37 protein-coding genes and 1 pseudogene are annotated in these 49,707 nt (G+C 40.7%); 25 read left to right on the top strand and 13 right to left on the bottom strand.

Features of this window, described 5'->3' with window-relative positions:
• Nucleotides 1-306: 306 nt before the first annotated feature.
• From ACFE90_RS06525 to pheT, 3 genes are all read right to left on the bottom strand, one after another.
• Entirely contained in the window at nucleotides 307-1,101 is a 795-nt protein-coding gene (locus tag ACFE90_RS06525; RefSeq protein WP_375498845.1) for a Tab2/Atab2 family RNA-binding protein, read from the bottom strand.
• 193 nt (nucleotides 1,102-1,294) lie between these two features.
• Nucleotides 1,295-1,564: a YciI family protein gene (locus ACFE90_RS06520; RefSeq protein WP_375498843.1), complete on the bottom strand. Its 270-nt coding sequence runs from the start codon at nucleotides 1,562-1,564 to the stop codon at nucleotides 1,295-1,297.
• A gap of 154 nt (nucleotides 1,565-1,718) precedes the next feature.
• Nucleotides 1,719-4,169 (bottom strand): phenylalanine--tRNA ligase subunit beta, encoded by a 2,451-nt coding sequence (gene pheT, locus ACFE90_RS06515; RefSeq protein WP_375498841.1) that lies wholly within the window; start codon nucleotides 4,167-4,169, stop codon nucleotides 1,719-1,721.
• A gap of 1,132 nt (nucleotides 4,170-5,301) precedes the next feature.
• Between pheT and ACFE90_RS06510 the strand changes: the two genes are divergently transcribed.
• On the top strand, nucleotides 5,302-6,453 hold the full coding sequence (locus tag ACFE90_RS06510; protein ID WP_375498839.1) for a hypothetical protein: 1,152 nt from the start codon (nucleotides 5,302-5,304) through the stop codon (nucleotides 6,451-6,453).
• A gap of 244 nt (nucleotides 6,454-6,697) precedes the next feature.
• On the opposite strand, the gene ACFE90_RS06505 is transcribed toward ACFE90_RS06510, so the two are convergent.
• Nucleotides 6,698-6,823: a hypothetical protein gene (locus tag ACFE90_RS06505; protein WP_375498837.1), complete on the bottom strand. Its 126-nt coding sequence runs from the start codon at nucleotides 6,821-6,823 to the stop codon at nucleotides 6,698-6,700.
• A gap of 42 nt (nucleotides 6,824-6,865) precedes the next feature.
• Nucleotides 6,866-8,272 (bottom strand): response regulator, encoded by a 1,407-nt coding sequence (locus ACFE90_RS06500; protein WP_375498835.1) that lies wholly within the window; start codon nucleotides 8,270-8,272, stop codon nucleotides 6,866-6,868.
• Between the two features lie 756 nt (nucleotides 8,273-9,028).
• Between ACFE90_RS06500 and ACFE90_RS06495 the strand changes: the two genes are divergently transcribed.
• From ACFE90_RS06495 to ACFE90_RS06385, 23 genes are all read left to right on the top strand, one after another.
• Complete coding sequence (locus tag ACFE90_RS06495; RefSeq protein ID WP_100898244.1) at nucleotides 9,029-9,703, top strand: VWA domain-containing protein; 675 nt, start codon at nucleotides 9,029-9,031, stop codon at nucleotides 9,701-9,703.
• Between the two features lie 158 nt (nucleotides 9,704-9,861).
• Nucleotides 9,862-10,644, top strand: a complete 783-nt coding sequence (locus ACFE90_RS06490) for a PP2C family serine/threonine-protein phosphatase (RefSeq protein WP_375498833.1) — start codon at nucleotides 9,862-9,864, stop codon at nucleotides 10,642-10,644.
• Between the two features lie 55 nt (nucleotides 10,645-10,699).
• Nucleotides 10,700-12,868, top strand: coding sequence for a tetratricopeptide repeat protein (locus tag ACFE90_RS06485; protein WP_375498831.1), 2,169 nt, complete (start codon nucleotides 10,700-10,702; stop codon nucleotides 12,866-12,868).
• Nucleotides 12,869-13,354: 486 nt separating this feature from the next.
• A complete protein-coding gene (rfbF, locus tag ACFE90_RS06480; RefSeq protein WP_375498829.1) occupies nucleotides 13,355-14,128 on the top strand; it encodes a glucose-1-phosphate cytidylyltransferase in 774 nt (257 codons plus the stop codon).
• A gap of 104 nt (nucleotides 14,129-14,232) precedes the next feature.
• Entirely contained in the window at nucleotides 14,233-15,447 is a 1,215-nt protein-coding gene (gene lhgO / locus ACFE90_RS06475; protein WP_375498827.1) for an L-2-hydroxyglutarate oxidase, read from the top strand.
• Nucleotides 15,448-16,024: 577 nt separating this feature from the next.
• Nucleotides 16,025-17,053, top strand: coding sequence for an NAD-dependent epimerase/dehydratase family protein (locus ACFE90_RS06470; protein ID WP_375498825.1), 1,029 nt, complete (start codon nucleotides 16,025-16,027; stop codon nucleotides 17,051-17,053).
• Nucleotides 17,054-17,163: 110 nt separating this feature from the next.
• Nucleotides 17,164-18,432, top strand: a complete 1,269-nt coding sequence (locus ACFE90_RS06465; protein ID WP_375498823.1) for a methyltransferase domain-containing protein — start codon at nucleotides 17,164-17,166, stop codon at nucleotides 18,430-18,432.
• A gap of 221 nt (nucleotides 18,433-18,653) precedes the next feature.
• The gene (locus ACFE90_RS06460) at nucleotides 18,654-19,661 is read left to right on the top strand and encodes a glycosyltransferase family 2 protein (protein ID WP_375498821.1); all 1,008 of its coding nucleotides are present in this window, start codon (nucleotides 18,654-18,656) and stop codon (nucleotides 19,659-19,661) included.
• Nucleotides 19,662-19,710: 49 nt separating this feature from the next.
• The gene (locus ACFE90_RS06455; protein ID WP_375498819.1) at nucleotides 19,711-20,562 is read left to right on the top strand and encodes a phytanoyl-CoA dioxygenase; all 852 of its coding nucleotides are present in this window, start codon (nucleotides 19,711-19,713) and stop codon (nucleotides 20,560-20,562) included.
• Between the two features lie 223 nt (nucleotides 20,563-20,785).
• Nucleotides 20,786-21,343 carry a dTDP-4-dehydrorhamnose 3,5-epimerase gene (gene rfbC, locus ACFE90_RS06450; protein ID WP_109010572.1) on the top strand — a complete coding sequence of 186 codons (558 nt, stop codon included), beginning with the start codon at nucleotides 20,786-20,788 and terminating at the stop codon, nucleotides 21,341-21,343.
• Between the two features lie 92 nt (nucleotides 21,344-21,435).
• Nucleotides 21,436-22,680, top strand: a complete 1,245-nt coding sequence (locus ACFE90_RS06445) for a glycosyltransferase (protein WP_375498817.1) — start codon at nucleotides 21,436-21,438, stop codon at nucleotides 22,678-22,680.
• Nucleotides 22,681-22,789: 109 nt separating this feature from the next.
• Complete coding sequence (locus tag ACFE90_RS06440) at nucleotides 22,790-24,103, top strand: NAD(P)H-dependent oxidoreductase (protein ID WP_375498815.1); 1,314 nt, start codon at nucleotides 22,790-22,792, stop codon at nucleotides 24,101-24,103.
• A 172-nt stretch (nucleotides 24,104-24,275) separates the two neighbouring features.
• A complete protein-coding gene (locus ACFE90_RS06435) occupies nucleotides 24,276-25,376 on the top strand; it encodes a glycosyltransferase (protein WP_375498813.1) in 1,101 nt (366 codons plus the stop codon).
• 299 nt (nucleotides 25,377-25,675) lie between these two features.
• Nucleotides 25,676-27,904, top strand: coding sequence for a GumC family protein (locus tag ACFE90_RS06430; RefSeq protein WP_375498811.1), 2,229 nt, complete (start codon nucleotides 25,676-25,678; stop codon nucleotides 27,902-27,904).
• 766 nt (nucleotides 27,905-28,670) lie between these two features.
• Entirely contained in the window at nucleotides 28,671-29,390 is a 720-nt protein-coding gene (gene hepC, locus ACFE90_RS06425; RefSeq protein ID WP_375498809.1) for a heterocyst development glycosyltransferase HepC, read from the top strand.
• A gap of 114 nt (nucleotides 29,391-29,504) precedes the next feature.
• Nucleotides 29,505-31,346, top strand: coding sequence for a heterocyst formation ABC transporter subunit HepA (hepA, locus tag ACFE90_RS06420; protein ID WP_375498807.1), 1,842 nt, complete (start codon nucleotides 29,505-29,507; stop codon nucleotides 31,344-31,346).
• 137 nt (nucleotides 31,347-31,483) lie between these two features.
• On the top strand, nucleotides 31,484-32,323 hold the full coding sequence (locus tag ACFE90_RS06415; RefSeq protein ID WP_375498805.1) for a hypothetical protein: 840 nt from the start codon (nucleotides 31,484-31,486) through the stop codon (nucleotides 32,321-32,323).
• Nucleotides 32,324-32,391: 68 nt separating this feature from the next.
• On the top strand, nucleotides 32,392-33,594 hold the full coding sequence (locus tag ACFE90_RS06410) for a glycosyltransferase family 4 protein (RefSeq protein WP_375498803.1): 1,203 nt from the start codon (nucleotides 32,392-32,394) through the stop codon (nucleotides 33,592-33,594).
• Between the two features lie 59 nt (nucleotides 33,595-33,653).
• Complete coding sequence (locus ACFE90_RS06405) at nucleotides 33,654-34,646, top strand: glycosyltransferase family 2 protein (RefSeq protein ID WP_375498801.1); 993 nt, start codon at nucleotides 33,654-33,656, stop codon at nucleotides 34,644-34,646.
• A gap of 303 nt (nucleotides 34,647-34,949) precedes the next feature.
• Nucleotides 34,950-36,152, top strand: a complete 1,203-nt coding sequence (locus ACFE90_RS06400) for a glycosyltransferase family 4 protein (RefSeq protein WP_375498799.1) — start codon at nucleotides 34,950-34,952, stop codon at nucleotides 36,150-36,152.
• Complete coding sequence (locus ACFE90_RS06395; RefSeq protein WP_375498797.1) at nucleotides 36,070-37,002, top strand: glycosyltransferase family 2 protein; 933 nt, start codon at nucleotides 36,070-36,072, stop codon at nucleotides 37,000-37,002. The genes ACFE90_RS06400 and ACFE90_RS06395 overlap by 83 nt, the downstream gene beginning before the upstream one ends.
• Before the next feature lie 114 nt (nucleotides 37,003-37,116).
• Nucleotides 37,117-38,550, top strand: coding sequence for an O-antigen ligase domain-containing protein (locus ACFE90_RS06390; RefSeq protein WP_375498795.1), 1,434 nt, complete (start codon nucleotides 37,117-37,119; stop codon nucleotides 38,548-38,550).
• Between the two features lie 88 nt (nucleotides 38,551-38,638).
• Nucleotides 38,639-39,751, top strand: a complete 1,113-nt coding sequence (locus ACFE90_RS06385) for a glycosyltransferase family 4 protein (RefSeq protein WP_375498793.1) — start codon at nucleotides 38,639-38,641, stop codon at nucleotides 39,749-39,751.
• A 167-nt stretch (nucleotides 39,752-39,918) separates the two neighbouring features.
• Here the strand turns inward: ACFE90_RS06385 and ACFE90_RS06380 are convergent, their stop codons facing one another.
• The 6 genes and pseudogenes from ACFE90_RS06380 to ACFE90_RS06355 form a co-directional block, all read right to left on the bottom strand.
• Nucleotides 39,919-40,929 (bottom strand): SDR family oxidoreductase, encoded by a 1,011-nt coding sequence (locus ACFE90_RS06380; protein ID WP_375498791.1) that lies wholly within the window; start codon nucleotides 40,927-40,929, stop codon nucleotides 39,919-39,921.
• Between the two features lie 12 nt (nucleotides 40,930-40,941).
• The gene (locus ACFE90_RS06375) at nucleotides 40,942-41,337 is read right to left on the bottom strand and encodes a beta-ketoacyl synthase N-terminal-like domain-containing protein (protein WP_375498789.1); all 396 of its coding nucleotides are present in this window, start codon (nucleotides 41,335-41,337) and stop codon (nucleotides 40,942-40,944) included.
• Between the two features lie 306 nt (nucleotides 41,338-41,643).
• Entirely contained in the window at nucleotides 41,644-41,811 is a 168-nt protein-coding gene (locus tag ACFE90_RS06370) for a hypothetical protein (protein WP_375498787.1), read from the bottom strand.
• A gap of 129 nt (nucleotides 41,812-41,940) precedes the next feature.
• Nucleotides 41,941-42,177, bottom strand: coding sequence for a hypothetical protein (locus tag ACFE90_RS06365; RefSeq protein WP_375498785.1), 237 nt, complete (start codon nucleotides 42,175-42,177; stop codon nucleotides 41,941-41,943).
• Between the two features lie 199 nt (nucleotides 42,178-42,376).
• Nucleotides 42,377-43,051: pseudogene (locus tag ACFE90_RS06360) on the bottom strand (phytoene desaturase family protein); the annotation flags it as partial.
• A 215-nt stretch (nucleotides 43,052-43,266) separates the two neighbouring features.
• Nucleotides 43,267-44,973, bottom strand: a complete 1,707-nt coding sequence (locus tag ACFE90_RS06355) for a KAP family NTPase (RefSeq protein WP_375498783.1) — start codon at nucleotides 44,971-44,973, stop codon at nucleotides 43,267-43,269.
• Nucleotides 44,974-46,006: 1,033 nt separating this feature from the next.
• On the opposite strand from ACFE90_RS06355, the gene ACFE90_RS06350 reads away from it, so the two are divergent.
• Entirely contained in the window at nucleotides 46,007-47,473 is a 1,467-nt protein-coding gene (locus tag ACFE90_RS06350; RefSeq protein ID WP_375498781.1) for an MFS transporter, read from the top strand.
• 76 nt (nucleotides 47,474-47,549) lie between these two features.
• Here the strand turns inward: ACFE90_RS06350 and ACFE90_RS06345 are convergent, their stop codons facing one another.
• On the bottom strand, nucleotides 47,550-48,278 hold the full coding sequence (locus ACFE90_RS06345; protein ID WP_375498779.1) for a DUF72 domain-containing protein: 729 nt from the start codon (nucleotides 48,276-48,278) through the stop codon (nucleotides 47,550-47,552).
• Between the two features lie 57 nt (nucleotides 48,279-48,335).
• Nucleotides 48,336-49,604: an ATP-grasp domain-containing protein gene (locus ACFE90_RS06340; protein ID WP_375498777.1), complete on the bottom strand. Its 1,269-nt coding sequence runs from the start codon at nucleotides 49,602-49,604 to the stop codon at nucleotides 48,336-48,338.
• Between the last annotated feature and the right edge of the window lie 103 nt (nucleotides 49,605-49,707).

Genomic DNA, 49,707 nt, shown 5'->3' with positions numbered 1-49,707 from the left:
ATCAACGGTTAATTCTGAAGTTTAGCTAAATTAAAAAGCGCTCTCCCAATGGGAGAGCGCTTTTTAGTGTTAACAACAATATTACTAACAATGAAATAGTGATGATAACGGTTTTAAATCATTACCGCTCATGTCATGGCATAGGATGAAAAAGAAGATCAGGTAAAAAATAATTAAAAATCGCCCAGGTAGAGAAAGCAATGGCGATCTACAAATTGTAGAATGTCTTCTTCTAAGGTAATTGTGACTTTCATGATCTTTTTTAGCTATAGAAATTAAGCGGAAAAATATTTTTAGCAATCAATATCAATCTTCTGCCCGCAACAACCAAAAGCCGCTATAAGTCATCCCGGAATCATCGGGCTGGACTAACAAAAAATGCAATCCTCGGCAATGCTTTTTTCGTTGTTCAAATGCTTGGGCCGCTGTTGTAACTTCTGGATCTTCAAATGTGGCAACAATCCATCTATCCACCAAGCCAGCTTCTAATATTAAGCCGTCTGGTGCGCCAGATATGTAATTCAAGCCTACGGGACGGGCTTGCTGCAACCATCTGGCTAGCCGCATCGATTGCCGTCCACCATAAATTACTACACCGGGGACGGGCACTGTTGATGCCAAACCCAAATTGATGGGTTTGCGATGTTCTGGGATGTGCAAAATGGGAATGGGGCGATCGCTAAATATCGTTTCCACATCACTAGCAGCTAAACTTGCAAAACGCCATTGTTCTCCCCAGAGGTTTTCTGGTAATGGTGCTGGAGGTGGTTTATCCAGGGTTGAGGGATACTGCTTTTCTTGTAACCACTGCTTCAACGCCAAAGTGTGACGGGTAGGTTCGACATTTATACTTAAATTGCGTCCAGCCGCCTCAATTAAGCTTAAAGACTGAGGACGAAACACCTGAATCACATCTGGCAATTTTTCACCTGCGGCTAGCTCAATTTGAGCAGCAACCCAACTCGAATTTGCTGCTGACTGGAGACAGCTAGCTTCATACTCAAAGCTGCGAGTTGCGTCACAAATCGACAACTCCCATAAAACTTGTCCAGATGCATCCTGTAAGGGACGACGATAAAAATCAACCTGCCAAATTTTCATAATTATGTGGGCATTGGGCATTGGGAAATGGGGGGATGGGAGAGATCGGTGAGAGTTAAAACTGAAAGTTTCATGCTCAGAGGTTCAACGTTGATGCTCAGAGGTTCAACGTTGATGCTCAGAGGTTCAACGTTGATGCTCAAAGGTTCAACGTTGATGCTAATTCTCCCATGCCCAATGCCCCAAACTTAATTTAAAAAGCCTGAATCCATTCTTTTACAGAATATTCAGTCCAAATGCCATTTTTCCAGTAGGGATCATTTTCAATTAACTTGCGCACGGTGGCTTCGTCTTCAGCTTCGTAAATCCCAAAAACTTTTGTGACATCTTTGGTGGGGCCAATGGTAATCAGCACACCGGATTCTTTTTGTTTTGCTAATCCGTCTAAGTGAGCTTGACGGTGGGGGGCGCGTTTTTCGAGAACGTCTTCGCAGTAAGTTCCCCAAAGTACATATTTAGGCATAGCTAATTAATTCCAAATAAAAAATGAATAGGGAGTGGGGAGTCGGGAGCCGGGAGTGGGGGGAGAAATCAATTCAAAATTCAAAATTCAAACATTTTAGAACTTCTGCCTTCTGCCTTCTGCCTCCTGCTTCCTCTTTCCCAATGCCCAATAACTAACTTCTTAGGTTTACGCCGAATTTTTCCACTAAAGCTTCGCGGACTTTATTGTGTACTGGTTCGACTTCTGCCTCAGTAAGAGTACGATCGCTAGCCCGATAAACTAGGCGGAATGCTAAACTTCGCTGTCCTTCGGGGACATTTTTGCCCCGATATTCATCAAATAATTCTACCGATTCGAGCAAATCTTTACCCGCTTTGGTAATTACTTTTTGAATTTCGGTAACTGAGATTTTCACGGGTGCGAAAAAGGCGATGTCGCGATCGCTACCTGGATAGGTAGAATAGGGCTGGAATGTTGGCACCAGAACTTCATCTTCTCCCAGAGAATCTAAAAGCACATCTAGATCCAACTGGAAAACATAAACGGAATCTGGTAAACCTTTTTCTCGTCGCAGTTGGGGATGGAGTTGTCCAAAAATACCCAGTCTGTTACCCCGAATCCACAGGGAAGCGGTGCGTCCTGGATGTAAGCGATTATCTCGGCAATCGGGTTGGAATTCTACCTGCAAGCCAAGTTGCCGAAATACACTTTCTAAAATGCCTTTGGCTTCAAACCAGGTGATGGGTTCTTCGCGTCCACTTTTTGACCATTTGCCAACAGAAATATCTCCTCCCACAATCCCAGCAAGGGCTTCTGTTTCTTGCAAACCGTCTTCTTCTCGCCAGAAAATTTGCCCGATTTCAAAACCGTTCAAGGCACCATTACCCTGCTCTAAATTGTATTGAAAGGCATCAATTAATCCAGATATCAAATCGGTTCGCAGAGCTGAATATTCGACAAATAAGGGGTTTGACAATACTATATTTCTGTCTTCTCCCGGTTTGACTAAAGAATAGTGGATTAATTCTGTCAACCCTTCAGCCCGCAAGAAAGCTCGTAATTTGCGAATCAATTCTTCATCTAAAGGCAGATAGCCAGCTTCTGCTTTTTCTGGTAAAGTATCGCAGAATTTGTTGTAACCATAGAGACGGGCAATTTCTTCAATTAAGTCAATTTCTCGCTCTAAGTCGCGGTAACGATAGGGTGGAACAGAAACTGACCATGTAGGTTGATGGTTAGTATCTTTTTCTGAAGGAGTTAACTTACATCCCAATGCGGTCAGGATGCGCTCAACATCCTGTTCTTGGAGTTCACCTGTGTCCTCTCCTAAATCTATCGGCCCCAGTATCTGATTAACGCGGTCTAAACGCAGGGCGATAGAACGACTCCAGGTAGACGGGTCGGGGCGGGTGTCGGCAATTTCCTGCTGCACAAGAATTCCACTAGCTAATTCGCTAATTAAGGATAAGGCGCGGCGATTAGCTATTTCCAACTCAGCGCGGTTAACTCCCCGTTCATATCTGCCAGAAGCCTCACTTCTTAACCCAACACTCCGGGAAGAACGGCGAATTGCTACCGAATCAAATAAAGCTGCTTCTAAAACTAGGCTTTGAGTCCCTTGATGGACTTCTGTTTCTTCCCCACCCATGACTCCCGCCAGTGCAACGGGTCTGTCGTTTGCGGTAATTAATAAATTTTGGGTTGATAGGGTGCGAGTTTGTCCATCTAGGGTTTTGAGGGATTCTCCAGTATTGGCGAAGCGAACGCCGATGGTTAAATTTCCGCTACTTGCAACTGATTTTAGGCGATCGCGGTCAAAGGCGTGCAGTGGTTGTCCCCATTCCAACAAAACATAATTAGTAATGTCCACAACATTACTGATGGGACGTACCCCAGCAGCCCGCAAACGCTGTTGCAACCATTCGGGAGATGGAGCAATTTTTACCTGTTCAATTACCGTACCAATGTATGCATGACAAGCTTGGGTATCGGCAATTTTTAAAGCTAAATTTCCGGCACTTTTGGTAATAGAGACTTCACCGGGTTCAGGAATGCTTAACTTTCCACCAGTTAAAGCTGCTACTTCCCGTGCTACGCCTACCATACTCAGAGCATCAGCGCGATTGGCAGTTGCAGTTAAGTCTAAAATGACATCATCTAGACCCAACAAAGGACGCACATCACTACCTAATGGTAAATTTTCCTGGGTAAAAATATGAATTCCGTCTACATCGGTGGGCAAACCGAGTTCCTTTAAAGAACAAATCATGCCCTGAGATGGGACACCACGCAATTTTGCAGGTTTAATTTTTAAATCGATGTTGGGTAAGTAAGTACCCGTAGTTGCTACAGGCACATAGATATCTGCCTTCACATTGGCAGCGCCACAGACAATATTTAAAGTCTCACCTGCACCAATATCCACTTGGCAAACACTCAATTTATCGGCGTTGGGATGGGGTTGACGCTCAAGCACTTTCCCGATAACTACGCCATTTGCCCAAGTGCGGCGGTCTTCAATCTCTTCAACCTCAAACCCTGCCATTGTCAGGGTTTCGGCTAATTCTTCTGGACTAAGTTTTATCTCTACTAGTTCGCGCAGCCAATTTAGAGAAATACGCATGGAGTGTGCTTGTTTTAGAAATCGTCTTTTGCTCTTATTTTAGGGTGCAAGAAGCGATTGATGGCTATTCGTCCTGCAAGGCGTACCCTTTCACTTGAACAATCCTACTACGTTAGACTGGCAGAACAATCTCTGATGCTAATCTTTTCTTGGCGTCTTGGCTTGTGTCAATGTAGGAGATATGTTTGAGATTCGCTCTGTACCCAGCAATTAATATTAAGGAAACTCCAAAAAATAAATTATCCCAATTTCTAGACTCAACACGAGTGTTCCTCCCCCTGCCCCCTGCCTTAAATGCGTACCCCTTTGGGGATCTTGCTACGCGTAGCGTCCCGCAGGGATGGGATATTTTTTTAATTGGAAGTCCCTAAGGCGACATCATGACCAAAAGGCGATCGCTAAAATGATTGAGGCTGAACGATATACAACCATTACATAAGCAGGGGTTGGCTCAGGGTGGCCACATTATGTCAACCAAGGCTTTTATTCTCAATAAGCTAAATAGCCGCATTAATTAATAGCTGCTTATTGATATAGATTTAGCGTAGGCGTAGCCTGTCCTAGACATCACATTGAGACTTGAAAAATAAATCAAACGAGAAATGTTGATTTTTTCGTTGGTTATTAACATTGGTTGCGAACAAGAGTAATTTAGATGCTTTTGCCCTAGCGATCGCAGAACTTGAATCTTTAAAACTCGATAAAACCTCACAAGTAATATTTTCTCACTCAATAGACTACAAAAATCACACTTCACTCTTTTTTGTAGTGTAATTACATTACATTGTATTGTCGAACTCCAAAGAGGTAAATTTGCCCTGTTTGAGCCGAAAAATCACTATAAAAATTGCTTCTAAAGCATTCACTATAAGGATTATCGGACATTTTTCTGAAATCTACCTCAATAATATCGAAAGAATAGACAATCCAATCTAAAGAATCGGCAATCCAATCGAAATTTTGTTCATTTTAAATGTAAATCTGATTTTCTATACTTTTACTAAGTGTGGTGCTTGCTGTTTTTATTAGTATTTCTTTATTGAAGATGAAAGTAAAAAAATGCTTTTATTCATGTCGTTCATCTTCCTCTTGATAGAGGAATTTAAGTTTGAGTAATAGGAGTTTAATTCTAATGGCAACTTCTGACAATAGCAATCAAACTGTTGGCTCACAAAGTACTAGCAACAATTCAACTGGTAATGGCAATTTTTCTTTCACTGATGGCAAATGGCAGTCTACCGATGGCAGCAGTTTAGATGGTAGCAGTGCTTCCAATAGCAGTGCCTCCGGTAGCGGTGGCTTTGGTAGCGGTGGCTTCGGTGGCGCTGCTACTGGTAGTAATACTTTCGCTTCCTTTATCGGTGGTGGCAACTCATCCACAACCAGTGAAGATGGAAAGTATAAATATAATTACGAGCGACCACTTGACGAGCGGGCTTTAACTGATACCAATAATCCGTTCAATCAACTCATCGGAGCCCTTGGCGGTGATATTAGTGCATTAGGTGGTGGTGGCGCATCTGGTGGTGGCGCATCTGGTGGCGGTAGCAACCTCTTTGCTGGTGGTGACGCATCTGATGATAATGCATCTGGTAGTAGCGGCAACCTCCCTGGTAACTTACCATTTGGCAACACTCCTCCCTCCAAGGAAAGTGGTAGCAACCTACCTGAAACTGGCAACGGTCAACCTGTACCTTATAAAAGTGACAACTGGATATCTGATATTCAAAAATTAGATGGTGCAAATGCTACCGGCAACAGTGGCCAAGGTAACGGTAACTGGCTATATGGTAGCAACAACACAACCGACGGTAATGGTAACTGGAATTTTGGTAGTGATAACACAACCAATGGTAACGGTAACTGGAACTACGGTGACGGCGGCAAAACCGAAGGTAATGGCAACTGGGGCTTTGGTAGCGATAGCACAACCAACGGTAATGGTAACTGGAACTTAGGCAATAACAACGACATCCTTGGTAATGCCAATACACTACCTGGTAGTAAAAACGATATCCTTGGTAGTGGCAACACTGCCAATGTAACTAATAGTAATCTCCTTGGAAACCGGATTGAAGCCAGTGGTAATGACAAAACACTCGTTGGTAATGAAGGCTGGAATTTCTCTGTTAGTGGCAAACTGATATCGCTAGGTAGTACTACACCCAGCCAAGATATAGGAACTGATGTCAAGAGTTTACTCAACAGTTCTGACCTTGTAACATCCGCCATATCAAATCCAGGCTACAACAACCCAAATTATGATTTCTCTACCATAGCCTAAAAGTTTGTAGCAGACAGGAGCCAGTTTTTGCATTGGTAAGCTTGTCTATTGTAGCATTGGCTTTTTTGCCAACTTGAGTTGATTACATTTTGAATAAAATACTTCTTGGTTAAGCTTTGCAGTTGACATTGCTCTCATTGAGCGGCGCAAGAATCAACCTTCTAGCACTTCAAAAATTTCAATCTGTAATTAACCAACAAGTATTACTCTTTTAAATGTAGTGCGTAAGGTACAGAAAAAATAATTAGCCGCAGATGAACACAGATACTCGTAGGGACACGGCAATACGTGTCTTTAATCCTAGCTGAATACCAGCAAGTTCGAGAACTTCTTTAATTAAGTTTTCGTCAATTTTCAGATTAGTATTCATTTTTTCCTCACTAGCTCAAAGTTTTTAGGTTTTGTGGTTAATTTAAGTCAGATGCATAAAGATTATTTTTAGTAATTCGGCGCGAGTAAACGGTTTAGTCAGATATCCCGATGCCCCAACTAATTTTGCTTTTACTTTGTCTACAATCCCTTTATTACTAGTAATAAAGATAATAGGAGTCTTCTGAAACATGGAATTATTTCGTATAATCCGACACAATTCATAACCATCAATTCCTATCATGTTTAAATCCAACAAAATTAAATCCGGTTTGTGCCTTATAATTGACAAAACGGCTTTTACTGGATCGTTAATAGTCACTACAGAAAAATTTTCATTTTCTAAGAAATAACTAATTTCTTTGAGAATTGTGGGGCTATCATCAACAGAAACGATTTTGTGAGCTTTTTGTGCCGTTACAGTAGCAGCCGCTACTATTTGGGAAGGAAGATTTATGTTATTTGATATTGTTGGTTCCTGAAATTTATCTTTTGAAGAAGGATAAATATGAGGTAATCGTTGGACAGTAACTATATTCTCTTCAGAAATATCTAAGTGAAAGTTGACAGTGGTATTTAGTTCTTTTTTGGTATCAACTAACTTTGGAATGAATTTTGAGATAAGCGTAGGCGTAGCCCGTCGTAGATATCGCTCTTCAAATATCTTTGGTAATTTATCATAAGGTGGATCAGCTTCATGCAAGATAATCGCACCCTTAAGTATGTAAGAGTATAAAGTGTGAGCCAGTTGGATTTCATCTTGATTCAAAATTACAGCTAGATGACACAGGCTAAAACCTTTCATCCAATTAGTTAAAGCTGGCTGGAGTTTTGGTAAATCTTTTTCCTCAATTTTGCTGTTAATCAACAGATATGGACGTTGATATGGAGAAGAGATTTGAGGAACAAAAGCTTGCCATTCTTTTAATCTTACTTGGCAATATTCTAGAATTTTTTCTACATCTAACCTGCAAATACTTGGCACTATATCAAATGTTTTTCCTAACTCATAAGTACCTTCTTTGATTAGCAAAAATGATTCGATCACCTCTTGAACTAATTCTTGAATCAGCACTGCTGCTTGTGTAGAATGTAAATGTTGTTGACTAACAAGCCAGGATATAGCCTGATACTCAGGCGGGTGGCTTCTTGAATTGCTGTCATCTTCGATTAATTGAGTGTGTGAATCAGGTTCAAACATTAGACGTATTTGAACACGAATCTCACTGGTAAGCAGTGGAATTTGGTGGCTGAGGCGACGCAAATGACGTTCTAGCCGATCAAAGGGTTCCACTGAATGGGTAGCGTAGGTTATTCTTCCCTGTTCTAGGTAAATCGACCAAGAAACTGAGTTACTCAATGCTTGTAAACAAGTACTGTCGGAGCAATTGGATAACTGTCTTAACAAACTTATTGGACGTAGTTTGGTAAATGCACCAGAATTATTCATATTTTTCAAGTTTTTTGCGGAATCAACAACCGAACATTTGTAAATTGAAAATATCAGCTATGAAATATTTTCTTCTTTGTAATATTTCTCTCCGTACAAAATATTTATTTTAAAATATGTATATATGTTAAAACTAGTAAATTTTAGATGCCCATTGTTACATTTTACACATTATACTTATTTTATCGATCTCAAAAAAAAGATAGGTGGGTATGAATAAACGTAAATACCTATCATAGCTAGACTATCAGTAGATGTTAGTTACTTCTGGATTTTAATTACTAGCAACAACTCTTGACTCAAGACCTTAATAATGATGTTTATTTATGCCCACTTACTGAAAGAGGTAAATTTGATTCCAAGTTCCCGTAGCTACACTGCTATACTTCTAAAGCTAATTAGCTTAATTATGGTTAATTACTTTTATATAAAAGAACGATTTTTCTACATAAAATCTTTAAAAAGTTATCTAGGAAAGTTTACGTATTTATTGTACTGTAGGGTTAATGGATATAATTTTTGGGTAGATACATTACAACAAGGATTGTTGCGTTTTGATAAACTCTTTTTTGCTAAACTAAGCTGTTCTCAAGTTCTTCTTAAATATGTAGAGAACTTCATGAAAAAAATTTGTTTAATAAAAATTAGAGCATCTACCACTAGCTACTATATTCTGTAAGTCGCCTCGGCGACTGTAATTATATACTCTGAGAAAAGGGAAATAAGGCTTTGAACTTTAACATAACACAAAAAGTTATGGATGATACATTAAGGCTTGATGAAGTAGTAGAATTTGCTGAGAACCCAGAACCACGTTGTCCTTGTGTACTGTTACTAGACACATCTGGCTCAATGCAAGGAGACCCGATTGAGGCTTTAAATCAGGGTTTACTAAGTTTAAAAGATGAATTAGTCAAAAATTCCTTAGCCGCAAGACGGGTGGAAGTGGCGATCGTAACATTTGATAGTAATATCAATGTAGTACAAGACTTTGTGACTGCGGATCAATTCAATCCGCCGATTTTGACGGCTCAGGGATTGACTACGATGGGTGCAGGAATTCATAAAGCTTTAGACATAATTCAAGAGCGAAAATCTCAGTATCGTGCCAATGGGATTGCTTACTATCGTCCTTGGGTATTCATGATTACCGATGGAGAACCACAAGGCGAGTTAGAAAATGTGGTAGAGCAAGCATCCCAGCGCCTACAGGGAGATGAAGCAAACAAACGCGTAGCATTTTTTACAGTAGGTGTAGAAAATGCGAATATGACTCGTTTAAATCAAATAGCTGTGCGTACCCCCCTGAAGCTGAAAGGATTAAATTTTATCGAGATGTTTGTCTGGCTGTCAACTAGTATGTCAGCTGTTTCTCATTCGCAGGTGGACGAACAGGTAGCACTACCGCCGATTGGTTGGGGGACTGTTTAGTTAAAAATGATAGCTTGATGTTTACACTACTAGTACAGGTCGGCGGAAATAAACCTACCATTTCATTACAGCCATAAAGCCCAAAATTAAAGCCTTTTGACTTTTGACTTTTGATTTTTGACTTCCGCCTTGCGGTACTAGCTGCTTGAAAAAAATCTATGAACATATCAAAACAGATTGCTCAATGGCGGATTGTGGCTGCGTCTGTATGTGGTACAAGTCACTTAAAAAACAATCAGTTATGTCAGGATGCTCATCACTGGCAGGTATTATCAGATAACGTTTTAGTGGCGGCCGCAGCAGATGGCGCGGGTTCTGCTAGCCTTGGAAAAGTGGGAGCGATGATTGCTGTAGAGACAGCAATAGAAAACATTTCCACCAAAGGACTTACCCGGAAAAGTTTGACTGATGATGCATTGGTGCGATCGCTCTTAAATGATGCCATATTAGCCGCCAAAAAAGCTGTGGATGATGAGGCGGTTATTTGTGACAAACAGCCTCAAGATTTAGCAACTACCTTAATTGTGATGCTCGCCACACCAGAAGTTGTGGCTGTAATGCAAATAGGTGATGGTTTGGCAGTGGCAAAAGATAGCATGGGCAACCTCCTGGCACTGACTATACCTGATAGCGGCGAATACATCAACGAAACAACTTTTTTAACTTCTCCTACTGCCTTAGATACAGCGCAGATGAGAGTCTGGCGCACAGACATAGTAAATGTTGGCATCATCACCGACGGACTACAAATGTTGGCTTTGAATATGGTTGTTGGCGAACCTCACAAACCCTTCTTTTTTCCCCTGTTTGAATTTGTAGCTAATGCCGAGGATAAGACAGAAGCGAAGGAGCAGTTGGTAAAGTTTTTACGCTCAGAACGGATTACGCAACGCACTGATGATGATTTAACACTCATTATAGCTGCATTCAACAACTCATAAGCAAAAATTTACAGGTTTCACATCTTACAATAACTCCGTTAGCGGTAATTTCATTATGCAGGTACTACGTTGTTCCCCTAGAAAAGAAATCCTCAGTCTCAATGTCAGTTTGGGACGTGGCGGTGAAGCTTGTGTTTATGCAGTGCCATCTGATAACAACTTGGTGGCAAAGATTTACCACAAGCCAACGACTGCTCATGCTGATAAACTCCAAGCGATGCTTGCCAACCCGCCAGAAAACCCTACGGCGAGTTTAGGGCATATCTCTATCGCTTGGCCAGAGGATTTATTACGAGCGGCAGATGGCAAAAATATCATCCTTGGCTTTTTGATGCCACGCATTCAAGGGATGCGTCCAATCATCGACTTTTACAACCCCAGAACCCGTCGCCAACACTGCCCTCTATTCAACTATCAGTACCTGCTCCGCACGGCTCGTAACTTGGCGGCAGCTTTTGCAGCTTTACACGCTAGTGGATATTGTATTGGTGATGTAAATGAGTCAAATATCCTCGTCAGTGACACAGCACTGGTAACTTTGATAGACACAGACTCCTTCCAAGTACTCGACCCAACCAGCAATGTTGTTTATCGCTGCCCAGTCGGTAAACCAGAGTTTACCCCACCAGAACTACAGAATAAAACTTTTGCCCAGCACGATCGCGAAATTTCTCACGATTTATTTGGGTTAGCGGTGCTGGTATTTCAACTCTTAATGGAAGGCACGCACCCATTTTCGGGGATTTTTCAAGGCGCTATTGAGCCACCGCCCTACGAAGCCCGCATTGCATCGGGTCATTTCACTTACAGCCAAAAGCGCTACGTACCCTACCTTCCTACACCCATTGCACCCCCTTGGGAAATTCTTCATCCCAGCTTACAAGAACTATTTGTCCGTTGTTTTGAAGAGGGTCACAACAACCCACTGCTGCGCCCCAGTGCCCAGGCTTGGCTATCAGCTATTGCTGAAGCCGAAGATTCCTTAATTACCTGTACGACAAATCCTCAGCATCGCTACAACAACCACATGCGTATCTGTCCCTGGTGTGAACGTACCGTGCGATTAGGCGGACGCGACCCCTTCCCATCACATCGGGCTATAGAAGCTAGAGAACATCTCCAACCGCGAATCAAACGGAAAAAGCACTACACCCAGACACCGCATTTTCCACAGCGAACCATGTCACCGCACTCAGCTAATTATTGGCAGCCAGTAATTACCCCAAGCGGTACATCTTATAAACCTTCTAAGAAGTCAAAGTTGTACCCGATTATTTGTTGCTTGCTGGGTTTTGGTTTATTGGGATATGCGGACGTAATGATTAAATTTACTCAGCCGTTGGTTTACCAAAATGCTTACACTCAACAAACACTGAAGTCTCGCCAGACAGACAACAAACTCAGCTTCGCTGATTACTATCAGCAGGGTTATACTGCTTACAAAGACCGAGATTATGAAAAAGCAATTGCCAGCTTTACCGGAGCAATTGAACAAGAACCGACACATGCCAGAGCTATTGTAAATCGTGGCAATGCTCGTTATAACATGAAAGACTACGAAGGAGCAGTTGTAGATTATAGCCAAGCTCTCAAAATCAATCCTAATCAAACGAAAGCTCTTGTGAATCGGGGTAATGCCCGCTATATGCTCGCCGAATATAGCAACGATCCCGATCTAGAGTATAACCTAGCGATCGCAGACTATAATCGCGCCATTGGTCTGGATAGTAATGAAATTGAAGCTTATATCAGACGCGGGATTGTCCGCACCCAAATGGCTAAATATAGCGGTGAATCTCAACAAGCTTACAAAAGAGCGATCGCAGATTTTACTCACGCCATAAAACTTAATGTATCCAAAGCAGAAGCTTACTTTCAACGTGGTGTTGTCTATTATCAAATCGCTCAATATAGCAGCAATTATGAGCAAGAATATCATCAAGCGATCGCTGACTTTAACCAAGCACTAGCTATCAGCCCCAAACTGGCAAAAGTGTATCTTAAACGAGGCATGGTTCGCTATGAACTAGCACAGTATGGCGGTAGTGAATCTAACAAAAATCAGGCGAAAGCTGTCGAGGATATACAGGCATCTGCCAAATTCTTTCTTGAGCAAGATGATATGGATAATTATCAGCAAGCACTCAGTAACATGTGTGTAGTTATAGAAAACAAATGTGACCCTTTATTCCAAAGCTCAAGTAATCTGGAAAAAACTAACTAAAAACAAATAAGTAAGTTTTTTTACTGGTATATTATTGGTTTGAATTTCATAAATCAAGCCTAACTAGGGTTAGCTAACGCTAACCCTAGTTGTTTATTGGGTAACATTTTTATTTAAAAGAATAATTTTTTTCCTATTTCTAGATATTCATAGAGCTTTTATATAGAAAAGATTTTAATTTATATTTCCTTCATGATTTTACCGAAAATAACAGTTAGATTATTGACGGAGAAAAAGAAAAAAGAAATCAATTTTTCTCTATCTAAGTGCATCCTCTTCATGTCGATAAAGTCAAACAATTTTGGATTTTGGATTTTGGATTTTTGAGAAAAAGAGTTTTTTGGTACATGCCCCGCTATGAAAATGGGCAGAGCAAATCTACTCATAGGCTCGTGACATTCGAGCATTAATTCCAAATTGCAAATCTAGAATCTAAAATTGGCACGGTCAAATAATTATATCCCTACAAATCTCCGAGGTAATTGCATGAAAGCGGTGATTTTGGCTGGAGGACTTGGTACACGCCTCAGCGAAGAAACTAGTATCAGACCCAAGCCGATGGTTGAGATTGGTGGTAAGCCAATTCTCTGGCACATCATGAAAACTTACTCTGCTCACGGCATTAATGACTTCATTATTTGTTGCGGTTACAAAGGTTACATAATTAAGGAGTATTTTGCTAACTACTTCTTACACATGTCAGATGTTACCTTTGATATGCGATTTAACCAAATGAACGTGCATTCTGGTTATGCTGAACCTTGGCGTGTCACCTTAGTAAATACGGGTGATAATACAATGACAGGCGGACGCTTAAAGCGAATTAGCGAACATCTTGGTAATGAGACTTTTTGCTTTACTTATGGTGATGGTGTAAGTAATATTAATATCACCGAGCTAGTTAAATTTCATAAACAACAAAAGACATTAGGAACCCTGACAGCCGTTCAACCAGCCGGACGTTTTGGTGCTATTTCCTTAGGATATGAGCAAACTAAAATTACCAGCTTTCGGGAGAAACCTGAAGGTGATGGAGCTTGGATAAATGGCGGTTATTTTGTGTTAGAACCAGAAGTAATTAATTTGATTGCTGATGACTCTACCGTATGGGAGCAAGAGCCATTAGAAAAACTAGCTGATATGGAACAACTATCGGCTTTCAAACATGATGGTTTTTGGCAACCTATGGATACTTTACGCGATAAAAACTACCTAGAGGGTCTATGGACAAGTACTCAAGCCCCTTGGAAGGTTTGGTAAGAGAAGAGTTAGGAGTTAAGAGTCAGGAGTTAAATGACGAATGACAAATGACAAATGACAAATGACTTTATAGATTTACTGTAATTTCAAGTACAATAATACTAATGTATGATTTTGCAATTATAGGTGGTGGAATAGTTGGACTCTCTACAGCGCTGGCTTTAGGAAAACGCTATCCCAATGCCCGTATTTTAGTAGTAGAAAAAGAGAGCCAATGGGCATTTCACCAAACCGGCAATAATAGCGGTGTAATTCATTCTGGTATTTACTACAAACCAGGAAGTTTCAAAGCTAAATTTTGCCGTGACGGTTCTCGCTCTATGGTAGAATTCTGCCAAGAACATGGAATTGAGCATGAAGTTTGTGGTAAGGTTATTGTTGCAACAGAAGAGCAAGAACTACCACGCTTAGAAAATCTCTACAAACGTGGCTTAGACAATGGCGTAGAAGTTAAGAGAATTAGCCCGGAAGAAGTCAGGGAAATTGAACCTCACGTAAAATGTGTAGGTGGACTTCGGGTATTCTCAACTGGTATTGTTAATTACAAGCAAGTTTGTTTGAAATACGCCCAGCTAATTCAACACCAGGGTGGGGATTTACACCTCAATACAAAAGTTTTGAAAATCTCCCCAAGTGGAAAAAATCAGGTACTACAAACAAACAACGGTAGCTTTGAAACACGCTTTGTAATTAATTGTACTGGATTGCATAGCGATCGCACCGCCAAATTAGGTCAAGTTGAACCCCAAGCAAAAATCGTTCCATTCCGGGGAGAATATTACGAACTCACCCCAGAAAAACGTTATCTGGTCAAAACACTAATTTACCCAGTTCCCAATCCAGATTTTCCCTTTCTGGGTGTTCACTTTACCCGGATGATTGATGGTAGCGTCCATGCAGGGCCAAACGCGGTGCTGTCACTCAAGCGCGAAGGTTACAAAAAAACCGACTTTGACTTACAGGATTTTCTTGAAGTCATCACCTATCCTGGTTTTTGGAAGTTGGCAGCAAAACATGCTGATGAAGGCATCCAAGAAATCATTCGTTCCTTTAGTAAAGCAGCCTTCACCAGAAGTTTGCAAAAACTAATTCCCGAAGTTCAAGCAGAAGATTTAGTTCCCACCCATGCAGGAGTTCGCGCTCAAGCCTTAATGAACGATGGCAAGCTTGTAGACGACTTTTTGATTGTTTCCGGTCAAAACTCCATTCATGTTTGCAATGCTCCTTCTCCTGCGGCCACATCTTCTCTAGAAATCGGCAAAGCGCTTGTGGCAGAAATTCCCCACCTTTCGCATCTAGATATTGCAGTAACTGCATAGATAACAAACATAGTTATTACTTCCGGGCTGCTGAATAAAAGGATGAATCTTGTATAGTGGGCATCTTTTCCAGCTTGGAAATACAAGAGACGGGTAAAATACCCATCTCACAAGAAAAAAGTGTAGTGCATCAATTAAGAACCGCTATAGAGTGCTGCTACCCAATAGGTAATATCATGTCCGCCAAATTACCCTTAATCAAAGAATCCCTCCCCGCAGGCGGGGAACTCGGGGCCCCTCTGGGAATTAGGGACAGGGAGACAAAGCACAGCTTTGGCGGGGTGGGGTTCTCCGGGTTTAATAAGTCATCAAGCGGACATAATATAAGTCGGCAAACTATGTAATGACTGTTAGCCGAGTTATATATAGCGCTTCTGGGTTGAGTCCAATGACCTAACCCCCAACCCCTTCCCTTATAGGGAAGGGGAGCAAGATTCAAAGCCTCTCTCCTTTTAAGAAAGAGGTCGAGTTATTACAAACGAAAAATATAGCGGTTCCCTCTTGGATGACAACACCCTTTAGGGCGAACATCTGTGCGCCCCTAATTTAACTCATCAATACAAAGGCATTAACCACAATGAAAATATTAGTAACTGGAACAGAAGGTTATCTTGGTTCGTTATTACCCCCTCTGTTAATTGAACGGGGACATGAAGTTATCGGTCTAGATACCGGTTTTTATAAAGTTGGTTGGCTGTACAACGCTAATGGGGTGACACCCAAAACCCTCAACAAAGATATTCGCAACATCACCCCTGATGATTTGGAAGGTGTTGAAGCCATAGTTCACATGGCGGAACTCTCCAACGACCCGGCCGGACAATTAGCACCTAATATTACCTACGAAATTAATCATATAGGTTCAATTCGTCTAGCTAGCCTAGCTAAAGCTATGGGTGTGCGTCGTTTTGTATATATGTCTTCGTGCAGCGTCTACGGTGTTGCTACCGCAGGTGATGTCACAGAAGAATCCCCAATTAATCCCCAAACCGCCTACGCAGAATGCAAAACTCTCGTAGAGAGAGATGTCACACCACTCGCTGATGATGACTTCTCTCCCACTTTTATGCGAAATGCCACTGCCTTTGGTGCTTCTCCCAGAATGCGCTTTGATATTGTTTTAAACAACTTAGCAGGGTTGGCATGGACTAGCAAACAAATCAAAATGACCAGTGATGGCACACCCTGGCGGCCTTTAGTCCATGCACTGGATATTTGCAAAGCAATAGTCTGCGCTTTGGAAGCACCACGAGACATTGTACATAACCAAATCTTCAACGTGGGAGATACAGCAAACAACTATCGCGTCAAAGAAATCGCGGAAATTATTGCTGATATTTTTCCAGATTGTAAATTGTTCTTTGGTAACAACGGTTCAGATAATCGCAGCTATCGGGTATCCTTCGAGAAAATCAACACAATCCTACCTGGATTTAAGTGTGATTGGAATGCCCGACTTGGTGCCCAGCAGTTATTTGATTTATTCAGTCAAATACACATGGCTGAAGATACTTTCTTGTTTAGAGGATTTACCCGCTTAAGGCAACTAGAGTATTTGATTCGTACCGAGCAAATTGACAAAGATTTTTTCTGGAATAAAAAGTAGTTATAGTCGCCTAACAGCAGCGAACAAATAATCTAAGATTCCGAATCAAATAGTGTTGATTCGGACTTATCCTACCTATCAAATTATTTGCAATTAGTGAGTTAAAGCTTATGGCGATCGCAAAATGTCGTTTCAGTGGTCAACCCCTGCACCAAACCTTTATTGATCTAGGAATGTCACCCTTAGCCAATGCTTATTTGACAGCAGAACAGCTAAATAATGCAGAGAAATTTTATCCTCTCCACGCTTATGTCTCTGAAGACACTCTTTTAGTTCAATTAGAACAGTTTGAAACACCAGATCACATTTTCAGCGATTATGCTTATTTTTCTTCTTACTCTGTAAGTTGGCTAAAACATGCCAAGGCTTACACAGATATGATGGTAGAAAAATTTGGCTTTAATCATAATAATCAAATTATTGAAATTGCCAGTAATGACGGCTACCTTCTGCAATATTTTCTAGAAAAGGGAATCCCTGTTTTAGGAATAGAACCAGCAGCAAATATAGCTAAAGTTGCTGAAGACAAAGGCATTCCTAGTATCAACAAGTTTTTTGGAGTTGAAACTGCTAAAGAACTAATGATACAAGGAAAACTAGCTGACCTTTTGATAGGTAATAATGTTTTAGCTCATGTACCAGATATAAACGATTTTATCGCTGGAATGAAACTCATCCTCAAACCTAATGGAATTTTGACGATGGAGTTTCCTCACATTTTACAACTCATTCAGCAAAATCAATTTGATACTATTTATCACGAGCATTTTTCTTATTTTTCATTCCTGACTATCGAAAAAATCTTTGCAGCACACAACTTGCAACTTTTTGACGTAGAGGAATTACCAACTCATGGCGGTTCATTAAGAATTTATGCCAAACATGATTACGCTGTTCATCTCAGCATTAGTCAACGAGTTAGACATCTGAAATCTAAAGAAATTGCCGCCGGGCTGCATCGTATGGAGACTTACATTACCTTTGGCGAAAAAGTCAAAGAAACAAAGCACAAACTATTAAATTTTATCTTGACAGCTAAAGCAGAAGGTAAATTAATCGCTGGTTATGGCGCACCGGCTAAAGGTAATACATTGCTCAATTACTGTGGGATTGGAAAAGATTTTATCGATTACACAGTAGATTGCAATCCTTACAAGCAGGGCTTATTTTTACCTGGCACTCATATTCCCATCTTTGAACCAGATAAAATCCGCGAAACCAAACCAGATTATCTCCTAATATTGCCTTGGAATCTCAAGGAGGAAATTATGGAACAAATGGCATTTATTGGCGAGTGGGGTGGACAGTTTGTAGTGCCAATTCCTGAAGTAAAAATTTATCCATATCCTATTCAGGATAGGGTTTTAGTAGCATCGTAATTACTACTTATAAACCCAAAAACTGCCTGTTATTACTATGTTTATATGGAATCGTAATCATAGGCAATATTTAAGTGATTTCCAGAAAACATTAAAGCATTTGTTTTTTGGAAATCGCTAAAGAGTAATTAAAAGGTGTATTTACTAGAAAGCCGCCGAACCACAAAAAATTAGACTGGGAAGCAGCTTAATACCTTCTTAACTACAGATTAAAGCTTAATATGAATAAACTGCTGACTATTGCCATTCCTACATTTAATCGTGTCCAGCTTCTAGATAAACAACTTACTTGGTTAGCTCAAGCTATTAAAGGTTTTGAAGACGACTGTGAAATTTTAGTTTCTGATAATTGTTCAACAGACAATACTCAGGAGGTAATCCAAAAATGGCAGACAACACTTAGCAATATTACATTTAAATCAAATAAAAATTATAAAAATTTAGGCGTAGTAAAAAATATTATGTATTGCCTAAATTTTACAACAACCAAATATGTTTGGACAATTGGTGATGATGATCCAATTCAAGATAGAGCTATTGCTTATGTGATTAGTAAACTCAAGCAGCATGAAGATTTATCATTATTGTTTCTCAACTTTTCCGGTCGGAACCAAATTACTGGTGAACCAGTTCACCCACCAACAATTGTTGGTAATCGCTGGTTTGATATAGATAGTGAAGATGGGAATGGTGATGGTAAGGCTATATTTGAACATTGTTTCTCAAAAAGTGTTGGTGCAGTAATTTTTCTGACTGCTACAGTCTACCGCACTGACCTAGTAAAACGCGCTCTGCAAGATTGGCAAGATGCTGAGAATAACTGGATATCTTTAGCATATTTAGCCGGATATTGTGCTGCTAATGGCAGAGTAATCGTCACTCAAGATACCTATTTGGAATGTGTTGTTGGTGTGAGTTATTGGCAGAAAGAACCAAAATCTGCACTGTTAATGCAATACAAACACATACCCGAAGTGATTTTGAAATTAGAGAAAAGTGGATATTCTAAGCAGTTTTGTAGACGGATGCTTTTGCAGAACGGTAAAGAAGTCAATTTGAAAGTTTTCTTGGGTGCTTTAAGAAGATGGCCTATGTCCGCTATCAAAATAGTAATTCCATTTTTGGCTTTGGTTAGCTTGTGTGCTTTCGATGTGATGGTTTCTAAAGAATTTGCTTTAGCAGAATCAAGTGAAATATCTACTCAAGAAGTGCGGAATTATAAGCAGTAAGCTATTAAATTCCTAATAAATATGTATCAAAAAGAGGAGGATTTACGACATGTTTAGTGCAATTAAACGCAAAATATTTACACTGTCTTCTGACTTTGAATATTACGTAGCCCGTTGGAAGCATAGCAGAAATCTGCCAGCATTAGAAGGAAGCGATCGCAACATCCTTAATGCTCTTAAAAAAGACGGCGTTTGCGTCACAACACTTGCAGATTTAGGGTTCGACTCTAGCTCCGAACTGCTGAAAGCTGCTTACCATCAATTGTCTCAGATAGAAAATCCCAACAACGACCATCTAGAGCAAAAGTTACCACAAATTTCCACAGTTACTGGTTTACCAGAATTTTATGCCTGGGGAATCGAGAAAAGACTTCTCAACATCATCGAAAATTATATTGGTCTTCCTGTTGCTTTTCATGGTGTACATTTACGCAAAGATTTCAATAATAAACATCAGTTTGGGACTCTGTTATGGCATAGCGATGCAGAAGACCGTCGAATTATCAAAATCATTATTTACTTAAATGATGTGGAAGAAAAAACTGGGCCTTTTGAATATATTCCCCGCTCTTTAACTTCCTTATTTAGTTGGAATTATTTTCAACTTTACTACAAACTCTGGAAGTCAGGCTATATGGGTATCGATGATGAACAAGTAAAACCAGTCATCCCCAAATCAGCTTGGAAATCTTGCCCAGGTCCAGCAGGTACTGTCATTCTTGTAGATACGAAAAATACTTTGCATCACGGCACAGTCCGCACAGAAGATCGGTCAACACTATTCTTGTGTTACACGACTAACCCTCCTGAAAGACCAGACCTCTGCACCCAATATTGGGATGATACTTATCCCAGAGCAGAGTTACGTTCTGCATCAGATGCAGTTAAAGTTTCAACTTAAAAACTTTCTCGCCAGAAGATTATCTAATTTAATTAACCGCAGAGGCACAGAGAACACAGAGGAAGAGAAAGAAAGGAGTTGTACCCGATAAAATTTCTAGATTACTGACACAAAATATTCTCTCAAACTCTCATCTCTCCGTGCCCTCTGCGGTAGCCTGCGGCAAGCCGCTATGCGTCTACGTTTATTTTCTTTACTCAACATTCATCTGAAAGGAATCATAATGATTTTCACCGAAACTGCACTCAAAGACGCATTCATTATTGATTTAGAAGAAAAGCCAGACCACCGTGGTTTTTTTGCTCGGTCTTTCTGCGCTCAAGAATTTGAAGCACACGGATTAAAGCCAACAGTTGCCCAATGTAACCTGTCTTTTAACTATAAAAAAGGCACTATCCGGGGAATGCACTATCAAATTCTGCCAGCAGCAGAAACGAAATTAATTCGCTGTACTAAAGGTGCTATCTATGACGTAATTATTGATATGCGTCCAGAATCTCCTAGCTTTTTATCACACATTGGTGTAGAGCTAACCCCAGAAAACCGCCGCGCTTTGTATGTTCCAGAAATGTTTGCTCATGGCTATCAAGCACTCACAGATGAGACTGAAGTTATATATCAAGTGGGCGAGTTTTACACGCCAGGCTATGAAAGAGGTTTACGCTATGACGACCCATTCTTTGCCATTGATTGGCCTCTAGATGTGACTGAAATATCTGAGAAAGATTTAAATTGGCCTTTGTTGAGAATGATGACTGTTGGCGGTACAGCTTCCAGATAACTATAGACTCTTTCTCTACACCAGGTGTTTCTCGTAGAACATACTGACTGCTTTCCATGAGGTAATACAATAATTAATTAGGGTAGAAATAAATGCCAAATAATCTTTTATCTCGTGTCGGTAATACTATCTCTTTTGTCTCCAAAAAAGTCCAAGCTCGAATCAATTACGCTAAGACTTTACAGGTTGTTTCTCTAAAGCCTAAACAGCCTTCCAAAGGAAATATACTTCTTTCTTATCGAATTGAACCATTCCTCCTAAAACCTGGTCAGCCAATGCCTAATGACCATACTTGGTACTGGGAAGTTTGGCAAATAGCTCAAACTTTTCTAACTTTAGGCTATAACGTTGATGTTATCCAATTTCACAATGATAAATTCGTTCCTCAAAAAGATTACGCATTTTTCATTGATATCCGTCATCGAATGGAAGCGCTTGCACCAAAACTGAATAAGGATTGCATCAAGATTTTCCACGTTGACATTGCGAATATGGTATTTCGCAATGCAGCAGAATGCAACAGACTTCTAGAACTACAACGGCGCAAAGGTATCACCTTAAAACCACAGCGATTTGAAGTTCCTAACTTGGGAATTGAATATGCCGATTGCGCGATAGTGTTGGGTAACGATTTCACAACTGATACATTCAAGTATGCCAATAAACCGATGTATCGCATTCCAATTTCTTCGCCTGTCGTTTATCCTTATCCCGACAAGAAAGATTTTGAAGCGGTAAGAAAGCGTTTTCTGTGGTTTGGTGGTAGTGCTTTAGTCCTCAAAGGATTAGATTTAGTTTTAGATGCCTTTGCCCAAATGCCAGAATACCAGTTAACCGTTTGTGGCCCGGTAAGTAATGACAAAGAATTTGAGCAAGCTTTCTATAAAGAATTGTACGAAACGCCTAACATCCATACTTATGGGTGGATTGATGTTAGTAGCCCTGACTTTATAGAGGTGACAAATAACTGTCTAGGGCTTGTTTATCCTTCCGTTTCTGAAGGGCAGTCAGGAGCAGTAATCAGTTGCTTGCAAGTCGGTTTAATTCCGATTTTGAGCTACGAATCTGGTGTAGATGTTCACGATTTTGGTGTGATTTTTGATAATCTTTCCGTTGACGAAATTAAGGCGAAAGTTAGAAGTATTTCCAATTTGTCTGTAGAAGACCTAAAGCTGATGTCTCGTCAGGCTTGGGAATATGCAAGAGCAAATCATACTAAAGAAAAGTTTGCCCAAGTTTACAGAAATGTTGTGGAGCAAATTATCGAAAATCACAGCCAGAAAAAACAGACTGCTTCTATAGCGTCTAGCAAAGAACCAGTTATTAGCCATAGCTAATTTTAATTCCCATGAAAATGTACTTAATATTTAGCCGTAAAAAATTATTAAGTGCAAGTTTATAGAGAATTTGTATCACAACCAACAGTTCCGAAAAGGAGTTTAGTTCATGATTATTATCGATCGCGCCTTACAAACCCGTGCAGCAGCAGGAAATCCTATCAAGGTGGGAATGATTGGTGCTGGTTTTATGGGTCGAGGAATTGCCAACCAAATTGTCAATTCAGTGCCAGGAATGGAGTTAGTTGCTATCTCCAATCGCCAGATTGATGCAGCTAAACAAGCTTATTCGGAAGCAGGAATTGAAGATATTCAAGTTGTTGCAACTGTCAGCGAATTAGAAGATGCGATCGCTAACGGTAAGTATGCAGTCACAGAAGACGCTAAGTTACTGTGTCGGGCTGAGGGCATCGATGCATTAATCGAAGTCACAGGTGCAGTGGAATTTGGCGCTCACATCGTTATGGAAGCGATCGCTCATTGCAAGCATGTGATCATGATGAATGCCGAACTCGATGGCACCATTGGCCCCATCCTGAAAGTCTATGCTGACAAAGCAGGTGTGATTCTCAGCGCCTGTGATGGCGATCAGCCAGGGGTGCAAATGAACCTCTACCGCTTTGTAAAAAGCATTGGTCTAACTCCGTTATTGTGCGGTAACATTAAAGGACTCCAAGACCCCTATCGCAATCCCACCACCCAGGAAGGATTTGCTAAACGTTGGGGTCAAAAGCCCCACATGGTGGCTAGCTTTGCCGACGGAACCAAAATTTCCTTTGAGCAAGCGATCGTTGCCAATGCCACAGGCATGAAAGTCGCCAAACGGGGAATGCTAGGATATGATTTCAACGGTTATGTCGATGAAATGGCCCATATATATGATGTTGAACAACTCAAAGAACTGGGCGGCATTGTCGATTATGTAGTTGGAGCAAAACCTGGCCCAGGCGTATATGTATTTGCCACTCACGACGACCCCAAGCAACAGCACTATCTCAACTTATACAAATTAGGCGAAGGCCCACTTTACAGCTTCTATACTCCTTATCACCTCTGTCATTTTGAAGTTCCCCTGTCCGTAGCGCGTGCTGTCCTATTCGGTGATGCGGTTATGTCTCCACTAGCAGGCCCGCGAGTAGATGTTGTCACCACTGCCAAAATCGACCTGAAAGCAGGAGAAACCCTAGATGGCATCGGTTACTACATGACCTACGGACAATGTGAAAATTCCCCCATCGTCCAACAGCAAAATCTTCTACCAATCGGTTTAGCTGAAGGGTGTCGCCTCAAACGAGATATTTCTAAAGATCAAGTCCTCACATACGAGGATGTAGAATTACCTGAAGGCAGACTCTGCGACCAACTAAGAACTGAGCAAAACACTTATTTCGCCTCAGAAAAAATCTTGGTAGCAGTTGGGTAATAGCTACAAATGAATCGGCTGTAGGGGCGTACAGCTAGTTGTACGCCCCTATATATTTGTCGCAAGAATTTCGTGAAGAGGATAGGAGCTATACTGCCAGACACTAAAGTTGTTGATAATAACTTGCTGGGGAGCGTTGAAATAAACCTGATCGAAACTTTAGGTCAAATTCATGAAAATTGCTCTAGTCCATGATTATTTAACCCAGCGAGGTGGGGCAGAGCGTGTGTTTGAACTGCTTTGTAAGCGCTATCCCGAAGCAGATATTTTCACATCTCTGTACGATCCACAAAAAACTATTGATCTAGGCGATCGCATAGTCAACACAACCTTTTTACAAAAGATACCTGGTGCAGCAAAATATTTCAGGTCAATGGCTCCTCTATATTTTCCTGCCTTTCGTGCCTTGGATCTGCAAGACTACGATTTAATTATTAGCAGTAGCACAAGCTTCGCCAAAGCAGTGCGAAAAAATCCCAATGCCCGCCACATTTGCTTTTGCCATAATGTCACCCGTTTCTTATGGGATACAGCAACTTATTTAAGAGAGTACGGTGACTATAGATATTTTGCTCCTTTAATCGAACAAATATTTCAAGTAATGAGAAAGGTAGACCTGAAATATGCACAGGAGCCTGACCTTTACATTGCTAATTCTAGTGTTGTTGCCCGCCGTATTGAAAATATTTATGGCAAAAAGGCAATGATGGTAAACTATCCAATTGATACTAGTAAATTTCTTTTTTGCGATATAAAAGAAGAATATTATCTGACCTCAGCCCGGATGATCAGCTATAAGCGCCTTGATATAATAGTCGAAGCTTTTAATTGGCTAGGATGGCGATTATTAATATCAGGTGATGGGCCGGAACAAGGACGGTTAAAATCCAAAGCATTAAAAAATATTGAGTTCTTGGGACACGTAAGTGATAGAACCCGCAAAGACTTGTTTTCCAAAGCCAAGTCTATTATTGTCGCAGCCTTAGAAGACTACGGATTAGTTCCAGTAGAGGCTAATGCTAGCGGCACACCAGTTATCGCTTATGGAGCAGGTGGAGTATTAGATACTCAAATACCAGGTGAAACAGGAGTCTTTTTTAAAAGGCAAACACCCGAATCTCTACAAATTGCATTACTAGAAGCCAATGGCATTTCTTGGAATTACGATCGCATCCGTAATCATGCAGTAGCAAACTTTTCAGAGAATGCCTTCTTTAGTAAAGTTGAGCAAATTCTTAATCAAGCTTGTGGCGTGCATCAAATCTTCATTTGAGCAAGTAGTTATTAGTCATTAGTCATTGGTCATTAGTCATTAGTTCTTGTTTTTTGGTATATACCTCACTTTAAATGTGAACAGAAAAACTTTCTAATATCAGACTAATTCAAATCATGTTCTTTATAGGCGTGGTATCTCAAGGAATAATGACTCTTGGTTGCGGTTTGATTTCGTAATCTCTTGCCCCTATAAGATTACCTATTTATTTTTCTCTTTCCTCCTTGGCGGTTCGTAAAACAAATAGGTATTCTTTGGAGAATCTCTTAGCGTAAGTCTTGAAGACAAGGATAATAAAAGTGGTTCAAAGTAGTCTAAATCCTCATATAACTCCAGCTTCTGAAACTGAACCAAGCTACGGACAATTGTTTGCCGTATTTGTGCGAAGATTTCCTTGGTTCCTAGCAGTATTAATTACTTCTATTGCTATTGCAGGCATGGTAACTTTTAAAACCAAACCAACTTATAAAAGTTCCATGCAACTGCTAGTAGAACCTAACTATCAAGGTAAAACAGAAGGGGCGGGGTTAGACAACCAATTTACCGACTCTAATGTAGTTATAGATACTGCAACCCAGCTTAACTTGATGCAGAGTTCGGGACTCATCCAAAAAGCAGTTGATAAACTTCAGTCAGATTATCCAGATATAAGTGTAGCTGAGATTAAATCTTCCTTAGTCTTAACCCAATTAAGGAGCAAAGAAGATAATGTCGCTACTAAAATCTTTCAAGTTGAATACACTGCTGGAGATCCAGAAAAAACACAAAAAGTTCTGGGCGCAATTCGACAAGTTTATGTAGAATATAACAAACAACAACAGGATTCGCGTTTACAAAAAGGTCTGCAAATTATCAGAGAGCAGTTAAGTAAAGCCAGTGAAGAAGTAAACGCGGCTGAGACAAACCTCCAAAGGTTTCGCAGAAATCAGAACTTAATTGATCCAGAGTCACAAGCCAAAGCTATTGAAACAGCTTTAAATAATATTGCCCAAGAAAGACAGACAACTCGTGCCCAGTATGGCGAAGCATTAGCACGCCAAAAATCTTTAGAAGAACAACTTAACCGTTCTCCTCAAAATGCTCTAGTTGCTTCTCGTCTGAGTCAATCTACTCGCTATCAAGGCTTACTAAACGAAATTCAAAAAAGCGAACTGGCATTAGCACAGGAACGCTTACGCTTTACAGATGAAACTCCGAGTGTGCAAAAGCTCAAAGAACAGCTTAAAAGCCAGAAGGAATTATTGCAACAAGAGGTAGGAAGAACTTTAGGCGAAAAGTCTGCTGGTGCATTCACGAATGGAGACTCTCTTCTCGAAAAAGGACAGCTTGGCCAAATTGATCTCAGCCTAGCTGGTCAGCTAGTAGAAACGCAGACAACTATAGTTGCTTTAACTGCTCGCGATCAAACTTTGGCCCAGAAAGAAAACGAGTTGCGTTTTGAAATCAAACGCTTCCCGCCTCTTTTAGCTTATTACAATCGGATGCTACCGCAGTTACAATTTAGTCGTGAAAGGTTAGAGCAGCTTTTAAGAGCAGAACAGCAATTACGGCAAGAACTTTCTAAGGGTGGATTTAATTGGGAAGTTGTGGAAGAACCTCAAAAAGGTGGACAATTAGGCCCCAATCTCCAACAGAACTTGTTGTTAGGTGCTGTGGTTGGGTTTATGTTAGGAGGCATTGTTGCCTTTATTCGAGAATCTGCTGATGATGCAGTTCACACCACTGCTGAGTTGGAGAAGCAAATGGCCATGCCGTTGTTGGGAACAACTCCCAAATTACCGCCAGCCAAACCCAGAGAATCAATGATCAAGTTGCCCTTTGGTAAGCCAGAAGTTCTTGCCCCCTGGACAATTCAGGTATTGCAATCTCCACCGCGTTGGGAATCGCTGGATCTGATTTACAAAAACATTGAACTTTTAAATACTGTTGCTAACTTGAAATCTTTGATGATTACCTCAGCTTTACCTGATGAGGGTAAGTCAGCTTTGGCGTTGGGTTTGGCGATGAGTGCTGCCCGTTTACACAAAAGGGTACTGCTGATTGATGCCAATTTACGCGATCCCAGTCTGCACGAACAACTGAATCTTCCTAATGAACAGGGGCTTTCAACTCTACTGGCTAGTGATGCAACTCTACCCAACCAGATTAGTCTTCAATACTCAGGTTCCGCCTACATCGATATTATGACTGCTGGTCCCAGACCTGCTGACCCAGCTAATCTGTTGAGTTCCCCTCGGATGATGGAATTAATGGCAGCATTTGAGGAAAACTATGATTTGGTACTCATAGACGCTCCCCCAGTTCTCGGTTTGGTGGATGCTATGCTTACCGCATCATCTTGTCGTAGTGTGGTCATGGTGGCAAGTATTGGTATTGTGACGCGAAGTCAGCTTCATCAAGCTACAGCCATGCTGAGTAAGTTAAATCTGATTGGGGTTGTAGCTAATGGGGTCTCAAACTCTAGTAGTAATTACGTACCTTATATCAAACAACAGCAATTAGCTCTGCGCCAAGCTGTAGAAAAATAGTTAGTACGGCTACGATAGATCCCCGACTTATTTAAGGAGTTGGGGCTATTCCTGACAATTCAGGTCATGTGGAAAAGCCCACAAAGACCTAACCCCCTAACCCCCTTCCCGTGTCGGGAAGGGGGAAAATTCAAAGTCTCTCTCCTTTTAGGAGAGAGAAATAGAAGTAAGGTTTTCCAAATACCGTGAAAAGTCAGGATCTATTCATATTAAATACAACACGTAGGGTGGCACAGCTGTGCTACCCTACGTTTTTTATAAACAAAATTTAATTTTATTGCGCTCAGGAAAATTTCAGTATATTTATGCTATCTTTATGGGTTATCAGAGAAATCACTGGCTCTTTAAAGAGTAAATAAAGAATTTATTTGAGCGATCGCTATTTCTACATACTCTTATATTCTAGAGATTAAAGCACCTTCATAAAGGCTAGAAGATAACAGGGGACTGGTTTTGTTAAATATATCGATACAATAAACATCTCGGTGCAATTAAACATCGATATAGATTCATGGGTAATTTGCCTCTACACTTTTCTACTGTCAGTAGTTACCGGAAAATACTGATTGCTCATGAATATTGATAGTAACGTTGATTTGTACACCTCTACACCAGCAGAATTCTGAGTGGCAAATAGCAATAACATATTTTGCCCTCAATTATCTCCAACTTTTTGGACTGACACAAGATTCGGATTTGGGTCTTTGGCATTAATAGCCTTTGATAACGCCTCAGCAATTCACTCCTGTATAAACCCAAAGACATTATGACAACTTCAATAATTCCAACTCTAGAGAATTTATATGATGTAACCCAGGAACACCAAGATAATCATGGGTACTGCACACTCCAATGGCGACGGGGTAAGCTGTTAGTGAAGCCGCTTGGACGAGTTAAACAACCATATTTGCCTTCATTAAATAGTAAGCGATCGCTAGTAGAATGCTTAGAACATTCTCCGGTAAGTTTGGTAAGCATAGATCCCAAACTGGGTGAGGCTTTGCTCAGATTTTGGGCAGATGCATGTGAAGAAGCTCAAAAACCAATATTCCTAAGCATATCCGCTAGCAATAAACTGCCTAACCAACCCTTCAGACAAGTACAGCGACTCATTGATTGGATTGCTGCTTTGGTGTTGCTGCTATTAGTAAGTCCAGTCATGTTGGGATTGGTTGTGTTAATGCAGGTTTACTCGCCAGGGTCAGTTTTTTGTCGTGAGTGGCGTGTTGGAGAACGGGGTAAATTGTTTCGGGCAATGAGGTTTCGCACGCAAAACACCACACCGTTAGGGCGTTGGATGGGTAAATCCAGTCTCAATAATTTGCCCCAGTTATTTAACGTGCTGCGGGGTGACATGAGTTTAACCGGATCTCGTTGTTGGACTTTAGAAGATGCAGTACAGCTAAATAAATTACCAGAAATTAAAGCTTCGTGGGAAGTAGAAGCACAGTCTCACCTGTTACATCTAGATAGCCAAACACTGTAATTTATCTGTGCGGTAATTGATGGTTTCATCTACCGCACTGAGGCTAAAGCAAAAATTGGTTGCGTAGCATCTATACCGGTCTATCTACCTTGCCAAACTATTATTATAAAATCCATGCATTTCCAACTTCCTGATAAACTTCGTAGTTTGCTTAAAGCTTCTAGCTTCTGGCAGGATAACTATTTGATATTGCGAGAATTTAAACACTTTCGCAAGATTGTAATTTTAGCTCTGATATTCTCAATTCTGGCGGCAACTTTTGAAGGTGTAAGTATTGGTTTTTTACTGACATTTTTGCAAAGCTTAACTAGTCCCGACGCTAAACCTGTCCAAACAGGAATAGAATGGTTTGATAATTTAGTATTGGGGGCGAATACATCGGCAATTAATCGCCTATACCGAGTATCTTCGCTGATTTTATTGAGTACTTGGTTACGTGTTGCCTTCAATTATTTTGGACAAGTCTATACTGAATTATCTCAACTGCATTTTGGCGATCGCTTACGTAAGCAAATTTTTGAACAGTTACAATCCTTATCGTTAGGTTACTTTGCCAAAACTCGTTCTGGTGAACTAATTAACACAATAACCACAGAAATTGAAAGGATAAGACAAGGTTTTAGTGGCGCAGCCTTTTTAGTGACTAGGGGAATCACAACTCTTGTCTACTTAATCTCAATGTTTTTGATATCATGGCAACTGACTGTGATTTCAGCATTACTTTTTACACTTTTAGGTGTAGGGTTATCTAATCTGAATGCCAGAGTCAGAGAATCAAGTTTTGGCATGACAACTGCTAATGCTAATTTTACATCAACAGCCATAGAATTTATTAATGGCATTCGCACGGTTCATTCCTGTGGTACTCAAGAATTTGAGCGCCGGCGTTACTACAAAGCTAGTGACAAGGTAGTAAGTACTACAACTAAAGTTGTATTCACTTGGACACTTGTCAAGCCAATTGCCGAAGGGGTAGCTACTACGGTGTTGGTCGGAATGATTATTTTGGCATTCACTAGCCTGGTGAGCAATGGAACGCTACAAGTTGCTTCTTTGCTAACATTTTTCTTTGTGCTATTTCGCTTCATCCCGTTTGTTCAAGATATTAATGGCACACGAGCATTCCTCAATACTCTACATGGCTCGGCAGACAACATTAAAAATTTGCTAAAAAGTGATGATAAAAATTATTTTCAGGATGGAACACTTAAGTTTAAAGCTTTAGAAAGGGCAATAAATTTAGTATCTGTAGATTTTGGCTACGATGACAAAAATATAGTGCTGCATAATATTACTCTAACCATTGAAAAGGGGAAAATGACTGCATTAGTTGGAGCATCTGGTGCTGGAAAAACAACTCTTGCTGATTTAATTCCCCGATTTTACAATGCTACAGAAGGAAATATTTATATCGATGAACTTGATATCCGACTGTTTGAAATTAACTCTTTCCGTCGTCAAATAGCTGTCGTCAGTCAGGATACTTTTATCTTCAATACTGATGTTTGGCAAAATATTGCTTATGGTACTCCCCAAGCCACTAATGAGCAAATTCAAGAAGCTGCTAAACTAGCCAATGCACTGGAATTTATTTTAGAAATGCCCGAAGGTTTTAATACCCAATTGGGAGATCGGGGTGTTAGATTATCTGGAGGACAAAGACAGCGAATTGCTATCGCACGGGCTCTACTAAGGAACCCAGAAATTTTGATTTTGGATGAAGCAACTAGTGCCTTAGATTCTGTATCCGAGCGCTTGATTCAAGATTCATTAGAAAAGCTATCTGTTGGTAGAACAGTAATTGCGATCGCTCACCGTCTTTCTACTATTGCTAAAGCCGATAAAGTCGTAGTGTTGGAAGCAGGGCGGATAGTAGAACAGGGCAAATATCAAGAATTACTCGGACGTAAAGGTAAGCTTTGGGAATATCACCAGATGCAATACTATAATTCGTAATTCGTAATGGGCTACGCCCCGCTACGCTCTAAGCAAAGCTATGCCACAAGCTTTACGTAATTCGTAATTCGTAATTTACAAAATATAAATTACGAATTCATTCCCTACTCAATTATTTATATAACTAGGAAAAATAAATGGTAAATCTAGGCTATCACACGGCTAAAATTCAGGGTAAATTTAATCGCTCCCTATATAAAGCAGCCCTTTCTCAAATTGTTAGCATCCCGATAAAACAAACTCGACAAGTTCCGGTAAGTGTCTATGCCTTATCATGTGAACGCGATTTACCAGAACAAGTAGCAAGTATTCGCTCATTCATTCGTCATGTCGGCATTCCAGATACATTTACTATAGTTTCTGATGGCAGTTACACTGAGTCTAGTTGTAATTTACTCCGCCGCGTCCATCCTTGCGTTAAGGTAATACTTTTACAAAACTTCCTAAGAACGGATTTACCTCAATGTGTTCTTGATTATGCCCAACTGCATCCAATGGGCAGAAAATTGTCGGCATTAATGTCAATTCCTGTTAATGGAACTACGATTTACACTGATTCAGATATTTTGTTTTTCCCCGGCGGGATTGACTTAATTGATTTGAGTAAATCGGACGATAAATATTCTCTTTATCTACCTGATTGTTCTATGTCACTAGATGAGCGAATTATTTATGATGATTCTGATAAATCAAATCCAGTAAATGGTGGTTTTATATTATTTAGGCATGATTTTGACTGGAGTTTTGCTATTGAACGTTTAGCAAATCTTCAAGAAGCTCCTACTTATTTTACCGAACAAACAGTTGTTCATTTGACAATGCACTACAATCATGGTGAGCCTTTATGCACAAAAAAATATGTTCTCAATGTAGAAGATCAGTTTATCTATCCAGATAAATCTGCAAGTAAAAACATTGCTCTCAGGCATTATGTGAGTGATGTAAGACACAAATTCTGGTTTAACGTTGGCATATAAGTTGATGAACTTAAGCCTCTATTTAGATGAGGAATGCAATTAGTAAGAACGTAAAAAAATGGTGGTTAATGCTTAACTCAATCAATGATGCCAAGCGAAATGATGAACAATTGCACAGGGGTATTTTTGAAAAAGACCTGATTTATCAATGCTCCAATTTTGATGTAGGTGAGGGTGGAGGTGTTGAAACTTATTTAGCTTCTCTGTTTGAACATCGACCACCTGAAGTTAGCGATCGCGTGATCAGATCGCTTAATAATGTTGACCAAAGCCAATTTAAGTTGCTGCACCTCCACAGCCCAGATTTACTTTTGCAGCTTACAGGCGAGTGTCCTACGGTTTTCAGCGTTCATAATCACTCATTGTACTGTCCTAGTGGCACGAAGTATTTAGCTGGGCAGCGAACAATCTGCGATCGCAACTTCTCTTACTTAGGTTGTACCTGGGGTAAATTAGCAGATAAATGTGGTACCCGTAAACCGTTAAGAACTCTTAAAGAACTTCAAATTACTCATCAGTTATTAGATGCCTTAAAAAAGGTAAAAATAACTTTTGTTGCTAATAGCGAATACGTGCGTCAAGAGTTGATTAAAAACGGTGTAAACTCTGAGAAGATTGTAACGTTACACTGTGGTATTTCTATACCAAAAATAACAACTGCACCCTTAAGTTTAGATATCCATCAAAATCATAGAATTTTGTTTGTTGGTCGCATTGTTTCTGACAAAGGTTTGGAATGGTTACTTAAAACCTTAATACATACTAATCCGCAGATTAAACTTGATATTGCAGGTGAAGGCTGGGAACGACCACGATTAGAAAGGTTAGCAAATACACTCGGATTAAGTGACCGAATTACTTGGCATGGTTGGTGCGATCGCAACACATTAAATAACCTTTACGAACAGTGTTTTGCAGTCATCTTTCCTAGCGTTTGGCCTGAACCCGCGGGTCTTGTAACTCTAGAAGCATACTCTCGTTATCGACCTGTGATCGGTAGTGCAGTCGGTGGGATTCCAGAACATTTACGAGATGGAGAAACGGGTATTCTTGTTCCAGGCAATGATATCAAAAAGCTGGCTGATGCTATTCATGATTTGTATGGAGATTATCAAAAAAGCCGAAATATGGGCGAACAAGGTCATGCTTTATTAATGAAAGAATTTACCATGAATGCTCATGTAAATAATCTCCAAACAATTTATGCAAAAACAATAGCTGAATTTCCTTCTAGAGCGAAAAAAATATATAGCATTCCTCAAGTGAAATAAGCTTAGTTTGGTATAGCAAATTGTCCATCTTTTACCTATGAAATATAAAGGAACAAACTATGTCATCGTCTCAAGAATATCAACAGCCTTTAGTTAGCGTTATTATCCCCACCTATAATAGACCAGAGTATCTCAAGCAAGCGATCGCTAGCGCTGTTAAACAAACTTATCAAAATATCGAAATTATTGTTTCTGATAATTGTAGTCCAGAAAATCCCCAAGAACTTGTGGCATCTTTTGGTGATTCACGCATTAGATTTTGGCGACATCAGCAAAATGTGGGTATGATTGCTAATCAGCAGCATGGCTTCAAGATGGCGCAAGGTAAATATGTTGCTAGTCTTCATGATGATGATATCTGGAATGAAGATTTTTTAGCAAAGCTACTACCAGCTCTAGAAGCAAATTCTGAGTTAATTCTCGCTTTTTGCGATCAATATATCATAGATGCAGATAGCATAATTAATAATGCTGGAACTGAAGAAAATACACGCGGTTATAAGCGAGACAAACTAGCAAAAGGAATTCATCAACCTTTTTACAAAATTGGATTGGTAGATAAAAGCATACCTACTGCTGCATCTTGTGTGATTCGTAATAATATTATCGATTGGGATAGTATGCCCTCAGAAGTTGGCGGAATGTGGGATTTATATTTAACTTATCTCTGTTGTATATCTGGTTATGGTGCTTACTATTATCCAGAAAGATTGACGCGATATCGTGCCCATGAGCAAACTGACACTATGCTCAGTGGGAGTCGAGATATGCAGGCAAAAATCCGCAAAGCTAAAAGCGAAATGTTTTGTTATCAAGTCTTTATGGAAGACGCTCGTTTACAAGAATTTAAGACTTACTTTCAACAGAAATGGTTAGAAGCTAATACCACTTTAGGAATTGGTTTACTACGAAGTGAACAGATAGCCGCAGCACGTCCTTATTTTTGGCAGGCGTTGAATAAACAAAAATTTGATGTGCGAACTTTAGCGGCGCTAAGTCTTAGTTTTACTCCGCGTTTTTTCGCAGACAAATTAATAGAAATCTCTAAATAGTAGAGCAATTCTGTCTGAGTTTTGTAACATATTTTTTAACGAACCGCATAGACGCAAAGCGGTGAGGGGGTCGCAGTCTTCTCTACGAGACGCTGCGCGAAGGCGGTTCCCGTCGATTGCGTTAGCGCAGCGTTAGCGACGTTAGTCACCCCCGAACCCGATAGCGTAGCGTTAGCGACAAAGGAGCGTCAGGGCTTCCCGCAGGGTAGGACACAAAAGACGCAAAGGACGCAAAGAGAAAGATTATTTTAAATTGTCTCTTTGCGCCTCTCTGTGAGGTTTTATTATTAAGGAAGGTGATAGATGAAGCTCTGTATTGTTACTCATAAAATCAAAAAAGGTGATGGTCAGGGGCGGGTAAATTACGAAGTAGCTCAAGAAGCAATTCGTCGTGGTCATAACCTGACATTATTAGCCAGTGAAGTTGCACCAGAACTAGAAGATAATGGTCAAGTTAATTGGATTAGAATTCCAGTCAAAGACTATCCCACAGAATTTGTGCGGAATTTCATATTTGCTCAAAAAAGCGCAGATTGGTTACGTCAACATCGCTCTAAAATTGATTTAGTTAAAGTCAATGGAGCAATTAATCTGGCTGCGGCTGATGTGAATGCTGTACATTTTGTCCATAGTTCATGGTTGCGATCGCCTGTTCATATTTCCCGCAACCGCCGAGATTTGTATGGTTTCTATCAATGGCTATTTACGGCTTTTAATGCCCGTTGGGAAAAACAGGCTTTCCAAAAAGCGCAGGTTGTCGTAGCGGTATCCGAAAAGGTAGCGCAGGAATTAGTTAACATTGGTGTGCCGCGTTCTCGCATTCGCGTAATTATCAATGGTGTTGATTTAGAAGAGTTTGCTCCTGGCCCAAGCAATTGCCAAAAATTAGGTTTACCGGAGAATGTCACCCTAGCACTGTTCGCTGGAGATATCCGTACACCCAGAAAGAACTTAGATACGGTGCTGCACGCCTTAGCGAAAGTTCCCGATTTACATTTGGTGGTGGTGGGACACACCCAAGGTAGCCCTTTCCCAGAATTAGCAGCATCTTTAGGGTTAAGCGATCGCGTGCATTTTGTAGGATTTCGCCGTGATATCCCCCAAATTATGCAAGCAGTAGATTTATTTGTTTTTCCTTCCCGATACGAAGCTTGCAGCCTCGTATTGTTAGAAGCACTTTCTTCAGGACTGCCAGTAATTACTGCCACAGCCACCGGGGGCGGAGAGTTGGTGACACCAGAATGTGGCATAGTCTTATCCGACTCAGATGATATTGATGCTTTGGCTGTGGCGTTGATTTCCTTGGTGAGCGATCGCCCGTTGATGCAGCAAATGGGCAAAGCAGCTCGCTTTGTGGCAGAACAACATAGCTGGACTATTATGGCACAAACTTATGTGGATCTATTCGAGGAGTTAAGCAAGAATGCGGAACACCGTTCTGATACCGACTTATCGCCGTCCACAAGACCTATCACGCTGCCTTTTGGCGCTACAGGAGCAAACTAAATCGGTTGATCAGGTGATAGTGGTTGTCCGCGATACGGATGCAGAAACTTGGGAATTTCTAGCGCAATTAAACGCGCCCAATCTGCCATTGCATACTGTGAAAGTCACACAACCGGGGGTAGTAGCAGCTCTCAACGCCGGACTAGCAGCAGTGGAAGGTGATATTGTTTCCATTACTGATGATGATGCTGCACCTCACCCAGATTGGTTAGAGCGCATCGCCGCTTACTTTACCTGTGATAGCTGCCTCGGCGGACTTGGCGGGCGTGATTGGATATACCACGGCAGCAAATTAGAAGACGAATCCCGCCCAGTAGTGGGACAGTTGCAATGGTTTGGGCGAGTGATTGGCAACCATCACCTGGGAGTGGGAGAACCCCGTGAAGTCGATATTCTCAAGGGCGTAAACATGAGTTTTCGTACCCAAGCAATCGGACAATTGCGCTTTGACGAGCGGATGCGCGGTACAGGAGCGCAGGTACATTTTGAAATGGCATTCACTCTGACATTAAAACGGGCTGGTTGGAAGATAATTTATGACCCTAATGTTGCTGTAGATCACTATCCAGCACAACGTTTTGATGAAGATCAGCGAAATAATTTTAATGAAATTGCCTTTATTAATTTAGTCCATAATGAAACCTTAATTTTATTAGAGCATTTGCCATTTATCCGCCGGATTGTATTTTTATTCTGGGCAGTAGTTGTAGGTACATGCGATAGCTTGGGTTTCGTCCAATGGCTGAGATTTTTACCTAGCCAAGGACAGTTGGCAGGTAAAAAATTGCTTGCATCCTGGCGTGGACGTTGGCAAGGATATAAACAATTCAAAATTCAAAATTCAAAATGAATTCAATTTCTTCTTAGTTTTAGTTCCCAGTTAGAACCTGGGAATTAAGACGGGTGGGCTGCTGTCTCCAGAGAGCCAGTAATCCAAAATCTAAAATCTAAAATCTAAATTTAAATGAATTCTAGACAGATACTTTTCAATAGTTTTTTACAAGAAACCTATTCTCCTGAAGAGCGATCGCAACAGGGTTGGATGGTGATCGCAGGCTTTATATTACTGACTGTAGCTTGCTATTTTGCTGGTGCTACTGCTGCATTGCGCCTAATTTATCCGGTGATGGCTTTAGTAGTAGCTATATTTTTATACTTGCGGCATCCCATTCTCTACATCAGCTTTACCTGGTGGATCTGGTTTCTCACGCCCTTAGCTACCCGCTTAGTTGACTATCGGGTGGGCTGGGACGCTACCCGTCAGATGCTCATAGCACCCTATTTGGTAGTGTTTGTCACCATCGCAACATTCTTACGACACTTTCCCCGCGCCTTACCTCAAGGGGGCTTACCGTTTGTTTTGGCTTTTATTGGAGTCTTCTATGGCTTTTTAATCGGTCTGATTTATAACCCACCAATCCCTGTAGCACGCGGGCTGATGGATTGGCTCAGTCCGATTATTTTCGCTTTTCACTTATTTATAAACTGGCGAGATTATCCCAGTTATCGCCAGAATATTCAGCGAACATTTCTCTGGTCTGTGTTAATTTTAGGAGCTTATGGCGTATATCAATTCGTCGTTGCTCCTGAGTGGGATAGGTACTGGCTCATACAATCAAAACTATTTATGAGTTCTGGAAACCCTGTACCTTTCGGAATGCGCGTCTGGAGTACATTGCACTCAGTCGGCCCCTTTGGTTCCGTTATGCAAGCTGGGTTGCTGTTGTTATTTACCAGTTCAGGAAACTTAATTTTTCCTGCTTCAGTTGTTGGTTACTTGTCCTTCCTGTTGACACAAGCACGTACTAATTGGGGGGGCTGGCTATTAGGAATAATTATGATCGTGGGTTCAGTCAAAACCCGGATTCAAATGCGCTTAATCATCATAATTGTGGTGATGGCAATTTGTGTTGTGCCATTGACAACCATCGAGCCAATTGCTGGGGTTGTAGCAGCCCGTTTACAAACTTTTTCTAATCTTGAAGAAGATAACAGTTTTAAAGATAGATCGGGAAGTTATGACAAAAACCTTGGTTTAGCCCTTTCTAATGGTTTAGGTAATGGGTTAGGAAATATTTGGAAAGTTAATGAAAAAACTGGTCAAATTGAAGTAGTGGTAATTGATAGTGGCATTTTAGATATGTTTTTCACCCTTGGTTGGTTTGGAGCTATCTTTTATATGGGTGGATTAATTTTCTTAATTATTAGTGTCAGCAGCTATGGGGAAGGTCGTTTCGATAGTTTTATCAGTGCTGCCCGCGCTATTGGTATCAGTTCTTCTGCACAGCTAATTATTGGTAGCGGCATGTTAAGTGTGGCAGGGATGATTCTTTGGGGATTTTTAGCTATGGCTATGGCAGGACATAAATACTATCAACATCAAAAGAATTATGAATAAATACGGAAATATTTGACTGGATGCGAATTATATTTTGTCGTTAGTTAAAAAACAAAATCTTACAACTTAAATAGGATTGATATAGATTATGAAAGCAATTATTGTAATGCCACTAGCCGAGCAACGAGGTGGCGGTGAAATGATGCTTTGGGATTTGGTGCAGCAAGGGCGTAATGCTGGTGTTGATTGGCTGGTGATATTTTTAGAAGACGGCCCGATGGTTGAGCAAGTAAAGTCCCTTGGCATTGATGCGCGAGTTGTAGAAAGTGGACGTTTACGCCAAATCCACCGTTTTATTGCTGCCGTTTTTCGGATAGCTGCGATCGCCCGCCGCGAACGTGCAGATATAATTGTCAATTGGATGTGGATCACGCATATATCTGGAGGTTTGGCGGCGATGCTGGCAGGTTTACCTGCTGTATGGTATCAGCTAGAAGTACCTAGTGACAAAACTTGGTTGGTACGAATCGCTACTTTAATCCCAGCCCGTGCAATTATCACTCTCTCCCAAGATGGCAAGCAAGCACAGGCAGAGATTTGGCCCCACAGACCAACACCTTTGGTTTATCCTGGTGTTGCACTAGACCGATTTGAGCCTAATGCTTTGCCAACTCCAGAAGAAGCACGGCGAAAACTGGGCTTACCTTTACACGGGCCGTTGATTGGAATTGTTGGACGATTGCAACGATGGAAGGGAATGCACGTACTGGTGCAAGCGATGCCCAAAATTTTACAGAAGTATCCTGATGCCCATTGTGTAGTGGTTGGCGGTAAGCACGATTTAGAACCGGATTATGAGGACTTCTTAAAAGCAGAAATTGCAACCTTGGGCTTGAAAAAGCAAGTAATTATGGCTGGGCTACAGCGTAATATCCCGGAGTGGGTGCAGGCAATGGATGTATTCGTCCATGCATCAGATAAAGAGCCGTTTGGAATTGTGATTATTGAGGCGATGGCGCTGGGTAAACCTGTGATTGCTGGTAATGCAGGCGGCCCGACGGAGATTATTACTGATGGCATGAATGGATTATTAACACCTTATGGTGATGCAGAGAAATTAGCGATCGCAATTCTCCGCTATCTTGACGAGCAAGAATTTGCCCAAAGTGCCGGAGTAGCTGCCAGACAACGCGCCCTCGATTTCTCAACGCAGAATTATGCTCAAAACTTTATTAGTGTACTTCGTTCTGCTAAGGCTTGATCCTCAATACTGGCAAGGGGAGAAGAGAAGCTGTTCTTGAGAGAAGAATTAATTACTGAACAATAACCCTCTTACCTCTCCTTGCCCCCTGCCCCCTGCTCCCCTGCCATCAAAGCGTTCGCGTAGCGTCCCGCAGGGATGGGATCTTTTTTTAATTGGAAGCCCCTTTATCCTTGCTCTTTGAATACTTGAGCTACTAGGAACACCAAAGCTGCTGTACCAGCGATCGCACCCCACTGGAGAACCGGATTTTTATCTAGCCAGTCGGAAACACTAGGTATAACTAAGTGACCATAATCTCCGTTAACTCTGTCGTCTTCAGCAACAGGTTGGTAAAAATTATTTGATGCATCTTCAGACTTAGGCTCAGAAGTATGTAGTAAATTGAAGCCGACGAGCAGTAACAGTGAATCTACTAATGATGGTGAGACGCGCTGTAGCAAATCTAATATTTTAGCTATATCCCCAACCAAAAAGTCACGAGTTCGATGTTCGGCTGTATAGAGGATAGCATCAGCTACAAGTTTAGGCTCGTAGTAAGGTGGTATCCCGGTAGGCTTTACGCCCAATTTCGTCAGACCATTGTTCCAGAAGGGAGTGTTAATCACTGCTGGCTTCACACTTGTGACACTGATAGGCCATTTTTCATGTTGCAACTCAAGGCGCATGGCTTCGATAAAGCCCTCGACCCCGTGCTTGGCTGCCGAGTAAGCACTTTGATAGGGGAGCGATCGCCTACCTTCCATTGAAGAGACATGGATCAATGCCCCCCGTCCCTCACGCTTCAGATGGGGTAGTGCCGCCATTGCACCATACACCTGTCCCATGAGATCGACATCAATGACATGCTTAAACTCTTCTGGTGTTGTATTGTCGAAAGTGGCAAAGATGCCGATAGCAGGGACATGTACCCATGTATCGAGCCGCCCGTAGACTTCCACAGTTTTATCTGCGATCGCCTTTACTTGGTCAAATACTTCCACATCAGCTACGTAATAAGTTGCCTCGCCGCCAAAGCTGCGAATCTCCTCCACTAAAGACTTTAGCTTTAACTCACCGCGAGCGGAGACTACCACTTTTGCCCCGCGTCTAGCAAACTCAAGAGCTGTGATCCGTCCGATACCACTGGAGGCTCCAACGACGGAAACAACCTGCTGATTGATTGGCTTTAATTGCATAAGTGTTACTCCTTAAAAGGGATTGGGTATTAGGGAAGAGGTTACAGATGATAGGGAAGATTCCATGCCTCCAGCAAGTACCATTTCAGCATCACCAGAACGAATTGCACTAACATTGTTAATAGCACTCATCATTCCCGATGAACACACCATATTTACTGCATATCCGTTCACCTTCTGCGGAATTCCAGTTTTAAAAGCTGCTTGACGAGGTAATGACTGTCCATGTCCGGCGTTAAGTACATTACCAAAAATATACAAGTCTAAAGCTTCTCCTGATACTCCCGCTCGTTCCAAGGCTGCACGCATAGCGATCGCACCTAAGTCTACTGGAGACAAATCTGCTAAGACACCTCCAAACCTACCAAGCGGTGTGCATACTGCTGAGACAATATAAGTTTCTTCCATACTTCTCATCACGTTAGTAAATTAAAAATTGAAAATAATAAAATAAATGATAAGTAATTTTTTAAATAAATTCCTATTTATACTCTTGCTAATAATTGTTTTTAATTCAATGATTTCTTTTGCAAAATCCAGTGTATTTCAAAAACAAAGTTAATCTACTTAACAATAATTTACAATAATATTTTCAGCAATAAATCAATCTTTAGAAGTAAATAATGGTATAGTCGTCCACCCAAAGAAAGGACATTACATTAAACAATTTTGTATATTAAAATACAAACATTTGAGAAAGCGAATATTTTATTCTCACGCCTTCAGCCAATCGGCAATCGTTAGCGGTAGGTCTTTTTGAACTTTTATCCAAATATCTGCCAGCACTAACTGATAGTCAAAGCTAGCTTGGGATAGCTGAATTAAGGCATCAAATGTTTTTAGGAGTTGGCTGATTTCACAGGTATGCTGCTGTGTACCCATCAGATTTACTCCGTTATTTTTCCTAAGATAATCTGCACAATAATCGCTATAGGAATTCGTTAAAAATTCTAGATTTAATGCACAGATATAGCAACACCTGTGAAAAACCTTTTTGTTATGAACAAAGTGCTAATTTTCTTTACCATTTGAAGCCTGCGCGAAATCATAAACGCCCCAATATTCAATACCCCGATCGCGTAATATTGGTTCAACGCGATGAATCTCTTCTTCTGAGCCTTCAAGTATGAGCAAATAATAACTCTGCTGGAGGCGATCGCTATAAACTCTGGCTCTGTCTTCGGGTATACCTAAATCGCCTAGTGCCTTCAGTAAATTCTGATTGCTGCGGCTCCCACAGCAACACATGCAACACTATTAACTAATGCTACACCTACAGAACCTGCTGCGAGTACAGCTCCTAAACCAGGAAGTGCCAGACTACTCAAACCAACTAACACGCTACCCCAAGTACTTGCTGCCAGCGCCTCTCTTACTGCTTTGCTTGTATTGACATCATTGACATCTTGATCAGCGATGCGATCGCTTATCTGCGCCTCACCTACGCGATCGCCCCAAAGGACATAGCTTTTTGTGAGGGAGGGGAACTCAGTTCGGCTGAGAGTCTAGCCAGAGGTGCTTTGACAAACTCAGAATCGAAGTACTCGTTAATATTATCTGTGGCACTGCTGAGTAGGGTACGGAGTAAATCAAGGGTTGTGTTAGAGCCACCTAGAAGGGAAAATAAGTCTTGCAGACTATTAAGATTGTAATTACCAGCAATATCAACAATTGATTTAGGTGGTGCATTGAAGAAAGGAGCAATCCCTGTGATAAAGCGCTGCCAAAAATCGGCATATTCAGCGTATTTTTCAGCATCACGCTGACTGTAACGGGCAATTTACGCACAAGTCTTTTCCACCGATTTGTGAGCTAAGAAGTACTTCCCATCTGGATGGGGGCAAAAGGCAACTGGATCGCAGCTAAGATATTCCAAGCCGTACTTATGCAGTTCCAACTCTTGGATGACTGGCCCTAAGAAAATAAACAGATGGTTAATCGCGCAAGGACTAAATTTAAAACCAGGTGCTTCATCGGGCATAAGTTCTTCAGTTGTAGAACCGCCGCCGGGGAGCGATCGCCCTTCTAATAACAGGACGCTGTAACCAGCTTTCAGAAGGTAGCCAGCACAAACTAAGCCATTATGACCAGCGCCAATTATTACAACGTCATACGATTCCATGAGTGCAATGGGAGGATTAAAGTATATTCCCTGATATTAGAAAGTGCTGAAGATATCTAAATCTTTCGTGGGTTATAGAATATTTATATATCTACTAGTAGTATTTTTATCACCAAGAAGTAAATTTATTTTTAACCCACTTTATTGTATGCAACCAAGAAACACTATAAATAAATCCAGATTCTATATTGTTTATAGTTAGTATCAGTTTTTACCTATATGCTGATAGTCATTTCTTCTAGTTCTTTAAGGTGCTGTGCATTCACAAGCCATTTCTCTTCATAGTCAGATTTATCTGTACCATATTGACTTTGTTGCTCTTTTAGTATTGCAATTTCATGATTAATTATTGGTAACGCTCTCCCTTGGGTAATTACTTTTTTTAGCAACTCAAACCGTGATGTTTCATTAATTTGACGCAAGAGTTGCGAGATACAACGACTAATAATAACTTCATTACTAAAAGCAAGAATGCTATTAGATTCATCATCCTGAGATAACAATTGTTCGCTTACATCAAACAATGCTTCTACAACTGAAGGGATGTAATTCACAGGAATTTCTTCAGTGGAATTTTCTAAATGTTCTATAAACACCCTGGCTTGCGTTGTGCCGTTTGGAAGTTTTTGTTTAGTAAGTTCTATCAAATAATTTCTAAATTTGTCTGTATTTTCAACCAAACCAAGGATAATTTTTATCTGAATATTAGACAACTCACCTGCTGATAACGACAGACGAAAGTAAATAGGAAATATTTCTAAACTACACACACGTAGCTGTTCGTGCCATTCCAACTCTTGCTTTTCATCTAGAGAAGCATTACCCAAAATGAATTTTAACTTAGGAAAAAGGTGCATTAGCAGGTTTTTAATAGGCTGCTTGTCTTCATCTCGCAGTTGAGCAATCCAGGTATTCAGAAGATTCTTGAGTTCGTCTATTGAAAGGTTTACCTCTCCTACAAAAATATGAGGATTTTGATGGATTATACTATAAATTTTTGGGCAAAAAACTCGCAAAGACTCAATGGCAAGGAAATCAACAGGGTTTACTTCATCTTTTACTGCTGGATACGTCACCGTTAAAGTATTAATAAAACGAGTAATATCGCGGATGTTAGTAATAAAGTGTTCTATTCCTTGAAAGTAAATATCACCCCAGCGACTTTGGTTGATTTGTTGTTTTGGTGTTTGAGAAAATATATGATCCAGCTTTTCAAAAAGCAGCCTGCGAAGTGAGGTTTTATTAGGAATAGGTAATTCAAAACTCACTTGAATAATTTTTTCTAAGTATGCTTCTTCAGATATTTCTTTAGTATCTGCAACTGTTCTCATTACAATTTCTTTATCAAAAACCAAAAGATAGACAAGATTAGTAAAATTTCGCATTGCCTTAAAAATACGAAATAACTGCTTGATATCTTCCGCAGCCAACCGATCAATATCGTCAATTGTTACAACTATTCGCCGTTGCTGCTGTACTAACGTATCTTCTACTTCTTCTTTTAATTCGGCAGCGTCCTTGTTCTTCTCGTCCAATAATGCTGCTAATGCCTTGCCAGTTTGAGCATAAGGTAGAGGAATGTCTGAAATAATGGCGGCAAAATCAGCTAATCTCTCCTTCAAACCTTTTGGTACGGATGACTCTTTGCTTAAAACGTTTTGTAATTGCTCAAAAAAGCGCCTTGTGATATTTTCGTGTCCAGAGAATAACCAGGGATTAAAAGGAACGATGATTGGTTTGTTTTCCTCTGGCTTTTGCTGAAGATAGTGAACTACAAAGTTTAATAATGTAGATTTGCCAGAGTTCCAAGAACCGTAAACTGCAATAACGAAACCTTCAGGAAAGGTCATTTTACAAATACTGTCCGCTAGATACTTGGCAAAGTTCGCATGTCCTAGTAAATCTTTTTCTGGATCAAGCAAGGAGCTATCTGCCGATATATCGTTAATTTTCGTCTGCGCCATAAAAAATTTTGATTATTCATACTTACTGCGATCGTGGCACATTCCGTAGAATGAGCAATGATACCTCACGATAGAAATTTCCAATGAATAATTTCCTCAAGGCTTATGCAATTGGTTTCATATTAGTTATTTAGCATAGCTGTATATTAGCAGGTTAAATAAATAAACAGCGTATCTTGGAAATTCTATCTCCATGTCATCTAGTAAAATTACTCAAAGAAGTTCAACTTAAACCTCAATCCTGATTATTGGTTATAATTCAGCATTATTTATGTCTATGTGTAGTAGTGCCAGCTAAATTTTAAGATTCCTCTGCAAAGGTATTAATTCTTAAGAGTGAATTTGGGAAATATAAATTATTTTCTCTCCACAAAATATTCATTATCTGCTAAAAATATTTATATAAGGAAGTTTCTAGCGCAATCTCTATAGATAGAATTAAATTTATGTCAATTAATTGGCTTTTTTGATTAGAAGCCCAAGCGCAGCTATATGTCTGTCTTCTCTGCGAAAGTAATCTATAGTCAATACTTACTATGAAGTAGGGCGTGTTTTTAAAGTTTTAGATCCCCCCAACCCTCCGATAAATTGGGGGGCTTTAAAAGACTCTGAATCAAGTCTTTTCAAGGGGATGCGGTCTTGCGGTTTTCTCCCTACAGCCCTTCTACTAAAGTAAAGGAGATGGTGTGTTTCGACTCCGCTCAACATAAATTCGCGTTCGGGCATCCTATAGCAGGCGCTAGCCTCTCCCTTTGGGAGAAGGGAAGACGCCAAGGGGGAACGAGCGTCTGGTGTCTCCTCAAGTAGAGCAAGTGGCTTGGATTTAGGGACATCTAAAAAAAATGAGTAGTTTGAGAACACGCCCTAGCCTTTCGGACAAGTAAGGAATTGCAATGCGTTAAAGCTTATTGATGAAATATTATATAAGTTTTACTTATTGTGGCTAATAGTAGCTATAACAATTTAACTCTTTAAATATTGATTAGATAATATGGTTCAATCCCAAGAAGATGACATTTCAGTAGAAGCTAGTTCTCTTCCCCCTATCCCCATTCAAGAAGTCTCAGAAGATAGGACATTAACGGAGACGGTACTTTTTCCAACTCCGAAACTGTTTTTGAGAATTTCTAAGCTAGAAATTCGCAAAAGCCTTAAAGCGCTAACTTATGAGAGTCTCTTTGCTACGATTTTTTATAGTGTCATCGGCGGTGCGTTGCTCAGTAATTTCTTGCTAGAGTTAGGTGCTGGGCCAGTAGAAATTGGTCTGCTGGCCGCTATCCCTCAGATTGTGAATCTGCTGCAACCACTGGGAGCGTATTTGGTGAACCGAAGTACCAGCTTTCGCTGGTATTTCCTGTGTATTTTCATCCCATCGCGGTTGGTGTGGTTCATTCTTCTGCCAGCGATTGTGTTAGTTACTTCATCTCATCTGGCTGGATACCAAGTAGTGCAGTTGACATTGGCAATTCTCTTGGTAGGTAATATCATTGAAGCTTTCGGTCGTGCGCCTTGGCTTGGGTGGTGTGCTGTGTTAGTACCTCAACGGTTGCGGGGGCGATATTTCGGTTTTCGCAATAGTGTTGTCGGCTTGACTAACCTTGTTGGTGTGCCGTTGCTAGGTTTAGCAGTATCGGTTTGGCCTGGTGGAACACTTGAAGGCTATGGTGCAGTCTTGATTTTAGGAATTTTGCTGGGATTAATCAGTCAAATGTGTCAGTTCTGGATGACCGATGTAAACCCGCAATTTTTAAAAGCCACGGGTTCAGATACATCCCAACCGCAGTCTCAGGGGATAGATTTTAGCTTTCTCAAAGATGCTAATTTTTGCAAGTTTGTACTTTACTTGAGTATTTGGTGCTTTGCTGTTAACATCAGCGCTCCCTTCTTTAACCTCTATATGCTGGATAATCTGGATATAGATATTAGTGTGGTAACGATTTATCACGGTTTAGGAACTGGTGCGAACATGTTAATGCTGCTTTTATGGGGAAAACTAGCCGACCGAATTGGGAATCGCCCTTTACTACTATTAGTGGGAGTTTTGGTGGCGGTGACACCTCTGCTGTGGCTAGGAGTTGGAAGCGATCAAATTTCTTTTTGGATCTGGTTACCTTTGTTGCATATACTAGCTGGCGGGACGTGGGCGGCAATTGATTTGTGTACCAACAATCTGATGATGGGAATATCACCGGTGCGTTATCAATCTAGTTACTTTGCAATCGCAGGTGCAGTTGCTGGTATAACTGGAGCTATAGGTATCACTCTTGGTAGCTTTCTAACAACTCTACCTTTTATCGAAGGTTTGCTGGGGCTGTTTGTTCTCTCAGGCTTACTACGAATGGCTGCACTTGTGTTTTTGGTTTTTGTTCAAGAGCAGCGCTCAGTACCAGTGGGTCAGTTAATGCGAGTCCTGTTTCCCATCAAGCAGTCAACTGATCTGATTGAAGTTGAGGAATAAGTTTTTAACTATTAATAGGGGCAGGGGTTGCCTTTCCTTACCTGCCTCTAATATTAAGTTCAGAGTAACACTTATTTCAACAACATCCCAGCAAAATATACAATTTCTGAGCATCACGAATAGCATGTCCATTCGGATCGTTATTGAAGTACACATAAACGTTAATCCCCTGTGTAAGAAATGAACGGATACGCTCGGCCCATGTAGATAGCTCTTCATCGCTGTAGCCAATATCCCATTGCTCACTGTGCATACGGATATATGTCCAATGAGTAGTTAAACAGACATCAAGAGGAACTGTTGGGCTTACAGGTAGGCAAAGGGCTACACCTGCACTTTCCAATAGTTTGTAAACTTGGGGAACCAACCAGCTTGTGTGGCGGAATTCAACCGTAAATCTTTGTTTTGGGTAAGTTTGAAGTAATTCCAAAAATGGCTGAAGACGCTCAATATTAATATGCCAGGTATGAGGAAATTGAAATAAAATAGGGCCGAGCTTTTCTTGCAATCCAGATGCACGTTCCATCAGACGAGATAGCGGTTCTATCGGGTCTTTTAACTTCTTCATGTGGGTAAGATAGCGGCTACCTTTGACGGCAAAAATAAAATTAGGTGGTGTTTGTTCGCGCCAATTTTCAAACACAGACCGTTCTGGCAAACGATAAAAGGAAAAATTAATTTCAACAGTGGCAAAATGTTGGGCATAAAATGAGAGTTGCTGGTCACTAGGCAGATGTGATGGATAGAAAATATCCATCCAATGTTTATAAACCCAACCACTAGTACCGATTTGCAACTCACTCATTCAGCTGCCTCAGTTACCCTATTTTCTTGTAAACTACTAAGCCAATATTGGTGCTTTTTAAGGAAGCCATTGTAATCCCTTGCTCTGTAATTTACGCTCGATATGCTGCATTTCCTGAATATTTTCTCCAGTAATGATCGCATAAATATCAGTATTGATTTTTCCGTATTTGATCTTCTCTAAAGCCGACAGAATAATTAAATCCTTGCGATCTAGTTCTGGTTTTAAGGTGACTAAAATTGAATCCAATGTTCCTTCCATGCGGTAGTCACTGGAATATTTAGCTACTCCCTTTCCAAGGGACAGTAGGGTATTACGCTGCAAGCACAACGGAGTCGAGCCATTGACTCGGAAATTGGCATCGATTGCATACAATTGTCCGTCTTGATCTTCCAGCACATCAAAGCCAATCATGCCGAAATAACCCTGTTTGTGAGCATACTGACCAACGTTAGCAATCATCTCAAAGAACTTGCTCATGTCAGTGTTGCGGTAGTCAATCAGTCCGCCTAAATAGTTGCCTTCTGGAGTGACGAGTTGGCTGGTAGTACCGATGAGGGTTATCTCTCCTAGTTTATTGACATAGAACTGTACGCAGTAATTCTGCACTTCATTCTTGACGAACTCCGAAACAATAATCGTATCGAGCAACTTAATATCAAGATATTTCCTAATTTCTTCAAGGCAGTAGTTCAAATCGCTGGGACTTTTGATGATATAAGTGCCTTCTCCTGAAAGTCCGTGGGACGTTTTAATTAAGTAGGGGTATTGTGGTAATTGAATGTCTTCGATATTGACTTGGTGCAGATTGTAGCTTTTGTATTTTGGACATTGCACTCCCAATTCGGCTAGGGTTACTTTGCTGAGTAAGCGGTAATGAGTGTCTGGATCAACAGCGTGTTTTTCAGGTTTGAGGTGATCAAAGGGAAATAGAGTGATAAGTTTGTCAAAGCGTTCGCTCTGACTGAGATCATCCAGATAAGTCAAGCGATCCATCATCGACCTATTGGAGTAGCTGAAGCCGAAATGCTCTTGCCAGTATTCAAGCAGCGACTTTGGCGGCGGAATAAGCACAATTCCTGGAATGCGATCGCCTAACACAGCCAGATTTTTCCAAGGTTCTTTCTGACAAATCTTGTCAAAGGAGGTTTTGGTGGCTTCACTACTGCCATCTTGAATAAAATATTTTTTCCGGTTGGGGTAAGCAGCCCAACTGGCAGTTGCAGGGTAATTTAAAATAAACCCATAAGATGCATCTGTGATATCTTCAGCAAACAGATCAGAAAGAGTACTCCCTTGAAAATAATGAAAATCGTATTTTGACATCTACTCCTCCGAGAAACCGCATCCCCTTGTGGATGTGGTTGTTTATATTAAATAAGTTTCCTGGATTTCCAAGTAATATGATGTTCGGACAATTAAGCATAAT

It is taken from the genome of uncultured Nostoc sp. (assembly GCF_964245445.1).
Classification (GTDB): domain Bacteria; phylum Cyanobacteriota; class Cyanobacteriia; order Cyanobacteriales; family Nostocaceae; genus Nostoc.
This window is presented reverse-complemented; position numbering and strand designations above follow the sequence as displayed.

Coding starts and splice junctions, on each gene's coding strand:
- ACFE90_RS06525 (WP_375498845.1), bottom strand. CDS start 1,101: ATGAAAATTTGGCAGGTTGATTTTTATCGTCGTCCCTTACAGGATGCA.
- ACFE90_RS06520 (WP_375498843.1), bottom strand. CDS start 1,564: ATGCCTAAATATGTACTTTGGGGAACTTACTGCGAAGACGTTCTCGAA.
- pheT (WP_375498841.1), bottom strand. CDS start 4,169: ATGCGTATTTCTCTAAATTGGCTGCGCGAACTAGTAGAGATAAAACTT.
- ACFE90_RS06510 (WP_375498839.1), top strand. CDS start 5,302: ATGGCAACTTCTGACAATAGCAATCAAACTGTTGGCTCACAAAGTACT.
- ACFE90_RS06505 (WP_375498837.1), bottom strand. CDS start 6,823: ATGAATACTAATCTGAAAATTGACGAAAACTTAATTAAAGAAGTTCTC.
- ACFE90_RS06500 (WP_375498835.1), bottom strand. CDS start 8,272: ATGAATAATTCTGGTGCATTTACCAAACTACGTCCAATAAGTTTGTTA.
- ACFE90_RS06495 (WP_100898244.1), top strand. CDS start 9,029: ATGGATGATACATTAAGGCTTGATGAAGTAGTAGAATTTGCTGAGAAC.
- ACFE90_RS06490 (WP_375498833.1), top strand. CDS start 9,862: ATGAACATATCAAAACAGATTGCTCAATGGCGGATTGTGGCTGCGTCT.
- ACFE90_RS06485 (WP_375498831.1), top strand. CDS start 10,700: ATGCAGGTACTACGTTGTTCCCCTAGAAAAGAAATCCTCAGTCTCAAT.
- rfbF (WP_375498829.1), top strand. CDS start 13,355: ATGAAAGCGGTGATTTTGGCTGGAGGACTTGGTACACGCCTCAGCGAA.
- lhgO (WP_375498827.1), top strand. CDS start 14,233: ATGTATGATTTTGCAATTATAGGTGGTGGAATAGTTGGACTCTCTACA.
- ACFE90_RS06470 (WP_375498825.1), top strand. CDS start 16,025: ATGAAAATATTAGTAACTGGAACAGAAGGTTATCTTGGTTCGTTATTA.
- ACFE90_RS06465 (WP_375498823.1), top strand. CDS start 17,164: ATGGCGATCGCAAAATGTCGTTTCAGTGGTCAACCCCTGCACCAAACC.
- ACFE90_RS06460 (WP_375498821.1), top strand. CDS start 18,654: ATGAATAAACTGCTGACTATTGCCATTCCTACATTTAATCGTGTCCAG.
- ACFE90_RS06455 (WP_375498819.1), top strand. CDS start 19,711: ATGTTTAGTGCAATTAAACGCAAAATATTTACACTGTCTTCTGACTTT.
- rfbC (WP_109010572.1), top strand. CDS start 20,786: ATGATTTTCACCGAAACTGCACTCAAAGACGCATTCATTATTGATTTA.
- ACFE90_RS06445 (WP_375498817.1), top strand. CDS start 21,436: ATGCCAAATAATCTTTTATCTCGTGTCGGTAATACTATCTCTTTTGTC.
- ACFE90_RS06440 (WP_375498815.1), top strand. CDS start 22,790: ATGATTATTATCGATCGCGCCTTACAAACCCGTGCAGCAGCAGGAAAT.
- ACFE90_RS06435 (WP_375498813.1), top strand. CDS start 24,276: ATGAAAATTGCTCTAGTCCATGATTATTTAACCCAGCGAGGTGGGGCA.
- hepC (WP_375498809.1), top strand. CDS start 28,671: ATGACAACTTCAATAATTCCAACTCTAGAGAATTTATATGATGTAACC.
- hepA (WP_375498807.1), top strand. CDS start 29,505: ATGCATTTCCAACTTCCTGATAAACTTCGTAGTTTGCTTAAAGCTTCT.
- ACFE90_RS06415 (WP_375498805.1), top strand. CDS start 31,484: ATGGTAAATCTAGGCTATCACACGGCTAAAATTCAGGGTAAATTTAAT.
- ACFE90_RS06410 (WP_375498803.1), top strand. CDS start 32,392: ATGCTTAACTCAATCAATGATGCCAAGCGAAATGATGAACAATTGCAC.
- ACFE90_RS06405 (WP_375498801.1), top strand. CDS start 33,654: ATGTCATCGTCTCAAGAATATCAACAGCCTTTAGTTAGCGTTATTATC.
- ACFE90_RS06400 (WP_375498799.1), top strand. CDS start 34,950: ATGAAGCTCTGTATTGTTACTCATAAAATCAAAAAAGGTGATGGTCAG.
- ACFE90_RS06395 (WP_375498797.1), top strand. CDS start 36,070: ATGCGGAACACCGTTCTGATACCGACTTATCGCCGTCCACAAGACCTA.
- ACFE90_RS06390 (WP_375498795.1), top strand. CDS start 37,117: ATGAATTCTAGACAGATACTTTTCAATAGTTTTTTACAAGAAACCTAT.
- ACFE90_RS06385 (WP_375498793.1), top strand. CDS start 38,639: ATGAAAGCAATTATTGTAATGCCACTAGCCGAGCAACGAGGTGGCGGT.
- ACFE90_RS06380 (WP_375498791.1), bottom strand. CDS start 40,929: ATGCAATTAAAGCCAATCAATCAGCAGGTTGTTTCCGTCGTTGGAGCC.
- ACFE90_RS06375 (WP_375498789.1), bottom strand. CDS start 41,337: ATGGAAGAAACTTATATTGTCTCAGCAGTATGCACACCGCTTGGTAGG.
- ACFE90_RS06370 (WP_375498787.1), bottom strand. CDS start 41,811: ATGGGTACACAGCAGCATACCTGTGAAATCAGCCAACTCCTAAAAACA.
- ACFE90_RS06365 (WP_375498785.1), bottom strand. CDS start 42,177: ATGTGTTGCTGTGGGAGCCGCAGCAATCAGAATTTACTGAAGGCACTA.
- ACFE90_RS06350 (WP_375498781.1), top strand. CDS start 46,007: ATGGTTCAATCCCAAGAAGATGACATTTCAGTAGAAGCTAGTTCTCTT.
- ACFE90_RS06345 (WP_375498779.1), bottom strand. CDS start 48,278: ATGAGTGAGTTGCAAATCGGTACTAGTGGTTGGGTTTATAAACATTGG.
- ACFE90_RS06340 (WP_375498777.1), bottom strand. CDS start 49,604: ATGTCAAAATACGATTTTCATTATTTTCAAGGGAGTACTCTTTCTGAT.